Origin of the sequence: Aquirufa sp., assembly GCF_044342065.1 — a bacterium.
GTDB lineage: Bacteria > Bacteroidota > Bacteroidia > Cytophagales > Spirosomataceae > Aquirufa.
On sequence record NZ_JBIIQN010000019.1, the window covers coordinates 1 to 46,397 of the forward strand.

The following is a 46,397-nucleotide window of genomic DNA, read 5'->3' on the forward strand; positions in this document are numbered from 1 at the left end:
ACCTTCTAATAATTGCCTACCTAAAGTCCCCTCAGCTGAATAACCAATCAAAAGAATTGTTGCATAACTGTTGGATATGTTGTCGGCAATGTGTTGCTCCACTCGACCGCCAGAAATCATGCCTGATGAAGAAATAATTATACATGGTTCATGATAATTACGAATTGCTCGAGATTCCTTTTCGGTTTGAAGGAAAAATAAATTTTCCACATCGAACAAATCATCGTTTTCTTTTTGAAACGCTCTGGCCTCTGGATTAAGATATGCCAAATTTTTTTCGTAGATGCGTGTTGAACTTTTACCCATAGGACTATCGGTAAATACACGAATGGCTGGAAATCCGCGTTCCTCGATTAATCGATTAAGCGTGTATAAAACTGCTTGGGTCCGACCTACAGAAAAAGCTGGAATAATTAATCTCCCAGGTTTATCGATACAAGTTTCTTTGATTACTGAAGCTAAAGCATCAATAGGTTCAACTTTATCTTCGTGAATTCGATTACCATAAGTGCTCTCACATACCAAGTAATCACATGCAGGCATGGGAAACGGGTCAATATGTAAAGGATAATTAAATCGACCTATATCACCACTAAATCCTAAGGTTTTCGTTTGGTCTCCTTCAGTTACCGAAAAATACAAATGTGCTGCCCCTAATAAGTGACCCGCTGGAATAAACGTTAATTCTAAGCCCGGTTTGATTACAAACTTTTTATTGAATTGTAATGTGACAAAATTATCTAAGGAATCCTCAACATCTTTTTGAAGGTACAAATCCCCACGCCGCAACAAGCGATCCATTTGCTTATGCTTTTTACGACTCTCCCCTTGAGCAGCACGCAATTTACGTAAGTGTAAACTTGCGGAATCCATCAACAATAAAGCGGCTAATTCAGCTGTTGGCGGCGTGCACAATACTTGTCCCTCATATCCTTCACGATAAAGCATTGGAATATTACCTGAATGGTCTATGTGGGCATGTGTTAAAACAACTAAATTGATTAAAGTAGGATCAAAAGGGAAAAAAGGTCCAGGTTCAAAGGGTACTTCGAAATCAATAGATCGCTCCATGTCCGTCCCACAATCAATTAAAATCTTATATCCATCTTCAAGCTCCAACAAATACATTGAACCCGTAACTTGTTTGGCTGCTCCTAGAAACTGTAACTTCATAAAGTAGAAAGAAAATAGGGCCACAAATGGCCCCAATACTCTACAAAAATACAAGTATTTTCTTGAAATACTATTTAACCTCTCGCGCAAATTTTGCTTGCGCCTTATCAAGTTCTTCTTTTGTCATATCTCGATCAGAAATTATCGTACGATATCTGAAAGTAATCGTTTCTCCTTTCATTAGCGTATAATTTAATGACGTTTTACCATTACTAAATACGGATAAACCTAAAGGATTAACAGCAAAAAGGCCATATCCACGGGCATGCCAATAACTTGGATACGTAACATTAGCTGGATGATCTAAAATGGCCACATTTATAGGATGATTATCCATTTTTCCCGTCAAATTCATCCATTTAGCACGCGTACTCCAAACAGCTTCACCTTGTACCCCCTCACTGCTGATGTAATTCCCACTAACACCTGTATTATCCATTACCGGAACCTTGGTTTCAACGCCATGTGCGTCAGTAAATACATCCGGTTTGTTGGAAGGGATTTCCAGTTGGCGGGCTACTCGAATCGCAAACATACCATCTTTAACATCCCTAAAGGTAACCACATCACTAACCGCTTTCAATGTAGTAATTCGGTCAATGATACGAATATCGTTAGAACCCGAAAATACATAAGTAGTTGATTCATCTAAAACACGCTTACCCTTGCCATCTTCGTCAATCCAAGCAGCAGTAACCACTAAAGAACCTTGAGCTCCCTCTGAAATCTTAGTAATACTTTCATGGCGAATTGTTCCCATTTTATGAGCTTTCAACGATTCTAAAATGCTATTTGAATTATTCCAATAATCATAGCCGTTAACATCCTCATAATTTAGCCACATACCTACATGATGTGGATGATCTACACGTTCACCAGCACGAGGGCTCATAGGAAATCCACGTGTAATGGTAGTGCCCTGAGCAGATAAAATTGGAAACAAAACGGCTTTTTTTAATTGACTTTCACCCGGAAAAAAATACGAGGTAAAATATTTCCCACCCACCATCACATCAACCTTATCCGACTTCTTTAAAAAGGTAACACGATCCTGAGCCTTAGAAAAAAAAGAAAATACCAAACAAAAAACAATGATAAGATGCTTCATACAAATAAGTTTAAAGTAAAATTCCGGAGAAAAATTCTCCGGAATTATTACAAGATAAGAAATTCAAATTGAAACTAGTATCCTGGATTTTGAGGAAAACCAGAAGCTGTACCTTCAGCTCTATCAATTTGTAATTGAGGAATAGGCCTTAGGACATGGTGTGCCTTGATAAATGGTGCGGCCTGTGGATTATGAAGCTTTACGCGTTCAACTAAATTACCCCAACGCGCTAAATCAAACCAACGAGACTGCTCACCTAACAATTCACGCTCGCGTTCATCCATAACGAAGTTTACATCTAGCTGACTGGCTGTAACTAACATAGCAGATTCTTTACCAGGCCATGCCGCACGACGACGAATTACGTTGTATGTAGCCGCCGCATCAGCAGTTGCTCCCGAGAAGAATTGCGCTTCAGCCAACATCAAATACGTATCAGCTAAGCGAAAAGCGATAAAATCGCGACCTCCTTCGAATTGTGTACGATCTACACGACCACCATCAAAGTGCTTATTGATAGCCAAGAAAATACGTTCATCGTAACGAGATGGAACTAGAACTTGGTATTTCTTTTTTGCTCGCTCCTCAATAGGCATCTCATATCCTGGCAAGAAAATAGCCGTATCACCTAAAGCAAAAGTTACCGTACGCTTAGTTAAATCAAAACTAGTGTTATAAGTTCCTGGTCTATTAGATAAATAAGTATCCTTAAATGTCTTCTTATACCGACTATCATTCTCTCTGTCTTTAAACAATACATCTAACGTATACTTCGTAGGCATGTAACGCTTAAATGGACGGCCATTTTCTGTGTCACGCTGCATACCAGGTAAAACATCATACTCCATTCCAAAGAAAACGTGTGCGTTATTACCGCCGGCATTCGTTAATGGGTCACGCGTGTATTGAATAGACCAAATAACTTCACTATTCATTTCATTACCTTGTCTATGCACATTAGCAAAATCAGGTAATAAAGTAATTCCATAATTAGAAATAACGTTCTTGAGGCTACCAATTGCTTTGGCATAATCATCTCCAGCCTTGGCTGTAGATGTAGCTTTTGTTAAATATACCCGCCCTAATAAATGCTCCGCACCTGCGCGTGAAATACGACCATAATCAGCTGAACGAGCTTTATTTTCCAAATCAGGAATAGCCTCGGTTAAATCCTTAATGATCTGAGCATACTGAGCTGCCACCGTGCTGCGCTTAACAATTTTAGTAGGGGCAAGTGTTTCCGTTAAACGCAAATCCACACCTCCAAACAATTGCGTTAAGATAAAGTAGTGGTGGGCACGAATAAACTTGGCTTCAGCTATCCGTTGCTTCTTTACGGTCTCGGCCATACCAGAAACTTTAGAAGCACGTTCGATAATTGCGTTGCAAGTATTTATTCCTTGATAAAAATCATTCCAAACTTCAGCTATCTGACCATTACGTGTATCAAACTCCGTAGTATACGTATTCATCATCTTCCAACTACCATCCGCACCATTCTGATATGAATCCGTACCAAAAATAGTAAGGTTCATACCGCGTTCCGTTCCATACCAAGAACGCATAGTTGAATACGCTGCACTGGTAGCATCATTTAAACCTTTCGCTGTATTAATATAATCATTACCAATACGTGAAACAACATTCTCTGTTAACAAATCATTGCAAGATTGAGTACTCAAAGCAACTGCTCCAATCAAACCAATATTTGCTAAAAAACTTAATTTTCTAAAAACTTTAAAGCTTTTCATATGTATTCAATTTAATTAATTTGATTAAAATTTAAGGTTTAAACCAAACGTGGTTACACTAGTAGCAGGAGATACGTTGGTGTTAACCTCGCCACCACCAACACCTTGCTCACCATCAACAAACGTTTCTGGATCGATACCTTTGTATTTTTGACGATATTCTGCCAAAATTAATGGCTGTTGAATACTTGCAAATACACGTACGCTTTGCATCTTCAACTTCTTAGCCACATTATCAGGAAGATTATAACCAATATTGATGTTCCTAATCTTAAAGAATGAACCCTCAAAATAAGTTAGTGAACTACCATACTTAGGGAACTCCTGTGTTACCACTGGTTGAGGGAACTCATTCGTTGGATTATTTGGCGTCCAATAGTTCAAATTCAAGTTATTGTAACGACCAGCTAACTGATTCACGTTATCATGGAAACGGCTACGAATTAATTGCCCAACACGCGCAAACACAAAGAACGAAAGATCAAACCCTTTGTAAGAGAAACGGTTCGTTAAACCGGCCGTGAATGCTGGTACAGCCGAACCTAAAATCTGACGGTCATCTGCATTAATTTTACCATCGCCATTAAAATCTTCTACTTTAATTTGACCTACACGCTCACCCATAGCTCTAGCTGCATCAGCCTCATTCGCTTGCCAAATACCCACTTTCTTTAAATCAAAGAAAACACTTAATGGCTGACCAATGAAACGACCTGCACCAATATCATCTACCTTTCCATTAGCTAAAGAAACAATCTGCTCTCTATTACGGTTGAAAATAAAATCAGAAGTCCACTGGAAACCACCACGATCGATATTAACGGTATTTAATGTTAATTCAATACCTGTATTTTGTGTCTCACCCACGTTCGTTGTAAATCCACCAAAACCAATTGAGGTAGGTAAAGGTTGAGGAGCTAACAAGTCTGTCGTATTTGTTTGATAGTATTCAGCAGAACCAGATAGACGTCCACGGAAGAAACTAAAGTCTAAACCAGCGTTTGTCGTTGTAGAAGTTTCCCAACGTAAATCTGGATTACCGATGGAATTTGGACGGTAACCAAAAGCAGCTGTATTATCCCAAGCATATGCAGTACGTCCTAAAAGGGCTTGTGTCTGATATGGTGTAATCGCTTGGTTACCAATGGCTCCCCAAGAAGCACGCAACTTCAACTGATCAATAGCAGAAATATTCTTGATAAATGGTTCCTCAGAAATATTCCAACCCAAAGCGAACGATGGGAAAAGACCAAACTTCGTATTTGCACCAAAACGAGATGAACCATCCATACGAACCGTAGCCGTAAATAAATACTTCTCCTTATAATCGTAGTTCACACGACCCATGTATGAAAGCAAGGTCCACTCAATTAAATCAGTATTAGCCCCTGTAATTTGATTTGCATCTCCCAAACGATGATAAGCAGCAGATTCAGCTGGAATACCATTTACTGAAATTGTAGTACGCTCATCGCGGTCACGCTGAATAGATTGTAAACCTGTTAAATTAAGATTGTGAACATCTTTGAATTTCTTATTGTAAGTAACAATATTTTCTAAAGTCCAGTTAAATAAGAATTGTTCATTAATACTACCTGTAGCATTACCACCACGGTTATTATTCGTAAATGCACCAATAAATCGACCCGCTCTACCTACTGTTAAGTCAGGACCAAAGTTGACACGGTATTTTAAACCTTTCGCAATATCCCACTCACCGAATAAACTATTAAACGTTCTATAACGCTTATTTTCATCCACATTCACTCCTGTAACCAACTCAGAGAAAGGATTAGTACGTAAACCATCGTTGGTCGGCAAGAATACTAAGTTACCTTGCGCATCATATGGCTCTCCTAAAGGATTCTCCTGCATCGCACCAGCTAGGAGGTTTAGATTTTCTCCATTACGAACTGAATTTACAATTAACGTAGATAAACCAATTTTGATTTTATCATTAATCTTATGATCTAAATTCACACGGAATGTAGTACGAGAGAAATCTTGTGACTTAACTACACCAATATCTTGAAAGAAGTTAGCCGAAATGTTAAATGTCGTTTTCTCACTGCCTCCAGATACTGCAACTTGATGACTTTGAATCGCACCAGCACGTAACATTCCTGCTACGTAATCCGTAGAACGACCATTTTGAATACTCGTTAATTCACGTGGCTCAAATATCTTAGCATCATCTGCAGCAGTAGCAGCACCCAAAGGATATTGTCCAACCGCACGACGAGACTCACGCTTATATTCAGCAAACTGAGCTCCATTCATTACACCGATAGTTCCCAACTCTTGGTTTAATCCATAATACGAGTCAACTGAAACGACGGTTGCACCAGCTTTTCCACGCTTCGTAGTAATGATAACAACACCATTCGCACCACGAGCACCATAAATAGCTGTAGCAGAGGCATCTTTCAATACTTCCATCGAAACAATGTCATTCGGGTTTATATCATCGATACCACTAGATAATGGAATACCATCAACTACGTACAAAGGATCATTCGACGCATTAAATGAACGACGACCACGAATACGAATCTGAGGACCAGCACCTGGTTTAGAACCTGGCTGAACTACGTCCACACCCGCAGCTCTACCTTGTAAAGCCTGACGTGCGTTGGTAATAGGTAGTTCTTGAATCTCTTTTGAACCAACAGATGAAATGGCACCAGTCATCTGACTTTTCTTTTGTGTACCATAACCTACAACAACAACCTCTTGTAAAGACTTAGTATCTGCTACCAAGACTACATTAATTTGTGTTCTGTTTCCTACTGTGATATCCTGAGAGATAAAACCAACGGAAGAAACAGTTATAACTGCAGAACCTGAAACCGTAATTTTATAGTTTCCATCTGCATCAGAGGTGGCACCTTTTGAGGTACCCTTAACTGAAACGCTTGCCCCTGGAATTCCCGATCCATCATCAGAGGCAGTTACTCGACCCGAGACCGTCCGGTCTTGAGCAAGTACTTGAATTCCAATTAGCACGAAAAACATGCTAAACAGAACCTTAGAAAGTAATTGTTTTTTCATAGGTAAGAAAAATTTTTTAGTTTAAGGTTTGCAAAGTAAGGTTAATCTTATTCCACAATGCTTCGCATTCATCGTGATTAAGCTGGTTTTCAAAATTTAATCGCCCTCTTCGAAGTAACCAGTTCTTCTTCGAGAATTTCGTTAAAAACAGTTTAAATAAACGTTTACGGTACTTATTCGGATAAATTATACTGCTTTTAACTGATTTTGGCATGGCCATTATTATTCATATAACCCTATAAAGCAGTACACAACAATGATTTACTCAAATAAATATCATTATTGTGCTAATTTATTTATGCCGTCATACGCTCATTAACTAGTTTTTCTTTCATAATCCGTAAAGCTCCAAATATCAAATTATATACCGATTGAGGATTAATTTTCATCGAATCGGAAATTTGATCTGTATCCATATTTTCAAAAAAACGCAACGAAATAGCTTCTCGTTGTCTCTTACTCAACAAATTCAAACATGCTGCTAGTTTTTTATTTAACCGAATTTCTTCTTCATATTGAATCAAAAGAGATTCTTGAGAATAAGCTGGCTCCATATAATCCATCATATAATTGGTATGATGCGCATGATTTTTTAATTGGGCCTCTAAATGACGAATCAATTTTCTTTTAATTGACGCCATCAAATAGTACTTAACACTCGTCGTAGGTCCAATAGTGGCATGATTACGCCATAGTTCAACAAATAAATCATGTAAACAATCTTTAATCAGTTCCTTATCATTGGTTACTCCCATCGAATATGAATACAATGGTTGTACAAAATGCTGATACAATTCAGTAAATGCTTTTTGATCTCCTGAACGAAATCTGTCCCAAACACGCACTTCGTCAATTATCACTTTTTTACTCATCATCATGGTTTTGTACTTTTCAATTAAATAAAAGAATTGACTAATAAACCTTTACTATCACTCGCTCTAATATATATAACGCGAGTATTAAAATTCAATGATTTTATTTAATTTTTTTCCGTAAACGATTACGGAAACGATTACATTTTTTTTTATTTTCAAATGAGCCTCAAAAAGTGAAAAAATTATGTGCAACTTTAAAAAATTTAAACAAATCCAGTAATTGTATTATTAGCACAAATATCAGCATGCAGAAAAAATTAAATACAACCGATGCTACTTTGTTGGTCATGGGTTCTATGATAGGTTCGGGAATATTTTTAGTTAGCTCTGAAGTCGGCAGATCATTAACATCGCCTATTTGGTGGATTGCTACCTGGATATTAACCAGTTTTTTGACCGTTACCGGTGCTTATGCATATGGAAAACTATCGAGTAAATTTCCCGCAACAGGTGGGCAATACATTTATTTAAAAGAAAGCTATAATCCTTTAATCGGATTTCTATTCGGTTGGACAACTTTCTTAGTAATTCAAACGGGAACTATTGCGGCAGTAGCGGTCGCATTTGCAAAATATACGGGATTCATCTGGCCCAATATCATTAATGATATTCCATTCATTGGAAATTACATCACTAGCCAACAAATTTTAGCTGCTCTATTAATAATTGTATTGACTGGGGCTAATTTAAAAGGCATTTCATTTGCCGCTATTATTCAGAATATATTTACAATTACCAAAATTGGAGCGATTCTATTGATTGTAATTATCGGTATGTATGTAGGATTTGCGAATGATTGGATACATTTTCAAGGATTCTTTGCCGAAGGAAATACGCTAAATCCGAATACCAATAAATTAGAAATGGTATCAACTCCCACCCTACTCAGTATTTTTGGTGCCGCGATGATTGGCCCCTTATTTTCATCATCCGCTTGGAATAATGTAACCTTTGCGAGTCAAGATTTTGAACACCCTCAAAAAACAATTGCCAAAGGTTTAGTTTATGGTTCAGCTTTGGTATGTGCTTTATACCTATTAACCAATTTTGCTTATTTAGCTATACTTCCGCTACAGGGTGATCCAAATGGTACCACTAGTTATTTGCGTGGCATCATGTTTGCTAGTCAAGATCGTTTGGGATCTGCTGCACTTCAAACGGTATTAGGCAACATGGGAGCTTTAGTGATGGCTATCCTAATTATGATATCCACCTTTGGATGCAATAATGGAATTATACTGGCAGGAGGACGTTTGTTTGAAGCTATGGCACACGATAAATTATTCTTTAAAAAGGCCGCTCAGGTAAATAAAAACAACGCACCCGCATATTCGTTAATCATTCAAGGAGTTTGGGCTATCTTGTTATGCTTTTCAGGTTCCTATAACAGCCTATTAGATTTTACCGTGTTCGCTATTCTATTATTTTATTTTCTAACTGTATTGGCGGTTTTCAATCAAAAAATAATGAAAGAAAAATTACCAATAAAGGATCAGGTACTTTTTGTCACTTACTTACTCATCTTATTGGTTATTTCGATAAACCTTTTGTATACCAAAACAGAAACGTCTTCTTACGGATTAGGCATCGTATTGTCAGGAATACCTATTTATTACATCATGCGGAAGAAAGAAACGATCTAAAAAGTTTTAAACCAAGTAGCTAGTCTATCAAACCAATATTCTTGAGTCGTTTTATTTTTCAAGCCAAAACCGTGCCCGCCTTTTGCCATTATATGTAGGTCTACAGGGACATTTTTATTCGATAGTGCAGCAGCATAATTCAAAGAATTGGATACCGGAACGGCTTTATCATCAGCGGCATGAACTAAAAATGCCATGGGCGTATTCGTATCAACTTGCTCTTCGTTAGAAAATAAATGGAGTAATTCATCTGTTTTATTGCTTCCCAATAAGCTATTCACTGACCCTTGATGACTGTTACCACGAAAAGTAATTACGGGGTAAATTAAAATTTGAAAATCAGGACGCAAATTCATACCATCATTTACTTTGGTATAGTCAACCTTATAATGTGTTGCTGCAGACGCCGCTAAATGACCTCCGGCTGAAAAACCCATCACGCCAATTTTTGTTAACTCAACTTTCCAAGCGCTAGCATTTTGCCTAGCTACTCTAATTGCTTGTTGGGCATCTTGAAGTGGAGCAAACTGCTTTTCCACTTGCCTAGTGCTATCGGGTAATCGATAATGTACAACCATGGCATGCACACCTATCTCATTTAATTTAAGAGCAATGTCACTTCCTTCATGAGACGCTGCTAAAATACGGTAACCTCCACCAGGAAAAATAACCACCAGCGGTTTACTTAACGAAGGCTCAACGGAAGATAGATACAGCGTATATGTTGGTTCCGTAACATTGGCAATCCGTAAAATACCATCTGTAGTTGCTTGATTCTGTAAATTTTTCCCTGCTATAAAATTAGGAATCTCTTTCGGATACAAAGATTTAGCAGATTGACCATTACTTGCGATTGAGGCTAATGTCATGGAGAATAAAATAAGGTATTTCATAGGTTTAGATTTTTTGCCTGTCGGTCGTAATTAAGACCACAGCAAATAAAATTAAAAAACTGGCAATTAATAACATGGGTTGCAAGGACTCATTTAAAATTAAATTGCCTAAAAATAAAGCAATAACCGGATTTACATAGGTGTAAGTCGCAACCAATGTTGCATCACAGGCTTTAGAAAGATAGCCAAATAGTGAAAAACCAAACATTGAGCCAATCAAAGCCAAATACCCAAAAACCCCATAAGCTTTTAAGGGTAAATTGGAAACTTCAAAAAGTTCATAGTCGCCACGTAGACTACTGATAACCAAAATAACTAATGCACCAAATAGCATTTGAATAGCACAAACTTGCGTAAAATGATACGTATTAGCCTCTGTAATTTGAGTTCGAAAAACACCCACATTCCAAGCAATGACCGCGACTGAAAGATACAAAATGCCTTGAGTAAAATCAGATTCTTTCCCTTCTATGGCTAAGGATTTCTGAGACATTAATAAAAGAATACCAATCAAACCTAAAAGGGTACCCACCAACTTGCGAACAGAGGGCTTTCGACCATGAAGCCAGAAAAATAAAACCAGCAAACTGGGCCCTAAGGCCATAAAAACGGAGGAAAATCCGGATGGTACAATGGATCCAGCTAATGACATAAAGCCATTACCTAGCGAAATTAAAAGAACGCCAGCTTGTAAATGAATACGCCAATGCTTGGTAGACATTTTCTTCCAATGCCCTCCCAGTATTGACCATACTAAAAGTAAAAATCCCGCAGTAAAATTACGTGAATACGTGATGACCAAAGGAGGTAAATAATCAAGCAGTATACGAACACTTAAAAAAGTTGAACCCCAAATTAGATACAACAATCCTAAGGATACAATTTCTCGGGGACCGATGGCTTTGGGCTTATTCATCCAATAAATCTGGTCTACGCTCCATGGTGCGCTTTACCGCTTGCTCATGTCGCCAAGCATCAATCAATTTATCATTACCCGATCTAAGAATTTCTGGAACCTCCATACCTTCAAAGGAAGCAGGTCTCGTATATACTGGAGGTGCCAATAAGCCATCTTGAAACGAATCAGTTAATGCTGACATTTCATCGCCAATGGCACCTGGAATTAATCGAATAATTGCATCTGCTGTAACAGCAGCAGCTAACTCCCCACCGGATAAAACATAATCACCGATGGAAATTTCTTTGGTAACATACTTTTCCCTGATTCGCTCGTCTATACCCTTATAATGTCCGCAAATAAAAATCATATTTTGACATAAACTTAACTGATTAGCTACCGTTTGTTTAAGAACAACGCCGTCGGGTGAAAAGAAAATAACCTCATCATATACGCGCTCAGCTTGAAGACTTTCCAGACAACGGGCTAATGGTTCAATAGCAATAACCATGCCCGCTCCTCCACCAAAGGGATAATCATCTATTTGCTTATGTTTCTTGCTAGAATAATCATGCAAATCGTGCAATACAATCTCAACCAAACCCGCATTGGCTGCTCGCTTGCATATTGAATGTTCAAAAAAACTGGACATCAAATGAGGTACTACTGAAATTATATCAATCCGCATCATAGGATTCATTCAAATAAACATCCAATAAACCATCAGGCAACTGGGTGGTGATTACTTTATTGTTCTTATCGACCTGTGGAACAATTTCGTCAGTCAGTGGAATCAAAACTTCTACACCTTGATAAATCATAATAATGACATCTTGTGCTCCAGTTGAGTAAACCTCCTTTACACTACCTAGAGGACCAAGAATCAAGTCAACAACTTGGTAATCGACAATTTCATGGTAATAATATTGATTATCATTCAATTTGGGGAGCATGGCAACCGGGAGGAATAATTTAGATCCAACTAATTCCTTGGCGGAATCCACAGAATCAATACCTTCTAAAACAATTAAATTCATATTATCCCGAATTTGTAATTCAGCTATAAAATATGGGACCATCTCATTGCCTTGTTGGACAAATACTGCATCCAATGATTCGTACGCATAGGGGTCATCGACATCCATAAAAACATGAAATGCGCCCTTTAAACCATGTGGTTTCGTAAGGTAACCAAATTCAAAATATTCCGTCTTTGCCATAAGTACAAAAAAAAATCATACAAACTTGAAAAACAAATCTGTATGATTTTTAAAAATATCAAAAAAATTATTCAGCGGCCGCTTCTTCACCCGCTTCTTCAGCTGGTGCTTCCTCTACTGCTGGAGCTTCTTCAACTGCAGTAACCTCTGCAACTGGAGCTTCTTCAACTGCAGGAACTTCTGCTACTGGCGCTTCTTCAACTACCGTCTCTTCTGCTACTGGAGCCTCTTCAACAGCAGCAACTTCTGCTACTACATCTTCAACTTCAACACCTGTAGCTTCTTCATCTGCCTCGTTGATTGCTTCTACAACACTTGCAACAATAGCCTCGTCTGCTACTTTGTTTTTCGCTGCAATAACTTCTGCACGAGCAGATGATACCTTCGCTTCAGCCTCTAAACGAGAAGCCTTCGATTTTGCTTTTGATTGAGCTAATTTCGCATTGCTTGCCTCTACTTGCTTCGCTTTTTCTACTTTCCAAGCTTCAAATTTCGCATCAGCTTGCTCTTGTGTCAACGCACCTTTCAATACACCCACTTGTAAGTGTTTTGCATACAAAATACCTTTTGAAGAAAGTACCGCACGCGCAGTATCAGTTGGTTGAGCACCATTTAATACCCATTGAATCGCTTGTTTTTCATTCAATACGATTGTTGCTGGATTGGTGTTAGGATTGTATGTTCCGATTTTCTCTACGAATTTACCGTCACGAGGTGCACGAGCATCTGCAACAACAACATCGAACATTGCTAACTTCTTGCGTCCACGACGCGCTAATCTAATTTTAACAGCCATTATATATGGGTTTGTGAAGGATCTCGTCCCTCGGTTAATAAAAATGTCTGCAAAAATAGGAATTTTACTCCGAAAAACAAAAAAGAAAAATGAGAAAATAAACCGATAAGCCGAATTCTGTAAGCATTTGTATGCCCTCTTATCATTTATCTTGACGAATACTCACGCATTCGTTCGAGCAATCTACCCACTGACATCGGACGAGCAACCCTTTTGTCTTGCGACAGTCAGCCTATTTGATCTTGCAACCCGTGAGGTTTACCTATGCCCCATTTGTTACCAAATGAGCGGTGGGCTCTTACCCCACCTTTTCACCCTTACCTCGAAAGGCGGTTATTTTCTGTGGCACTAGCTGTAGAACAATTAAATTCCCCTTCCTGTTAAGAAGCACGGCGCTCTGTGTTGTTCGGACTTTCCTCTTTTAAAAAGCGATAAGATGGTTTATTTTCTCTCCGCAAAAGTACGACTATTTTCTTAGCTCCCAATTCCCTTTAATTTCTCCTAAAATTCCTATTCCCGAATCAGTGAAAAATAACCTTTGAAAAGAAACATGACCATCGGCTAATTTTAATCCTATAACATTTTGATTAAGGGCTAGCAATGACTCGCTTCCAGAAAAACGAAATTGACTTATAGATTGATTGATTTTACGCTTTAAATGTCCTCGTACAAAAAAGGGAACGCCTTCCAGGTCAATCGACTTAACCTGCATACCAATAATAGCTGAATCAATTAACATAGGGTTTAAACGGATGCTAGCTTTCGCTTTTTTGCCATCAATCGCGTTAAGTTTCACAAAAATAGATGAAGTATCAGCCGATAATTTAAATTGGTAATTCTTAAACTGGGGGTACTTTTTTATCAGGTCTTCCAATCGCCTGTAGGATAATTCTAACCGAAAAGGCAATAGGTTAGATGAAGTACGCAATTCCATTAACTTACTTGATGAAGCCATTGAAACAGAATCTGTCAGCGCCAATGCGGTTCGTATCAGTAATTTGCCCCGCAAACCATGGGTTTGAAAAATCAAATCCTTCATATCAATATCGGCACCTTGAAAACGAATTTTACCGAAAGGGGTTTCAAACGACATGGGAAGCTTATTAACTAGACGTGTTAATGATCCCATGCTCGTTATTTGACTTAACTGTTGGGTAAATTTTGACTGAATTTCAGGTATTTGTCGATCAATCAAAGGTTCTACTATGCCTTTAACTTGCACAGGGAATCCAAGTACGCGCATCTCTGGTTGCGTTATCCAAGAATAACTAAAGATTACATCACGAATATCACGGTGATTAATATCTTTCCAATTCCACGTAAGGTCCAACAATAAATTGCTCTTAGCCTGAATTAAACCTGTATTTATTCCAGCAATTGAAGGTCTAGCGTCCACTTGAACCGGGAGTTTAATTCCCACCACCCCATTTGAACGTATTTGTACTTGAGGCCTCTGAATAGCACGTAATGTTAATGGGAAATCTACTCCTGGTTGATTTTTGGAATCAAAAAAAACCTTTCCTTCTTGTAAGCTTACATAGGAAAAAAGGCTATCATAAGATAAATTAAAATCAATTGAAACGGTTTTGTTTACCACCTGGGGAACAAGCTTTTGGTAGGAAGCAATAACACCGACTGTTGGCACTGCCCGTTGACAACCAATCAAAAACAACCCCAAAAAACTTAAAATTACGTACCGCATACATAATAAAAGCCCCAATCCTGCCAAGCGCAAAATTGAGGCCTCTAATTGGTTAAAAAATCTTTAGGTTAGCAAACCACCATCTACTTGTATCGTTTGACCTGTCACATAAGAAGACATATCTGATCCAAGAAATAAGCAAACATTAGCTACTTCAGCTGCATCACCGCCACGCTTTAATGGAATGGATTTTTTCCATTCTTCTACAGTAGCTTCATTCAACTCACCGGTCATCTCTGTTTCAATAAATCCAGGTGCAATCGCATTACAACGAATGTTACGAGAACCCAACTCTAAGGCAACTGATTTTGTAAAACCAATTATACCGGCCTTTGAAGCTGCATAATTTGCTTGACCTGCATTACCTTTTACGCCCACAATAGACGTCATATTAACAATAGAACCAGATTTAGCTTTCATCATCGGCTTAATTACCGCTTTGGTTAAGTTAAAAACAGACTTTAAATTAACACGGATAACCTCATCCCATTGCTCTTCTGTCATACGCATTAACAAACCATCGCGGGTAATGCCTGCATTATTTATCAACACATCAATTTGACCAAAATCCGCTACCACCGAATTGACTAATTCCTCTGCCGAATCAAACAAAGAGGCATCAGAACGATATCCTTTTGCTTTAATTCCATAAGCCTCCAACTCTTTTACCAATGCCTCGCCCTTTTCAACTGATGATAAATAAGTGAAAGCAACATGAGCCCCAGCCTGCGCAAATGAGTTAGCAATTGAACGACCAATCCCACGGGATGCTCCAGTAACTAACACTACTTTTCCTTGTACTAATTGCATGTAATAAATGGTTATTAATGTATTATTTCTTCTTCTTTCTTGTCAAAGTTAAGGTTTCTGTTTCTACTAAATAATCTGCTTCAATCACCTCACCTTTAGCCAACTCGCCCTTTAAAATTTCTTCAGCTAATGGATCTTCTAAATACTTCTGGATAGCCCGATTAAGCGGTCTAGCTCCATACTGAGGATCATATCCTTTGTCGGCAATGAAATCCTTCGCTTTATCAGTCAATTCAACGGCAAAACCTAAATTACTCAGGCGGGTCATCAACTTAACCAATAACAAATCAATAATTTGATGTAAATCGGCACGCTCCAATGAATTAAAGACAATAATATCATCCAAACGATTGATAAACTCGGGTGCAAAGGCTTTCTTCAATGCATTTTGAATCGTTGCCTTAGCCTGTTCTTCCAAATTGTCAATGCGTGACTTCGTTGAAAATCCAATACCAGCACCAAAATCTTTTAAATCGCGAGCACCAATATTTGAAGTCATGATGATAATTGTATTTCGGAAATCAACGCGACGACCTAAGCCATCCGTAAGAATACCATCATCAAGAACTTGTAATAATAAGTTAAACACATCAGGATGTGCTTTTTCTATCTCGTCTAACAAAACAACTGAATAAGGTTTCCGACGAACTTTTTCAGTAAGTTGACCCCCTTCTTCATAACCCACATATCCTGGAGGCGCTCCTACTAAACGCGAAACACTGAATTTCTCCATGTATTCACTCATATCTATTCGCACTAAGGAATCCTCCTTATCAAATAGATACGTGGCCAAAACTTTTGCCATTTCGGTTTTACCAACACCCGTAGGTCCTAAGAATATAAATGAACCGATGGGCTTATTCGGATCTTTTAAGCCTACACGCGTACGTTGTATGGCTTTAACTAATTTCTTTACAGCATCTGATTGACCAATCACATGTTTAGTTAATTCCTGCTCCATCTGCAGCAATTTTTCACCTTCTTTAGCCGCAACACGATTGACTGGAATACCTGTCATCTGGGCAATTACTTCTGCAACATGCTCTTCAGTAACGGTGAATTTCTGTTTTTTAGATTCTTCTTCCCAGTTGGTCTTAGCCAAATCCAATTGATCGATTAATTTCTTTTCACGATCACGCAATTGGGCAGCCTCTTCATACTTCTGAGACTTAACTACTTGATTCTTTTCTTTTTTTACTATTTCAATTTGATTTTCCAATGCCACGATATCGGCAGGAACTTGAATGTTAGAAATGTGCACTCGAGCGCCAACTTCATCCATTACATCGATGGCCTTGTCAGGTAAGAACCTATCCGATATATACCGATCAGATAATCTGACAGCCGATTCAATTGAATCATCCGTATAAATAACATGGTGATGTTCCTCGTATTTATCTTTTATATTATTCAATATCTCAATGGTTTCATCTACCGTTGTAGCATCCACCATAACCGTTTGAAAACGTCGAGCTAGAGCGCCATCTTTTTCAATATACTGACGGTACTCGTCTAAGGTCGTCGCTCCAATAACCTGAATATCGCCACGAGCTAAGGCTGGCTTAAACATGTTGGAGGCATCCAAAGAACCTGAAGCTCCTCCAGCGCCAACAATGGTATGTAATTCATCAATGAATAAGATTACATCAACAGATTTCTCTAATTCATTCATGACCGCTTTCATGCGCTCTTCAAACTGACCGCGGTATTTCGTACCAGCAACCAACGAAGCAATGTCCAACGTTACAACACGCTTACCAAAAAGTACGCGCGAAACCTTTTTCTGGATAATTCGTAAAGCCAAACCTTCAGCAATGGCTGTTTTTCCTACACCTGGCTCTCCAATTAAAATAGGGTTGTTCTTTTTACGACGGGATAGAATTTGTGCAACACGCTCAATTTCTTTCTCACGTCCCACAATAGGATCTAATTTACCTTGTTCTGCAATTTTGGTTAAATCACGACCAAAGTTGTCCAAGACTGGCGTCTTGCTCTTCTCCCCTGCTTTGGCAGTTGAGGATCCACTTGAACTTCCTGAAGAACCCGAATTTGAGCCACCGAATAGCCGATTATCATCATCCGAATCATCAGTATCCGAGGAAGCCTTGGGAGAATTATCTTGTGAATTACTGGATTGGAATTCAACCATTTCTTTAATTAAATCATAATGAACTTGGTATTTTTCCAAAATCTGTGTCGCCACATTATCCTCATCACGCAAAATTGCCATGAGTAAATGCTCCGTACCAACGATATTCGTTTTGAAATATTTAGCTTCCAAGTAAGTCAAACGAAGCACTTTTTCCGCTTGTTTGGTTAATGGAATATTCAACATGCTTTGTTTATCAAAACTAGAACGACTTGTTGAAGCAGTTGAATGCTCTATACTTTGGCGCAATTGATCCATGGATACGCCTGATTTATGTAACAAATCAACACCTGGACCCTCTCCATCACGAATGATACCTAACATTAAATGCTCTGTACCAATGTAATCATGCCCTAATCGCAAAGCTTCTTCACGAGCTAATGCAATAACTTCTTTAACCTTATTTGAAAACTTAGCCTCCATATTTCCCTAATTAATATTAATCAAAACGCACCTAAGCTATTATTTGTTCAAACTCTTTTGTAAAATTTCACGCGACTCAATTCCGTAATTCATAACTAAATCTAAAACAGACAAATTTGGAACAAAGGTAGTTCCAAAACATTGCCTGTAGGCAACCGGATTATAAATTCCCCTAGCGTTATAATTAACTTTTGGGCTAATAACATTCCAATACGATTTACTTGGCATCTCTTGAAATGAATCAGTAAAAATAAACTGCGGCTTCTTTTGTAAAAAACGCGCAATTGTATTTAAAAAATGAATATTTAAATCTACTAAAAATTTACTTTTTTTCGCAAATATCTGGTCGATAAATGGTTCAACATGTTCAAAAAAAGGAGCCTTGCCATAGGCAGATTGAATAGCGCCACGATGTCTTCGCATCCAATCTTGCGAATAATCAATTTGAACATCTTTAGTTAACTGCTTGCCTATATCTCCTTGAATAATCGGAATTGATAACAATTCCACTCCGTTTGCACCCAAAATATAACTTCTGTTTCGGTAAGTCTGCTTCGGGAAATTTTCATAAACTTCAAATTCTATCGAAGGCTCATCAAAAATCAAAGCGCAATATTCGACAGAAGGTAAATAATGAATATCAATGTGCATTCAAAAAATAAGTGGATATTTGCAAAAATAGCAGATAAAAGCGACTAACTCGACAAACAAACCATGATGTTTTTTTACAGACTTCTAGGAAGACTACCCTTACGTATATTATATGCCTTATCGACAAGCTTAAAATGGGTATTTTATTACCTAATTTCTTATCGAAAAAAAGTCATTGAGAAAAATATAAAAAACGCTTTTCCTGCCCTCAATGCAAAACAAATCAAACAGTTAACGTTTCAGTTTTATGCTTATTTGACAGACCAACTCGTCGAATTTTTTTATGGAGTTTCCGTAAGCAAGGAGGAGATGTTAGATCGAATACAATTAGTTAATGAGCATTACATATCGGATTATTTAAAAGCCGGCACTCCAGTAGTGTTAGTAGCTGGGCACCAAGGAAACTGGGAATGGGCGATTCACCGACTAGCCCTTTCCAACAATCTTTATGATGTTGTTTATCAAAAGTTGAATAATCCTGCTTTTAATGATTTCACGATGGAGGTAAGAAGTAGATTTCCCGGTGTAACCCTACTTGAAAAACGTGAATCTATACTAGCAACTCGCGAAAGAAAAGATATTTCGCGTGGAATATGTTTAGCTGCTGACCAAGCACCTCAAAAACCTGAATCAGCTTATTGGACAAATTTTCTAAACCAAGACACCGCATTTTTTACAGGAATGGAACGTTTTGCCAGAGAATATAATTACCCCGTTGTATTTCTTGAATTAATTAGAAAAGAACGAGGAAAATACATCATGAGTTTTGAGCCTATTGCGAGCCCAGATTATACAGTTCTGCCGAAAGGTGAGATCATTGAACGCTTCGTCCGCCGACTGGAAAAATCAATCATTCAATACCCTGAACAATACCTATGGTCACACCGCAGGTGGAAACACAATAAACCCAATGAGGTAACTTTAAAGTGGTAATTATTCAAAATCAGACACATCACCCGCACCGACACGGATAATCTCAACGACATCCTCAGATAAGTCCAATACAGAAGAAGGATCGTACCCTCCATATCCACCATCCAAAACCAAATCAATTAGCTTTTCATAGCGATCAAAAATTAAACTGGGATCCGTAAACTCCTCTACTGGTAACCCATCTTGGGGCAAAGTAGTCGTCAATAAGGGATGTCCCAATTGCCGAACAATTTCTAAAATGGGTTGATACTCAGGAATTCGAATGCCCACCGTTTTCTTACCTTGAATCAAAATAGAAGGAACCTTTGAGCTAGCGGGTAAAACAAAAGTATAAGGTCCTGGTAAATAGCGTTTCAAAATCTTAAACGCAAAATCGCTTACTTTTGCGAAGTTTGCAATTGAACTTAAATCCGCGCAAATAAAACTAAATCGATTTTTTGTGGGTTTAATCTGTTTAATCTCGCAAATTCGATTAACCGCTTGTTGGCTCTGAATAGAACAACCCATTGCATACATCGTATCTGTCGGATAAATAATTACTCCACCCTTCTGCAGCACTTTTACTATGGATTCGATTAACTCCGTAGAATTATTTCGATCATATATGGTACGAAGTTCAGCTGCCATGCTAAAAATTTAAAAAGAAATCCGATTCAGCTTTTTCTTCTTCCTTTTCCTCAATTTTAACCTGATCTATACTGGCATTGATTTCAAAGCCTACAATCAATATTAAACCGACAAAATACAACCAAACCATTAAGGCAATTAATGAACCTATGGAGCCATAAATCTTATGATAACTTGCAAAATTGACTAAATAAAAAGAGAATATATTAGAAATTGCAATCATTAATATAGACGCTGTAATACAACCTGCATTAAAAAATTTCCAACGCTTATGGATAGCAGGAGCATAAAAATAAATTAATGAAATGGTAAAAAAGAAAACAGAGAAAATAACGAGGTAGGTCAAAACTTTTGTCAGGTAAAAAGTGAAATTATATTCAAGAATCCCCTCTTTGGCTAAGTACTTAACCACAATATTGCCCAAAATAAAGACCATAAATGAGGTAATCAGAACAAAAGTCAACAGGAAATTTAAACCTAACGCAACCAATCTTTCCTTCAAAAAACCTCGATTTTCACTCGTCTTGTATGTTAAATTAAACGAGCGCATCAAAGCTAAAATACCACTTGTACTCGCGTACAACGCAAAAAGAAAACCAAATGACAACACTCCTCCTCGCTTCTTATTTACTATCTCGGTAATCAGTTCGGTAAGATCACTTTGAAAATTTTTAGGAACAGTGGCCTTAATAAAACTGATGATTTTAAAATCGAGATGTTCAACAGGCAAATAAGGTAATAAAGAAAATAAAAAAATGATGGTTGGGAATACGGCTAAAGTAAAATTATACGCTACTGCTGCAGCACGAACATCAATATCAAATTGAAAGATTTTTTGATATAAAATAGAAATGACACGAACGAACAAATAATGCTCTTCGTACTCTCGCCAAATCTGTTTTATTTCCTCAAATAAATTTTTTCTCATGTTGGGTAATAAGGCTGTAAAGCACTCAAAACAAATTCAGGTGCTTTAATGACTTTTTTAGACTTTAAATCCATGAAAACGAGTGTCGTTTTTCCTTCATTGATCAGTTCACCGGCTTCATTCTTGATTCGATAAGAAAATTCAATCTTTGCTGTAGGTAAGCGATCAACTTGGCATTCAACCGACAACTCATCATCATAAAGACCTGGCGCAATAAACTTGGTATAATGTTCTGCCACCGGCAAGCCTATGCCGTTATCTTCCAATGCCTTATAGCTTACGCCCAAACTTCGCAATGTTTCAACGCGCGCTATCTCATATAGACGCGCATAATTTCCATAGTATACATATCCCATTTGATCTGTATCCGCATAACAAACACGGTATTTTACGGAATGTGTATACATTTTAATATATTTTTCTCGCGTTCAAAGCGGCCTGAAACTTAGCGGCATTTGCCATATGTTCCGGATAAGTAGCTGCAAAATTATGGGTGCCTGAAAAATCTTCTTTGGCACAAAAATACAGGTAGTCGTGCTTTTCTAAATGTAAAACCTTGTCAATTACATCTTTGGGAGGAATGGAAATAGGTCCTGGAGGTAATCCTTTATTTCGATACGTATTATAGGGTGAATCAATTGCCATAAGCTTTCCTGTAACGCGCCTAATCGAAAAATCCTTCCATGCGAAAACGATTGTTGGGTCCGCTTGTAATGGCATTCCTATCCGAAAACGATTCCAATAAACTCCCGCTATACGGGATTGCTCAATAGTCGCTTTACTTTCCCCATAAACGATTGAAGCTAAAATACCTACTTGAATAGGCGTTAAACCCAGTGCATTCGCTTCCTTAATTCGTTTATCTGTCCAAAAGCCCTGGTTGGCCTTTAGCATCTTTATCATAAAATCATCAAATGTTGATGTCCAAAAAACATCATAAGTATCGGGTATAAACAAACAGGCAATCGTTTCTGGCGAATATCCATACTTGGATGTAATCGCATTGGAATCCAACATCTTCATGAGGTAGGTTGAATCATAAGGCAATTGCTTAGCTAATTTAGCTGCGATATCTTCCTTTAGCCGAAAATTATTTATCGTAATACGCAATGCATCTTGCTTGCCATTGCGCATTTTCCGTAACAATTCCCAATTACCAGATTCTGGCCCAATAACATAACGTCCGGGTTTTACCTTTTCCGCCACGCCCATAACTTTAGCTAAAAAACGAAAACTCAGTTTATCTCGAACGACATCGTGTTTATCAAGGCTGTCTAAAAGCTGTTTAAAATCGGAACCTTTGGGGATTAAAATTGCATATGACGCCCCTTTGACATTAAAATTGGGCGTTTTAAATATCTGCCAAACATAATAGGAGAACATGGCCGCAACCAAAGAAAACAACAAAATAAAAATCTTTATTTTTTTATTTGAAACCATCTTAATCTAATTTAAAATTTACTGAAAAACGCGTTGCTAAAGCTTGCAAATCGGCAATAACCGGATCCAATAAAGGTATACCATCCAACCTTCTAATTTGTTCTAATTCCCTTTCAGGATCACCAGGAATAATTACTGACTTTCCCTCTACTGCATCTGCTGATCGAAAACGCCTAATCCATTTATCCATATCCGATTTAAATGCATCCGCGGGACGAAAAGCATCAACCCGCATCGCACCTAAAAAATGACCTGTACCCTTCCCAACCGTTTCACCTGCCTGCATAAATCCAGCCGTAGCAAAGGGGGGAACCCATGGGCCGAAATTGGCTCCTGAAAGAACACCGGAGAGTATATCAACAATCGCTCCCAAGCCATAGCCTTTGTGAGATCCATGCTCTCGATCACCACCTAAGGGCAAAAGTGCCCCACCATTTTTAATGGCAAATGCATCTTGACAAGGCCTCCCCTCTTTATCTTGAACCCAGCCTTGTGGTGTATCTAATCCTTTTCGTTGTAAAATTTCTAATTTCCCATAAGCCACCGCAGTTGAGGCAAAATCAGCTAAAAAAGCAGGTTCTTCATTGGCAGGAATACCCACAGCAATGGGATTTGTTCCTAATAACTTCTCTCTTGAAAATGTGGGGGTGACCAAAGGCGCTGCGTGCGTCATAGCCCAACCAATCATACCTTTCTCAACAGCCATCAAAGCATGGTAACCTGCAATTCCAAAATGATTTGAATTTTGAACCGCTACCCAACCTGTTCCAGCCATCGTTGCTTTTTGAGTAGCTATTTCCATAGCTTTGGGAGCCACCACTAAACCTAGTCCGCGATCACCATCGACTAATGCCGTAGAAGGCGTCTCATGTAAAATTTTTACTTCTGGTTTCGTATTCAAACGTCCATTATCATACAAACGAACATAACCAGCTAAACGAGCTACACCATGAGAATCAATTCCCCGAGCATCTGCAGAAACCAAAACATGAGCTGCTAATGCAGCATCCTCTTGCGGACAACCAATTGATTCAAATATCGAACGAACAAAATTCAGAAGTTGTTGGTAGTCTGCTTTCATAACATAATTTAACAACAAAGATAAAAATAAGTATTGGGAAAAATTTATCAAATTTGTTCTAAAATAATCAACAAATGCAAATAGCGAACATTCTACAAAGTATCTGGTTCTGGATTTTACTTATTATCATAGGTGTCCTCATTCGAGACATTTTCATACAAAAGAGCCATACGATAACGCACAACTTTCCACTTGTAGGGCATTTTCGTTATTGGTTAGAACAAATAGGACCCGAACTTAGGCAATACATTGTAGCAAATAACCGCGAAGAATTACCATTTAACAGGCAAGAGCGATCTTGGATTTATGCTTCCTCAAAAAACGAAAATAACCTACAAGGTTTTGGAACTGACCAAGATTTCAATACGCCTGGATATATTTTCATTAAAAATGCCATGATGGGATATAACCCACCTGCAAATCATAGCAGCAAAAAGAATCCAGGGATCATTCCAGCAAACAAGGTGATTGGACTTTATCACAAGAGAAAAAGACCTTACCGTCCATATTCAGTCGTAAATATTTCTGGAATGAGTTATGGCTCCCTTTCAGCCAAAGCAATAGAAGCACTAAACAAAGGTGCCAAAATAGCTGGTTGTTTCCACAATACAGGAGAAGGCTCATTATCGCCGTATCATCAATTTGGTGCGGATGTGGTTTTGAATATAGGAACCGCATATTTTGGGGTAAGAGAACTGGATGGAACTTTTTCAATGAAAAAACTTATACAAAAAGTTGAAGAAAATCCACAACTACGTGCTATAGAGCTTAAATTATCACAAGGCGCCAAACCAGGTAAAGGCGGAATGTTACCAGCCTCCAAAATCAACCAAGAAATTGCTGCTATACGAAATATACCCATGGGTAAGGACGCTATGTCACCAGCATTTCATGCTCAATTTACCAATGTAAGCGAAATGGTTGATTTTATAGAAGCTATGGCCAATGAAACAGGTATACCTGTTGGCATAAAATCTGCCATCGGTAAACTAGAACAATGGGAAGAATTAGCTGCGCACATGGCTAAAACAGGAAAAGGACCTGATTTTATTACAATCGATGGTGGTGAAGGTGGAACGGGAGCCGCTCCACATGCCTTCGCTGATCATGTATCGATGCCATTTACCTTTGCTTTTGCTAAAATTTATCAAATCTTTCAGCGGCATGATTTAACTGATAAAATCTATTTCATTGCATCCGGAAAATTAGGCTTTCCAGAAAAGGCTCTTTTAGCATTTGCCATGGGAGCTGATTCTGTTAATATTGCCCGAGAATCTATGATGTCGATTGGTTGTATCCAAGCACAAAAGTGTCATACAAATCACTGCCCAACTGGAATAGCTACATCAAATAAATGGCTACAATCTGGAATAGATGTGACCTTAAAAAGTGAACGATTTTACCGGTATCACCATACCTTAGTTAAAGAAATAGGGGAAATTACGCATGCCTGTGGCTATGAGCATCCAAGTCAAATGAACATGGATGACATTGAATTATCTATGGGTGATAATAACCGAACCATGACATTGGCTAAGGCATACGGATATCACAAAACAACGATACCCTATGAAAATTTCAATACATTAATCGCTTGTCCCTATTTAGGAGGGCAAGATGCTAGAAATCGTTTAGAAATTATGGCTGATTGATTGGAGATAAACGATTATCTTTGCACCCATGTTATCAATATCCAATCTTAATTTCTATTTCGGTAGTCGGGCACTCTATGAAGGTGCCAATCTTCATATCAAACCTAAAGCTAAAATTGGCCTCATTGGGGCGAATGGAACAGGAAAATCAACACTTCTTCGATTAATTTCAGGTGAGTATACACCAGATGGTGGCAATATTTCTAAATCGGGTGATTGTACCATTGGATTTTTAAATCAAGATTTATTATCCTACCAAACAGATGATAGTATTCTAGAGGTTGCTATGCAAGCCTTTGACCGACAACTGGAACTGCAGAAGGAAATTGATCAGGTCTTGCATAAAATGGAGACCAATTACGAAGACAAGGATGTCGATTTATTAGCCAAATTGCAAGAGGAATTTGAGCGTTTAGATGGTTATACCATCCAATCAAAAACCGAGGAGATTTTAGAAGGATTAGGATTTAGCACGGATGACCTAACAAGACCTTTACGCTTATTTTCTGGAGGGTGGCGCATGCGGGTTATGTTGGCCAAATTACTGTTACAAAAGCCTTCGCTATTACTTTTAGATGAACCTACTAACCACTTGGACCTACCTTCCATCGAATGGGTAGAAAATTACATACATGATTATGAAGGAGCTATAGTAGTCGTATCGCACGACCGTTATTTCCTTGATCGTACGATTGATCATATTGCTGAAGTTTCAAGTGCCAAAATCACCCTCTACCCCGGCAACTATTCATATTATACCGAAGAGAAATCCTTGCGAAATGAAATTCAAAAAGGAGCTTTTGAAAACCAACAATCACAAATTAGACAAACAGAGCGATTTATTGAGCGTTTTAAAGCGAAAGCGTCCAAATCGCGTCAAGTGCAATCCCGTGTTAAAGCCTTGGAGAAAATTGACATCATAGATGATGTTATTGATGAAAAAGCAAAAGTTAACTTTAAGTTCAACTTTGGAACAGAGCCTGGTCGATTTATTCTATTCTTAGAAGACATTTCAAAAGCCTATGGTGATAAAGTTATCCTAAAAAAGACGTCGGCTACCATCAACAGAGGGGATAAAATTGCATTGATTGGCGCGAACGGGAAAGGTAAATCAACTTTACTACGCGTTATTTCAGGAACTGAACAAATTGAAGGAGAGCGCAGAACTGGACATAATGTTATTGAATCATTTTTTGCACAACATCAGTTAGAAAGTTTAAATGTAGAAAACACGCTGATTGATGAGTTAAAGGCAACGGGTACAACTAAAACTGAAATGGAATTGCGTAGCGTCCTGGGATGTTTCTTATTTTCAGGCGAAGAAGTATTTAAGAAAATAAAAGTATTATCCGGAGGAGAAAAGTCACGTGTTGCACTGGCAAAAGTATTAATTTCAGAAGCAAATTTCTTGTTGTTGGATGAGCCAACCAACCACTTGGATATGCAATCAGTCAATATTTTGATACAGGCCCTACAACAATATGAAGGAACGTATGTGGTGGTATCCCACGATCGTTATTTTGTGTCAAACATCGCGAATAAAATTTGGTACATAGAAGATCATGAAATAAAAGAATATCCAGGAACGTTTGACGAATACGAAACATGGATGGCCAGCAGACCCGTTATCCAAACTAACGCAAAGTCTTCTAATGTAAAACAAAAACCGGAGTTGGCTCCTATTGAACACAAGCCTACTAACCAAAACAATGAAAAGCTTATCGAAAAACTCGAGAATCAAATCATTGAATTTGAAAAAGAGATTGAGCGAATTGAATTAGTAATGGCAGGGTTAGCTTCAGAATCGAAATTTGAAGAATTGAAAAATTTAGAAACTCAACGCCATGCGGTTCAAGTAAAATTAGAGGAGACTACGGCTGAATGGGAGTTGTTAATCGGCTAAGATATGCACAAAATAGGCCTTGTATTGCTTCTGAGTTTATCGATAAGCGCTTTAGGCCAATTGGGCAATACCGTTTTTTCAACTGATATTCAAAGTGTTTACATTGGTCAGTCCACTCCGCACGAAGTTATACAGGCTCAACCTGCCATAGACCTAGCCAACCAAGCTGCTTATTCAATCATTTTTGATGATTTGTCACTCGTAAATCGGAATGGATTGTACATGCGTATTATTCATTGCCAGGCAGATTGGTCCCCATCCAATCTTTCAGATATCGAATATTTACAAGATTTCAATGATGTTCCAGTTCGGGATTCACAGGCTTCGATGGGTACAAAAATCCCCTATCGACATTATCAGGCGAATTTGCCTCGAGTAAAACTATCTGGAAATTATGTCGTGATGCTTTATAACAGGTCAAAGCGTGACACCTTGTTTACCCAGCGATATTGTGTTTATTCCAATGAAATAACGATTGGATCTCAAGTCAGATTTGGTAAAAGCAACGCTTTGCGTGCCACACATCAAAATCTAGAATTACGTTTAAAATATCCAAGTCAACTGATGTTAAATGCCGCAGAGGATTTAAAAATATATGTGAAACAAAATGAGATTCTACAGAATCAGTTTGCGAAATTACCTTTGGGAATCATCAATCCCATGGACCAAAGCATTACATTTCCGAGTTTTGAAAATGAACAAGCCATTCGCGCTGGTAATGAATATCGGTTTATTGATTTAAGAAGTACGCAGCAAAAACTAAACTTCGTAGATCACTGGGATGTACAAGAGAAAATAACGAGGTTATATACGACGATTGAAAGTCCGCTGGGTAATTACACGTATGTACAAAGAAATGATCTTAATGGAGCTTATGTATTTGAAAATTACGAGAATCCAACCAACGCCCTGTATGCAGATTATGTACAATGTACATTTAGTTTAAAAATGCCGCGGCAAACTGACCCCATTTATGTTTGTGGTGCCTTTAATCAATACAAACACCAGACTGAAAATCAAATGCAATACAATGAGGCTATGGGCGTTTACCAAGCTACACTGCAGCTAAAACAAGGTGTTTACAATTATCGATTTGAAACAAAAAACCCTTCCAATGAATTAGAAGGGAATTATGCTCAAACTGAAAATAGCTATGAAATCATGGTGTATCTCCGCAAACCGGGTAAACGCTATGATGAGTTAATTGGATATCAGAAAATCAATTCAATCAATTAAACATTGAATCTGAAATGCATTACATCGCCATCGTGGACGATATAATCTTTGCCTTCCACACTTAACTTACCCGCTTCCTTACATGCCGACTCGCTTTTATACGTTTGATAATCAGCAAACTTAATTACTTCCGCTCTGATAAATCCACGTTCAAAATCAGTATGAATTACCCCTGCAGCTTGAGGCGCTTTCCAGCCTTTTTGAATTGTCCAGGCACGTACTTCTTGGACACCAGCCGTGAAATAGGTAATTAAATTTAACAGAGCATACGAGCTACGAATTAACTTACTTAAACCAGATTCTGATAAACCATATTCTTCTAAGAACATTTGGCGTTCTGCTAAATCTTCAATTTCTGAAATTTGCGCTTCAAGCGCAGCACAAACTACGATAACCTCAGCTTGTTCAGCAGCGACATTTTCACGAAGCGTATCAACAAAGGAATTTCCACCAGCCGCTAAAGAAGCTTCGTCTACATTGGCTACGTAAATCACAGGCTTATCGGTCAACAAACATAAATCTCCAATGGCCACATCACGTAAATCTGCATCCATAACAACCGTACGTGCAGATTTACCTTCCTCTAAGGTCTTCTTAAATTCCTGCAAAGCAGCAAATTCTTGTTTAGCTTTGGCATCACCATTTTTAGCGGCACGTTCAGTTTTTTGTATTTTTTTATCAATGGATTCCAAATCTTTTAATTGCAATTCCATATCAATGATTTCTTTATCACTTACTGGGTTAACTCGACCTTCAACGTGAATAATATTTTCATCATCGAAGCAACGAACCACATGTATGATCGCATCAACTTCCCGAATATTAGCTAAAAACTTATTCCCTAAACCCGCACCTTGAGATGCTCCCTTAACCAAACCAGCTATATCAGTAAATTCAATAACCGTTGGTAAAATACGATTAGGCTTAACGAATTCGGCAAGCACATTTAATCGCTCATCAGGAACGGTAACAATTCCTACGTTGGGCTCAATCGTACAAAAAGGATAATTGGCCGCTTCAGCCTTATTCGATGATATCGCACTAAACAAAGTTGACTTTCCTACATTCGGCAATCCAACAATTCCACAAGTTAATCCCATATATAAATTTGATAAGCAACAAAAATACGGCTAAAAAAGAAAAAAGCCTCCGATTTCTCAGAGGCTTTTAAAAAAATTCATATTTAGATTATTCCCACTTCAAATCAGTACCACTAAACTCATCCTCATCCCGATTAAACTGATTAAAATCAACATCTGGCATCAATTCCGTTTTAACGTGATTAACGGCCTCATTTAATCCTTCTACAAACTTGTCAAAGTCTTCTTTGTAAAGAAACATTTTATGCTTTTCATAAACAAAACCATCTTCTTTTTGGTGACGACGACTTTCCGTAATCGTAATGTAATAGTCTTGAGAACGGGTCGATTTAACATCAAAAAAATAAGTTCTTTTACCTGCTCTGATTCGTTTTGAAAACAGTTCTTCTCTATCTCTTTCTTCCACTGTTAAAATAAATTAGGTTTGACAATGTGTAAATCTACTATTATTTCTCATTCACTCAAAAATATTCGATTTATTTTCAATCCCCGAATTGACAAAATGTAGGATTATTTTAACAAAATTTTTAATTCCCGCAATAAAAGTCAAACTTTGAAAACCCATTAGTTAACGTAAAATGCGATATTATTTAATCCTTTTCCTCTTAATAAGCGTCCTTTGTTCACATAAAGGGTTTTCACAGGAGTTAGGTGATGAGAGTTATGGCATTGCTTCATTCTACGCGAATTTCTTTTACAATAGACAAACCGCAAATCAGGAAATTCTCCGGAAAACAGAATTAACAGCTGCGCATCGATTATATCCATTTAACACTCTGGTTGAAGTAACTAATTTAAGTAATAAGCGAACGGTTGTAGTTAGAATAAATGACAGAGGTCCCTATAAAAGTGGCCGAATAATCGATTTAACTGAAGCGGCAGCAAGAAAAATAGGGATTCATTTACAAGGATTAGCTAAAGTAAAAATCAAAATAATAGGTTTTGAAAATGAAATAATGCTCATCCCCTATCATAAATTAGAATTAGAAACGCCTCCTAAATTCAGCAATAAGTTTTATCAAAAAACGCGTTTGAAATACAAAAAAAAGTATCGGATTAAGCGTAAAATTAAAAACAAGCGTTACCTCAAGAAAGGTAAAAAGCCCAAAAGTAAAATGCGGATTAAGAAATAACTAGTTACGTTTCGATTCATAAAATGTCAAAAAGTCTTGTATCTTGTCAACTGGAATTCTTTTCCCAATTATCTTTTTTGACTTATCTAATATATACACCACTGGGGTAGCATAAGCATCGAAAGTCTTTTGAAAGTCGGTATAATACGCTTCCTTTCCAGTCTTTGGATCGATGTGAATATCGATGCCATTTTTCCAATGTCCGATTTTAAATTCTGTGATAAAATTCTTCCATTGAATTTTATCTCGAAGAATACATGCGGCTAATACAGTAATATTTTTTGATTTAAAATAGGTATCCAAGGCTAATAACTTAGGCGTTTCCTCTTTGCAGTGACTACAATCTGGATCATAAATAAAAAGGATTGTATAATTAGCTTGAATTGAGGCTGTGGTTAATAACTTACCTGCTGGATCCGTCAAAAACAGCTCCGGAATACGCTTGCCTATTAATAAGGGCTTTATAATGGCTATCCTCTCCTTCATTTTTCGAATGGTCGTGGTATCCCATAATTGAGGTTCTCCGATATAATACTTCTCTGCCAAATGAACAAATGCGCCATCGGTACCAACAATATTATGATTTTCATACGTGCTTGAAATCTTATATACAACATACTTACGAATAGCTTCGTTCTTGATTTTAGCTAAAATTTCATCCGCGTCCTTTGAAATAGAATCGGATTCTTGTACAACCAAATCCTCAAAATATTTATCAATTTTCCTTTGTAAGAATGGCGTACGTATAAATCGCTCATCATTCAAATCGATGTTATCGAAAAAATGCTTTTTATAGAATGTATATTGAAATTTAAACAAATCAGAACTATCCTTAGCATTTCTAATGGGCTTCGGATAGGCAGGAATTTCAGGCTCAATGCTAGCTTGAATTAACTTTGAAACAAATAATTTTGAATGATCCTTTATCCACTTTTGTTGAATTAAGGCCATCTGAGAACGCATTTGCTCTGGTTTTACTTTTGATTGCATGGCCAAATAAGAGGCACTCATGTCACGTTGAAATGAATAAAAAGCCTCATTTTCGGGACTATTTTGAATTTTCATGAGGCCTATAATATCACTTGTATCTGACTCAAAAGAAAATTGAGAATTGCCTATAACTAGATCGAAATATTTATTCGTCATAAATGAGACTAAATACAAACCTTCATCTAAATTTTCAGCGCCTTGGAAAACAAATTCCCCACTTTCATCAACCTTAGCTGTATCCTTAATAACTTGCTGATTTGACCCAAAATAATGCGCGAGATATACCTCCGTATTACTCAAACCTTTGATTTTTCCTTTAATTTGAAAACCTGATTGCTGTGCAACAGTAGAAAAACTTAAGATAAAAAGAAGCGTTAGGCTTGTGAGGACTTTCATAAAAATTAGGCTAATTTTAAATTCATAATTTCAAAAATACAATGTTTTTTACGCTATCTAAAATAATTGATTTTTTACTTCTACCAATTACTTGGATAATTTTCTTGACAATCTTCCTGCTAATTAGCAAAAAAACCATTGTAAGAAAGCGTATTGGAATTACCTTACTCAGCCTACTCATACTCGGTAGTAATACACTCGTGGTTAATACCTTATTTTCTGCCTATGAAATGCCACAAACTGAATTAGATAACACGTATGAAGTGGGAATAATTCTTGGAGGTGGAATCATTCGCGCTAATCAAGAAGATCCGGATCGAATAAATTTAGGCGAAAGTGCAGACCGAGTAATGCAACCTCTTTTCTTGTACCAAAAAGGGTATATTTCAAAAATCCTCATCACCGGTGGTAATACATCAATCGGTAAGCTTAAAGTCGATGAAACCAATGAAACCGAACAAGTAAAACGCTTGCTAATCACGTTGGGGGTACCTTCCAATGACATTATCACAGAAAATAAAGCTAAAAACACACATGAAAATGCGCTTTATTCGAAACAAACATTGGATTCATTAGGTATACCTAAAACAATTCTGCTCGTTACTTCTGCCTACCATATGCGTAGAGCGGTTGCTTGTTTTGAAAAACAAGGCTTTCAAGTAACGCCCTATGTGGTTGACAGCAAAAAAAAGGACACCCATTTAGGTGTCCTGGAATGCCTTATTCCTTCCGAAAGAGAGCTGTTTAAATGCTCATATTTGATTCGGGAGATTATAGGATACGGAATTTACCGAATAATGGGCTACGTTTAAGTTGACAAAATTTCAACCATTCGAATTAAATCTTCCGAAACCGGCTTTTTCTTGGTAATGGTATCATGGAAAGGCGTATAAACCAATTGATTATTAATTACACCAGCCATTACATTTTTCTCACCACGTAATAACCCTTCCAAAGCACCCAAACCTAAACGAGATGCCAAAATACGGTCATATGCCGTAGGTATACCTCCACGCTGAATATGACCTAAAGTAGTCACTCGAATATCAATTTTACTTCCCATCTTTTCGCGAATCTTATTCGCAACAATTTGTGCATTACCCTCTTCATCTCCTTCAGCAACAACCACAATGGATGACGATTTTTGCTTAGCAAAGCCATTATTTAAAATAGCAATGATTTCGTCAACAGGCGTTAAATTTTCCGGGATCATCAAAGCTTCAGCTCCACCAGCGATACCACATTGAACCGCTATATAACCCGAATCACGCCCCATTACTTCAATAAAGAAAACGCGATCATGTGAATCAGCGGTATCACGAATTTTATCAATCGCATCCAAAGCCGTATTTACAGCGGTATCAAAACCAATGGTATAATCAGTTCCGTACAAATCATTGTCTATGGTACCTGGAGCACCTACGGTAGGAATCTTAAACTCATTAAAAAATATTTCGGCACCTGTAAATGTTCCATTTCCACCAATGGCCACCAAACCCTCAATGCCTAACTCTTGTAATTTATCATAAGCCTTTTGACGACCTTCTGAAGTCATAAATTCCTTTGAACGGGCTGACTTTAATATGGTACCACCACGTTGAATGATGTTACTTACGGACTGAGAATTTAAGGGGATTATATCACCTTTTATCATTCCATTATACCCACGGATAATTCCATAAACTTCGACACCGTGATATGCAGCACCACGAACAATCGCACGAATACAAGCATTCATTCCGGGAGCATCTCCACCTGAGGTAAATACAGCTATTTTCTTCATCAATCTAATTTTAAATACATGTTACCATGAAAATCCTTCGAAAATACGATTTTAATCGCTTAAACCATAAAAATAGCTTAGATTTTGAATCGATTTTTTATAAATTTCACGTGTAAAGTTTTGTAATTTGCATGCATTAATCAAATGAAAATATGCCAACAACAGCGAACGAATTCTTATATAGTTATTTAAATAATGCCTCCCCGACGGGCTTTGAGTCGTCGGGCCAACAAATCTGGTTGGAATATTTAAAACCCTTCATTGATGAAAAAATAATTGATACCTACGGAACAGCGGTGGGTGTTATAAATCCAGGGCAGCCCTACAAAGTAGTCATAGAAGCGCATGCAGATGAAATATCTTGGTTTGTTAATTACATTGATGACAATGGATATTTGTTTCTTCGTCGTAATGGAGGTTCGGATGCCTTAATTGCCCCTTCCATGCGCGCGAATATTCATACCAAAGACAAAGTTGTTAAAGGGATATTTGGTTGGCCTGCAATCCATGTACGTGATTTAGCAAAAGATAAAGCACCATCCATTGATGATATCTTCATTGACTGCGGAGCTGCCAATAAAAAGGAAGTGGAAGAAATGGGTATTCACGTGGGAACCGTGGTAACGTTTGAAGATGGTTTAACCGAATTGAATCATAAATATTTAGTTGGCCGAGCCTTAGATAACCGCATTGGAGGTTATATGATTGCAGAAGTGGCACGTAAACTAAAAGAAAATAACATAAAATTACCTTTCACCCTATATATTGTCAATTCTGTTCAAGAAGAAATTGGTCTGCGAGGCGCTGAAATGATCGTCAGAAGATTAAAACCGGATTTGGCATTTATAACGGATGTAACGCATGATACACAGTCACCTATGTACAACAAGAAAACACAGGGTGATATGTCTTGCGGGAAAGGTCCTGTCATCTGTTACGGTCCTGCCGTACAAAATAATGTACGCGATTTTATCATCGATGTGGCTAAAGAAAATGCGATAGATTTTCAACGACAGGCAGTATCACGTTCAACAGGTACAGATACCGACGCATTTGCTTACGCGACTGAAGGCGTGGCATCAGCATTGATTTCTCTTCCATTAAAATACATGCACACAACCGTTGAAACAATCGCCAAGAGTGATATGGAAGCGGTGATTGAATTAATTTACCAATCGTTATTGAAGGTCAAAGGAAATGAAGATTGGAGGTATTTTAATTAGACGTTGGAATTTAGACGTTAGACGATGGACTTTAGACGTTGGACTTTAGACGTTAGACGTTGGACGTTAGACCTTGGACGTTAGACGTTGGACGTTAGACGTTAGACCTTGGACGTTAGACCTTGGACGTTAGACGTTAGACGTTAGACCTTGGACGTTAGACGTTGGACGTTAGACCTTGGACGTTAGACCTTGGACGTTAGACCTTGGACGTTAGACGTTAGACGTTAGACCTTGGACGTTAGACCTTGGACGTTAGACCTTGGACGTTAGACCTTGGACGTTAGACCTTGGACTGGATACAAAAAAAAGACGCGGTACTTCGCGTCTTTTTTTTACAATTTTCAATAAATGAGACACGAAAAGTATAGCGTCTCTACCATTGTCCTTATTCTAGATAACGCGCAAAAAACTCCCAAGTCCTCAACATCTGATCAATTCGTTGGCGATTATTTCCTGCTCGTGTAATTTCATGCGATGCACCAGGATGACGTACATACTCGACCGTACGACCCATTTGCTTCAGACTTTTATACAACATTTCACTTTGAATAACGCCTGTACGTAAATCATTTTCTCCATGGAAAATAATTAAAGGAGTTTTGATATTCGCCACATAAGTCAATGGAGATTCTCTATCTAGAATCGCACGGGTAGCCTTCTCCCAAGGATATCCACCAAAATAATTAGGCACTAAACGCCAAGCATTCCCCTCACCAAAAAAGGTGGATAATTCATAAACCCCACGTTGCGTAGCAGCTACCTTAAATCGATTTGAGTGCCCTACAATCCAGGCAACTAAATATCCCGCATATGATCCACCGGTTACAGCTAATCGCGTAGTGTCCGCCCATCCTTCTTTTATAGCCAAATCAGTCGCCTGCATCACATCGGCCATCGGTCCAGCACCCCAATCTTTCACATTACTCGCCATGAATGGAGTACCATATCCCCCACTGCCTCGTGGATTGCAATAAACTACCCCCCAGCCTTTAGCTGTATAATACTGAAACTCATGCCACATACTGGCCTCCCCAGTTCCCCACATAGCAGTAGGCCCTCCGTGTATTTCAACAACCAAAGGATACTTTTGTCCGGCTACATACCCGACAGGTTTCATTACCCAATAATCAATAGTTTGACCTAACTTATTTATAAAAGTATGCTTCTCAGCCTTTGATAAGGACTTTTGCCGAACCCATGAAGCATTAAAATCAGTGATAGTACGCTCATTTCCCGCTTGAAGCATATATAATTCAGACGGGTTTTCAATGGAAGTTTTCGTGTAAATTAGTTGGTCACCAGCAACATCAAAACCCAAAACACCATCCGCCACCGAAGTAAGCGTTTTAAATTGTTGGCTAGCGATGGTATATTCCAGCAATGGCACACCTCCATGATCTTGAGGCGAGATATATAATTTTTGATCATCGGCCGACCATTTTACCTGGGTAATTACGCGGTCTAAATTTACCACATGAATTTGCCCATTCTTCATATTCAATACCTTTAATACCGCATTGGAAACACCCGTTGATTTGGATTCAAAAAAGGCAACTTGCTCACCATTATTGCTGACTGTCACATTTGAATAACGATGACCAGGCTTGATTAAAAGAGACTTATACGTATTAGTAGTCAAATCAAAACGCACTAGTTGATTTTCTCCTACTTTATCAGGATGGGAAAGACTATCAGCAGGCAAAATAACGACAAACGTATTGGCATTCAATTGCTCCCAATCCGACCAGCGATGCAAAGGATTATTTATCGCAACAGGTTTCGCGCCTGCCTCTAAAGACATGGCAAATAACGTGCTTAACTGAATCTCCCCAGAAGTTGCTGTTTCTTCCTGAAAATTCAAGCGATTAATCACCTTTGCTTTTTTATCTTTTTCATTTTGACTTAGGTAGGCTCTAACCTCCTCAATCATACCATTCGGATTTGCTTTAGCTTTAGAAACAAAAGACTGATTAGCAACATTAGGCTTTTCCAAAGTCCAGGATGGAATAAGGTGTCGCGGGTTAGCCAAAGAATCCGAATAAAAATCCTTTAACGAAATACCCGATTGAAAATATAAACGTCCATCAAATTTCGAAATAGAAGAATTTTGAACAGAAACTTTCGAATTAGTAAGCGCTAATGCTTCTCCTCCTGCTAAGCTTAACTGAAAAACTTGCGCCTTATTTCCCAAATCACGCGTAAAAAGAATTGATTTTCCATCAGGTGCCCAATTGGGAGCACTAATTGAAAATTTACCGGATGTCATGGCGCGTGTGGATTTAGTTGCTACATCACCTACATACAAATGTGTTTGATAAACGAAATCCCCTTTTGTCTCTGGATCATCTTCAACAGATGTTACCGTAAATAAAAACTTTTGACCATCAGGTGAAAAGCTGGGTTTACCCACAGATTTGATTTTTAATAAATCGGTCACCTGAATGTTTTTTTGAGCAAAAGCACCAAATGAAAGCAATAGAATAACGAATAGTTTACGCATCATAAAAAAATAAGGCCTGCGAAATGTCTCGCAAGCCTTAAAATTAGAAAATAAAAACTGATTTGATTAAATCAATTTAAGAATTTCTTCACCGATTGCATCGGTTCCTAAAATCATTGATTTATCGGTGGACGCATTTGCAATATCGCCTGTGCGGAAACCTTTCTTTAATACTTGATCTACCGCATTAATTACAGCTTCAGATTCTGCCTTCATCCCAAAAGAGATGTCTAACAAAAGCGCAACCGATAACACAGAAGCCATGGGATTCGCTAGACCTTTACCCGTAATATCATGCGCAGATCCATGAATAGGCTCATATACACCCGTACCATCTCCGATAGACGCAGAAGCTAGCATTCCCATGGAACCTGCAATTTGTGACGCCTCATCCGTTAGAATATCACCAAACAAATTAGCCGTAACCACTACATCAAAACGTTTTGGGTCTTTAATTAGTAACATCGCTGTGGCATCAACAAATTGATACTCTACCGTGACATCCGGATATTCCAAAGCTAACTTTTGAATAACCTCACGCCATAAACGCGATGATTCCAATACATTCGCTTTATCGACTGATACCAAATGCTTTTTGCGCGTACGAGCCGCCTCAAATGCTTTCCGACCAATACGCTCAACTTCATAACGGCTGTATTCTGCGACATCATAAGCGGTATCACCATTGTTCTTCCGTCCCTTTTCCCCAAAATAAATATCCCCCGTCAACTCACGAAAAAACAAGATATCAGCCCCTTTCAAAATTTCAGGCTTGATACTGGATGCTGATAATAACTCATCAAACAACTTAATCGGACGCAAATTCGCATACAGACCTAACTCCTTGCGCATTTTCAATAAACCCTGCTCAGGACGAACCTTCGCAGAAGGATCATTGTCATATTTGGGGTGACCGACCGCACCGAATAACACCGCATCAGAGGCTTTCATTTTAACCAAAGTCTCCTCAGGAAGTGCATCACCAGTAGCTTCAATAGCAACGTGACCAATCAATGCTTCATCATACGTAAAATCGTGACCAAATTTAGCCGCAATCTTCTCCAATACTTTTTTACCTACTTCAGTTACTTCTTGTCCAATTCCATCACCCGGAACAATCAGGATATGCTTCTTTGCCATTGTATATTTATTAAATCAAATTCAACATTTTTTGCGTCGCCTTAATCGCAGATACGGTTTGGTCACAATCTAAACCACGTGTAATCAACTCTCTTCCTGCATGATTCCATGTGATAATCGTTTCACATAAAGCATCAGACTCTCCTCCGGGTGGAATACGAACCGCATAATCAGTCAACTGAGCTAATTTTTGACCTTTCTTTTCAAAAACCAAAGCTAATGCATGCATAAATGCATCATACTGTCCATCTCCCTGGGCATGCTCTTCAAAAATCTCTCCATCAACCGAAATCTTCAAGGTAACGGATGGACGTAGTTCTTTGGAATGTGTCAATACATAATTTAAAACCTGTACGCGCTCTTCAATAGCGTCCGAATCGAGCACATCCGAAATGATATAGGGTAAATCATTTTGCGTTACTACCTCCTTACGATCACCCAATTCAATAATTCGTTGGGTTACTTTCTTCAAATCTACATCTGACAACTGAATGCCTAAAGCCGCTAAATTATTTTCAATGTTCGCCTTGCCAGATGTTTTACCTAAGGCATATTTACGCTCACGCCCAAAACGCTCCGGCATTAACTCATTGAAATATAAATTATTCTTTTTATCCCCATCGGCATGAATACCGGCCGTTTGGGTAAATACATTTTCTCCTACGACCGGTTTGTTCACCGGAATACGAAATCCAGAAAAGGTTTCTACTAATTTACTCACGGTATACAATGACTTTTCACATACCGACGTCTTCACATCTTTTTGATAATCATTCAATACCGCAATTACTGAAGCTAGAGGCGCATTTCCAGCGCGTTCTCCCATTCCATTAACCGTTAAATGTAAACCATGAATACCATTCCGAACAGCCTCCAAAGCATTTGCTGTACCTAAATCATAATCATTGTGCGCATGGAAATCAAAATGCGTATTCGGATAACGATTCACTAATTCATTGATGTATGCTGCCGTTTCCCAATGCGTCAAAACACCTAGGGTATCTGGCAATAACACGCGCTTAATGGGTAACTGGGTTAAATAGTCAAGATACTGTAACACGTAATCTTTTGAGTTACGCATCCCATTACTCCAATCCTCCAAATAGACATTAACAGACAAACCCTTTGAATTGGCTAATTCAATAGTTTCTCGAATTTCTGCAAAATGCTGTTCAGGTGTTTTTTTTAATTGATGTTGTAAATGATTCAATGAGCCTTTGGTCAATAAATTCATAACCTTTGCTCCTGCGTCCAACATCCATTGAACCGACGTTCCGCCATCAACAAAAGTCAAAACCTCCACACGGTCTAAACAACCGGCCTTTGAAGCCCAATTGGTAATTTTTTTAACCGCTTGGAACTCACCTTCTGACACGCGCGCAGATGCGATCTCAATGCGATCAACCTTTAATTCAGTTAAAAGCAATTGAGCTATGGTTAACTTTTCAGAAGCAGAAAAAGATACACCGCTGGTTTGTTCTCCATCCCGCAAGGTCGTATCCATGATTTCAATATGGCGCATGAATTCTTATCGCTTAGAGGCAAAATCCGCGATTTCAGACTTCATCGCTTGTAAATAATCGATGTCATCAAAACCGTTCAGTAAATTATGTTTTTTGTAACCGTTAATGTCAAAAGATTCTGACGCTGAAGTAGCCGAAATGGTGATTGTTTGCGTATTTAAATCAACAAGCAATTCCGTTTTAGGGTCTTTTTCAATGGCAGTAAAAATTTGATGTAAAAATTCTGGTGAGACTTGAACTGGAAGAATACCTACATTAATGGCATTTCCACGGAAAATATCAGCAAAAAAAGACGATACAACGCAACGAAATCCATAATCATAAATGGCCCATGCCGCGTGCTCTCGTGAGGATCCAGAACCGAAGTTTTTCCCACCTACCAAAATCTTACCCGAATACGTTGGGTTGTTCAAAACAAAATCTTGTTTCGGTTGGTCGTTCTTATCATAACGCCAATCCCTAAATAAATTATCCCCAAAACCCTTGCGTTCCGTCGCTTTCAAGAAACGTGCAGGGATGATTTGGTCAGTATCTACGTTCTCGATTGGCATCGGAACGGCTGAACTTTTCAATACACTAAAACTATCGTAAGCCATCTTGCTCTAATTTAAATCTTATAAAAATTGTCTTGGGTCCGTTACAACTCCCGTAATCGCAGCTGCTGCAGCTACCAGCGGGCTCGCCAATAAGGTACGAGAACCCGGACCTTGACGTCCCTCGAAATTACGATTCGACGTACTCACCGCATATTTACCAGCAGGAATCTTATCATCGTTCATCGCTAAACATGCCGAACAACCCGGTTGGCGCAATACAAAACCCGCCTCCGTCAAAATATCCAAAATTCCTTCTTCCTTAATTTGTGCTTCCACAATATGTGAACCTGGAACCACCCAAGCAGTCACATGATCCGCTTTTTTACGGCCTTTTACAATCGAAGCAAAGGCTCTAAAATCTTCGATACGCCCATTGGTACAAGAACCAATAAACACATAATCTACTGGCTTGCCAATCATGGCATCATCTTCCGAGAAACCCATGTAATCCAATGATTTCTCGTAAGTAGCAACTCCTCCTTCAACATCCACTGCCTTGGGAATATGTCTCGAAATACCCATACCCATACCCGGATTCGTTCCGTAAGTAATCATGGGCTCAATGTCAGCTGCTTTGAAATTGATTTCTTTATCAAAAGAAGCACCTGCATCCGTTTTTAATGTTTTCCAATATGCCAATTGCGTATCCCAATCAGCACCTTTAGGGGCTAAAGGCCGACCCTCGATATAATCAAATGTTGTTTGATCAGGAGCAATCATGCCACCACGCGCACCCATCTCAATACTCAAGTTGCAAACGGTCATACGACCTTCCATCGTCATTTTTTCAAAAACATCCCCTGCGTATTCAACAAAATAACCCGTTGCACCTGAAGTTGATAATTTAGAAATAATATACAAAGCGACGTCTTTTGGCGTAACGCCTTTTCCTAATTCACCAGTCACATTGATACGCATCTTCTTTGGCTTAGGCTGCATAATGCACTGAGATGATAATACCATCTCAACCTCCGAAGTACCGATACCAAATGCAATCGCACCAAATGCACCATGCGTCGAAGTATGTGAATCTCCACAAACAATTGTGAACCCCGGTAATGTAATTCCATTCTCAGGACCGACAACGTGTACGATCCCATTTTTAGGATCTCCTAATCCCCAGTGTGAAATACCGTATTTGGCTGAATTGGTGGCTAATTGCTTTAACTGATTGGCCGACAAAGGGTCTTCGACAGGAAGGTGTTGATTTATTGTAGGCGTATTGTGATCTGCGGTCGCAAAAGTACGTTCTGGATACATCACCCCAATTCCGCGTTGTTCCAAACCCAAAAAAGCTACCGGACTCGTTACTTCATGAATGAAATGCCGATCAATAAAAAACACATCCGGACCATCTTCGATTTTTCGAACCACGTGTGAATCCCATACTTTATCAAACAAGGTTGTTGGAGAATTGCTCATTCTTATAATTTAAATTTTTATGCGCTTTCAATATAATTAAGCTACAAAAATGTTGATTTTTTTGCAAAAATGCAAAGTAATAAGCCTGTCAAATTGGAAATACACCAAATAAAATTTGGTAAATACCATCTTTTACAAAGATGATCGATGTATAAAAGAAAAGGGATTCTCAATCTTTGTGCGATCATTGCTTTTTACCAAATCTGCAGCCATCTCACCCATTTTTACAAAATCAGTCGATATCGTTGAGATACCTTCAAACAACAAGCGCTTGATCGGCGTTTCATTGTAGGAAATCAAACCCACATCCTTGCCTAACTTCAAATCTTTCTGCTTGATTTGATCCAATATAGAAATCAAATCATCTTCCATCACCGTTATGTAAGCTGATCCTGCTTGTGGTTCTGCGTGTTCTACGACGGAAAATTCGAATGCATATTCCCGACAAAAATGCTCGAATCCCCGAACGATACCTTCTGGATAATAACTGGATTGTGGAAATACCAGGTTGATCGTTTGATATTTAGCTAAATCGTCTTTCGCTTGAACCAAAGCATCCAATATATCTAGCTCAAAATTTTCATATACGGCACCGTAGGATCCTTGAATACCGGGTAGCAATTTATCTACCAAAATAAGTTTTTCTTTAGGGAGTGAATTGATGAATTCAACCGCTATTGAATCACCTTCCATGAAATGAGGGATGATAACAATATGGGAATAGTCTAATTCGCGTTTGGTAACAATGCGCTTAAAAAGATTAAAATCGTTGTTGTAAATGTAAAAGTCAATACCCGCAGCATCGCCCATAGAGGCAACAAATGAATCATAAATGATTTTTTTGTGAACCGATAACTTGTTGAATAACAAGAAGATACGAAAATTTACCGGGACGCTGCCGACGCAGATGAAAAATCCCTTCCCGCGGATGGATTCTACTATTCCCAAGGTCTTCAAATAATTATATCCCTTCTCAACGGTAATTCGCGAGATATAATGCGCGAAACTCACCTCATTAATCGAAGGCAGAACATCACCTTCCTTTATGTGCCCCGCTTGAATTCCCTCGATGATTGAATTTGCTAATTGCCTGTATTTGGGCGTAGAAGAAAATTCATCTATTTTAATCAAATCCAGCACTTTATTCTGAAATAGAATTACCCAAACCCACAATTAATACCGAAACCAAAATCACCACAATTCCCGTAATCACGGTACGCATCGTATACTTTGAAACGCCTTTCCACTCTTTGAAATAAATCCCCCAAAAGTTTGAAGTCAAAATAATCGTCGCCATGTGTAAAATCCAAGAACTCGCACCATTGCCTAATTTACTTTCGCCCATGCCATAAAAAAAGAATTGCAGAAACCAGGTTGTTCCCGCTACGGCTGCAAAAGTATAATTCATTCGCAACGGAGCCGCAGCATTTGCATAATCACCAAAGGAATTATTCTTGAAATTTAAATACATACAATACACAAAGTTGGTCAAAAAACCACCCCACAACACCACGATAAAAATCACATTATTTTGAAACAATGGATCACAACCCTTGTCAACTGCAGCGACTGCCATATCTTTCCCCGCTTCAATACCAAAATTAAAACAAGCACTGCATAAGCCAGAAATCGTTGCAACGATTAAACCTTTTGATAAACTAAATTCTTTTATGGTTTCCTGCTTCTGTTCCTGAGATAATTCAATCTCTTTCATCATGCCAGCCTTACCACACAGATAAATACCAAAGACACAAACCAATATTCCCAAGAGAACTACCTGACCACCCGAACTTCCTACAATATGTGAAATAGTATCACCTTTGACTCCAGCAAACTCCCGATAAATAGGCGGTACCAATGCACCAAAAATACTGCACAAGCTCAAGGCGATTGACATCCCTAACGACATACCTAAAAACCGCATGGCTAAACCAAAGGTAAGCCCGCCTATTCCCCACAATACACCAAAAGTAAAAGTCCAGAAAAAGACATCTGAATCTACCGTTTGGATAATATTCATAAAATCAGGAATCGTTAAATAAGCGGCAATGATTGGGACAATTAACCAAGAAAATACCCCGCCAACTAACCAAGCACTCTCCCAAGACCAGACATGAATCTTGCGATAAGGAATGTAAAATGACCCAGACGCAAAACCGCCCAAAGAATGAAAAAATAGACCTAAAAGAGCACCCATATTTTATTTGGTTAACGTAAATACATATTTTCCTGAACCCACACGAACACGATCTCCCGTAATTACCTGCCCGTCTTGTTGAATCTGTTTAAAACCCTGTATGGGCAAAATTACACTTGCGATTGTATTTGCAGGTATATCTATCTGAAGCGTAAATGCATTCGAATCTAATCGCCAATCCGAAGAAATTTTTCCATAAGGCGTATCTAAACTGGTTTTGGCATAGGTTAATCCTCCGCCCAACTCAGGTTTAATTACACTCTCCTTATAGCCTGCCCCATCGAATTCCTCCGTATCAATTCCTCCAATGGTGCGATACATCCAATCTCCCACGGCGCCATAAGCATAGTGATTAAAGGACGTCATACCCGGATCTTGAAAAGTAGAATCAGGCTTCATCGAATCCCAGCGCTCCCAAATCGTAGTAGCACCATGAGCCTTTATCGGATATAACCACGATGGATACGTATCCTGCAACAATAATTTATAGGCTACATCATTCCGACCAAATCGCGTTAAAACCGGATTTAAGAACGGTGTACCCAAAAATCCCGTTGTCAAATGGTATTTATAACTCTCGATATTCGTTACCAAACGCTCTAATGCCGCTTCGCGCAATGAACTTGGAATCATCTCAAATTGCAATGCCAAAATATAGGCCGTCTGGGTTTCAGATATTAATCGACCATTTGCCGTCATGAATTCCTTTTGGAATTGCAGTTTTATACGCTCCAATAAACGTTCATATTCTTTGTATTCGTCAACTTTCCCCAAAATACGCGCTGTTTTAATCATCAACTGCGTGTTGTAAGCAAAGAAACATTGAGCTACCAAATAGTTATCCGTCACAGCCGACTTTTGGCCAATCATTCCTTTGGAATCATCTACACGATAAGAAAGCCAATCGGCAAATTGAAAACCTGTATTCCACAAATCATTTTTTGCTGCGCCTCGTACATAATTCAAATACGCCTTCATACTCGCATATTGATTCTCCAAGACTTGTTTATCCCCATACGTTGTGTAGATATTGTATGGAATGATGATGCTCGCATCAGACCAACCGGCTGCGCCATCTTGCTTAGCCATCTGACCAATATTCGTTTTATTCAAAACATCTGGAATCACGAAAGGAACAGCACCATTGGCATATTGATCCGCTTCCACATCCTTCAGCCATTTTGCAAAGAATTGATTCACATTGAAATTAAACGCAGCTGTACGTGAAAAAACCTCAGCATCACCCGTCCATCCCAAACGCTCATCCCGCTGCGGACAATCCGTAGGAACATCTAAAAAGTTACCCTTTTGTCCCCAACGAATATTCGATTGCAATTGATTTAACAAGGGGTTACTTGTTTCAAAAGTTCCTGTTGATGCCATATCCGAATGCAAGGCGATGGCTTTAAAATCCTCTTTATTTACCTCATAGCCTTCTACTTGCACAT

Annotated in this window: 39 protein-coding genes and 1 other RNA gene; 8 read left to right on the plus strand and 32 right to left on the minus strand. The window is 38.4% G+C overall.

The genetic code is table 11. From position 1 onward, the window contains the following. The 5 genes from ACIQZ2_RS07845 to ACIQZ2_RS07865 all read right to left on the minus strand — a co-directional run. The coding region (locus ACIQZ2_RS07845) for an MBL fold metallo-hydrolase (protein ID WP_395768300.1) at nucleotides 1–1,173 on the minus strand (1,173 nt) is incomplete at its 3' end. Between the two features lie 70 nt (nucleotides 1,174–1,243). Then, nucleotides 1,244–2,281 carry a PmoA family protein gene (locus ACIQZ2_RS07850; RefSeq protein WP_395768301.1) on the minus strand — a complete coding sequence of 346 codons (1,038 nt, stop codon included), beginning with the start codon at nucleotides 2,279–2,281 and terminating at the stop codon, nucleotides 1,244–1,246. Between the two features lie 74 nt (nucleotides 2,282–2,355). After that, nucleotides 2,356–4,032, minus strand: coding sequence for a RagB/SusD family nutrient uptake outer membrane protein (locus ACIQZ2_RS07855; RefSeq protein ID WP_395768302.1), 1,677 nt, complete (start codon nucleotides 4,030–4,032; stop codon nucleotides 2,356–2,358). 24 nt (nucleotides 4,033–4,056) lie between these two features. Further along, nucleotides 4,057–7,083, minus strand: a complete 3,027-nt coding sequence (locus tag ACIQZ2_RS07860) for a SusC/RagA family TonB-linked outer membrane protein (RefSeq protein WP_395768303.1) — start codon at nucleotides 7,081–7,083, stop codon at nucleotides 4,057–4,059. A 296-nt stretch (nucleotides 7,084–7,379) separates the two neighbouring features. After that, entirely contained in the window at nucleotides 7,380–7,961 is a 582-nt protein-coding gene (locus ACIQZ2_RS07865) for an RNA polymerase sigma factor (RefSeq protein WP_395768304.1), read from the minus strand. A 242-nt stretch (nucleotides 7,962–8,203) separates the two neighbouring features. Here ACIQZ2_RS07865 and ACIQZ2_RS07870 point away from each other — a divergent pair, with 242 nt between their 5' ends. After that, nucleotides 8,204–9,601, plus strand: coding sequence for an APC family permease (locus ACIQZ2_RS07870; RefSeq protein WP_395768305.1), 1,398 nt, complete (start codon nucleotides 8,204–8,206; stop codon nucleotides 9,599–9,601). Here ACIQZ2_RS07870 and ACIQZ2_RS07875 read toward each other — a convergent pair. The 10 genes from ACIQZ2_RS07875 to ACIQZ2_RS07920 all read right to left on the minus strand — a co-directional run bounded on the left by ACIQZ2_RS07875 (nucleotide 9,598) and on the right by ACIQZ2_RS07920 (nucleotide 19,143). Beyond that, the gene (locus tag ACIQZ2_RS07875) at nucleotides 9,598–10,494 is read right to left on the minus strand and encodes an alpha/beta hydrolase (RefSeq protein ID WP_395768306.1); all 897 of its coding nucleotides are present in this window, start codon (nucleotides 10,492–10,494) and stop codon (nucleotides 9,598–9,600) included. The two genes, ACIQZ2_RS07870 and ACIQZ2_RS07875, sit on opposite strands and share 4 nt — an antisense overlap. Nucleotides 10,495–10,498: 4 nt before the next feature. Then, nucleotides 10,499–11,410: an EamA family transporter gene (locus tag ACIQZ2_RS07880; protein ID WP_395768307.1), complete on the minus strand. Its 912-nt coding sequence runs from the start codon at nucleotides 11,408–11,410 to the stop codon at nucleotides 10,499–10,501. Beyond that, the gene (gene trmD, locus ACIQZ2_RS07885; protein ID WP_395768338.1) at nucleotides 11,403–12,080 is read right to left on the minus strand and encodes a tRNA (guanosine(37)-N1)-methyltransferase TrmD; all 678 of its coding nucleotides are present in this window, start codon (nucleotides 12,078–12,080) and stop codon (nucleotides 11,403–11,405) included. The genes ACIQZ2_RS07880 and trmD overlap by 8 nt, the downstream gene beginning before the upstream one ends. Then, the gene (gene rimM / locus ACIQZ2_RS07890; RefSeq protein ID WP_395768308.1) at nucleotides 12,070–12,612 is read right to left on the minus strand and encodes a ribosome maturation factor RimM; all 543 of its coding nucleotides are present in this window, start codon (nucleotides 12,610–12,612) and stop codon (nucleotides 12,070–12,072) included. Before rimM ends, trmD begins: the two co-directional genes overlap by 11 nt. A 67-nt stretch (nucleotides 12,613–12,679) precedes the next feature. Further along, nucleotides 12,680–13,408 (minus strand): 30S ribosomal protein S16, encoded by a 729-nt coding sequence (locus ACIQZ2_RS07895; RefSeq protein WP_395768309.1) that lies wholly within the window; start codon nucleotides 13,406–13,408, stop codon nucleotides 12,680–12,682. Between the two features lie 90 nt (nucleotides 13,409–13,498). After that, nucleotides 13,499–13,856, minus strand: an RNA gene (gene rnpB, locus ACIQZ2_RS07900) — RNase P RNA component class A. An 18-nt stretch (nucleotides 13,857–13,874) separates the two neighbouring features. Beyond that, nucleotides 13,875–15,110, minus strand: coding sequence for a hypothetical protein (locus ACIQZ2_RS07905; RefSeq protein ID WP_395768310.1), 1,236 nt, complete (start codon nucleotides 15,108–15,110; stop codon nucleotides 13,875–13,877). 63 nt (nucleotides 15,111–15,173) lie between these two features. Beyond that, on the minus strand, nucleotides 15,174–15,920 hold the full coding sequence (fabG, locus tag ACIQZ2_RS07910; protein WP_395768311.1) for a 3-oxoacyl-[acyl-carrier-protein] reductase: 747 nt from the start codon (nucleotides 15,918–15,920) through the stop codon (nucleotides 15,174–15,176). Nucleotides 15,921–15,942: 22 nt separating this feature from the next. After that, on the minus strand, nucleotides 15,943–18,492 hold the full coding sequence (locus tag ACIQZ2_RS07915; protein WP_395768312.1) for an ATP-dependent Clp protease ATP-binding subunit: 2,550 nt from the start codon (nucleotides 18,490–18,492) through the stop codon (nucleotides 15,943–15,945). A gap of 39 nt (nucleotides 18,493–18,531) precedes the next feature. Then, nucleotides 18,532–19,143, minus strand: a complete 612-nt coding sequence (locus tag ACIQZ2_RS07920; protein WP_395768313.1) for a WbqC family protein — start codon at nucleotides 19,141–19,143, stop codon at nucleotides 18,532–18,534. A gap of 63 nt (nucleotides 19,144–19,206) precedes the next feature. Here ACIQZ2_RS07920 and ACIQZ2_RS07925 point away from each other — a divergent pair, with 63 nt between their 5' ends. Then, a complete protein-coding gene (locus ACIQZ2_RS07925) occupies nucleotides 19,207–20,076 on the plus strand; it encodes a lysophospholipid acyltransferase family protein (protein WP_395768314.1) in 870 nt (289 codons plus the stop codon). Here the strand turns inward: ACIQZ2_RS07925 and ACIQZ2_RS07930 are convergent, their stop codons facing one another. From ACIQZ2_RS07930 to ACIQZ2_RS07950, 5 genes are read right to left on the minus strand one after another with little or no spacing between them, the layout of a single operon-like run. Continuing rightward, nucleotides 20,077–20,703: an L-threonylcarbamoyladenylate synthase gene (locus ACIQZ2_RS07930; RefSeq protein WP_395768315.1), complete on the minus strand. Its 627-nt coding sequence runs from the start codon at nucleotides 20,701–20,703 to the stop codon at nucleotides 20,077–20,079. Between the two features lies 1 nt (nucleotide 20,704). Beyond that, nucleotides 20,705–21,631 (minus strand): YihY/virulence factor BrkB family protein, encoded by a 927-nt coding sequence (locus tag ACIQZ2_RS07935; RefSeq protein ID WP_395768316.1) that lies wholly within the window; start codon nucleotides 21,629–21,631, stop codon nucleotides 20,705–20,707. Further along, a complete protein-coding gene (locus tag ACIQZ2_RS07940; protein ID WP_395768317.1) occupies nucleotides 21,628–22,038 on the minus strand; it encodes an acyl-CoA thioesterase in 411 nt (136 codons plus the stop codon). Before ACIQZ2_RS07940 ends, ACIQZ2_RS07935 begins: the two co-directional genes overlap by 4 nt. 1 nt (nucleotide 22,039) lies before the next feature. Continuing rightward, a complete protein-coding gene (gene mltG / locus ACIQZ2_RS07945; protein WP_395768318.1) occupies nucleotides 22,040–23,071 on the minus strand; it encodes an endolytic transglycosylase MltG in 1,032 nt (343 codons plus the stop codon). Nucleotide 23,072: 1 nt separating this feature from the next. After that, nucleotides 23,073–24,152, minus strand: a complete 1,080-nt coding sequence (locus tag ACIQZ2_RS07950) for an Ldh family oxidoreductase (protein WP_395768319.1) — start codon at nucleotides 24,150–24,152, stop codon at nucleotides 23,073–23,075. 74 nt (nucleotides 24,153–24,226) lie between these two features. Between ACIQZ2_RS07950 and ACIQZ2_RS07955 the strand changes: the two genes are divergently transcribed. The 3 genes from ACIQZ2_RS07955 to ACIQZ2_RS07965 are packed head-to-tail and all read left to right on the plus strand — an operon-like array spanning nucleotide 24,227 to nucleotide 28,943. Continuing rightward, entirely contained in the window at nucleotides 24,227–25,804 is a 1,578-nt protein-coding gene (locus tag ACIQZ2_RS07955; protein WP_395768320.1) for an FMN-binding glutamate synthase family protein, read from the plus strand. A gap of 28 nt (nucleotides 25,805–25,832) precedes the next feature. Further along, complete coding sequence (locus tag ACIQZ2_RS07960; protein ID WP_395768321.1) at nucleotides 25,833–27,707, plus strand: ABC-F family ATP-binding cassette domain-containing protein; 1,875 nt, start codon at nucleotides 25,833–25,835, stop codon at nucleotides 27,705–27,707. Between the two features lie 3 nt (nucleotides 27,708–27,710). Further along, nucleotides 27,711–28,943, plus strand: a complete 1,233-nt coding sequence (locus ACIQZ2_RS07965; RefSeq protein ID WP_395768322.1) for a type IX secretion system plug protein domain-containing protein — start codon at nucleotides 27,711–27,713, stop codon at nucleotides 28,941–28,943. Here the strand turns inward: ACIQZ2_RS07965 and ychF are convergent. Continuing rightward, a complete protein-coding gene (ychF, locus tag ACIQZ2_RS07970; protein WP_395768323.1) occupies nucleotides 28,940–30,043 on the minus strand; it encodes a redox-regulated ATPase YchF in 1,104 nt (367 codons plus the stop codon). The two genes, ACIQZ2_RS07965 and ychF, sit on opposite strands and share 4 nt — an antisense overlap. An 88-nt stretch (nucleotides 30,044–30,131) precedes the next feature. Next, a complete protein-coding gene (locus ACIQZ2_RS07975; protein WP_395768324.1) occupies nucleotides 30,132–30,449 on the minus strand; it encodes a DUF3276 family protein in 318 nt (105 codons plus the stop codon). Nucleotides 30,450–30,621: 172 nt separating this feature from the next. On the opposite strand from ACIQZ2_RS07975, the gene ACIQZ2_RS07980 reads away from it, so the two are divergent. Next, the gene (locus tag ACIQZ2_RS07980) at nucleotides 30,622–31,176 is read left to right on the plus strand and encodes a septal ring lytic transglycosylase RlpA family protein (protein ID WP_395768325.1); all 555 of its coding nucleotides are present in this window, start codon (nucleotides 30,622–30,624) and stop codon (nucleotides 31,174–31,176) included. Here ACIQZ2_RS07980 and ACIQZ2_RS07985 read toward each other — a convergent pair whose 3' ends face one another. Continuing rightward, entirely contained in the window at nucleotides 31,177–32,562 is a 1,386-nt protein-coding gene (locus ACIQZ2_RS07985; RefSeq protein ID WP_395768326.1) for a DUF4369 domain-containing protein, read from the minus strand. A 41-nt stretch (nucleotides 32,563–32,603) separates the two neighbouring features. Between ACIQZ2_RS07985 and ACIQZ2_RS07990 the strand changes: the two genes are divergently transcribed. Next, nucleotides 32,604–33,374, plus strand: coding sequence for a YdcF family protein (locus ACIQZ2_RS07990; protein ID WP_395768327.1), 771 nt, complete (start codon nucleotides 32,604–32,606; stop codon nucleotides 33,372–33,374). Here ACIQZ2_RS07990 and pfkA read toward each other — a convergent pair. Further along, nucleotides 33,371–34,345, minus strand: coding sequence for a 6-phosphofructokinase (gene pfkA, locus ACIQZ2_RS07995; protein ID WP_395768328.1), 975 nt, complete (start codon nucleotides 34,343–34,345; stop codon nucleotides 33,371–33,373). The genes ACIQZ2_RS07990 and pfkA overlap by 4 nt on opposite strands. Nucleotides 34,346–34,497: 152 nt before the next feature. On the opposite strand from pfkA, the gene ACIQZ2_RS08000 reads away from it, so the two are divergent. Next, a complete protein-coding gene (locus tag ACIQZ2_RS08000; RefSeq protein WP_395768329.1) occupies nucleotides 34,498–35,568 on the plus strand; it encodes a M42 family metallopeptidase in 1,071 nt (356 codons plus the stop codon). Nucleotides 35,569–35,956: 388 nt separating this feature from the next. On the opposite strand, the gene ACIQZ2_RS08005 is transcribed toward ACIQZ2_RS08000, so the two are convergent. The 8 genes from ACIQZ2_RS08005 to ACIQZ2_RS08040 form a co-directional block, all read right to left on the minus strand. Then, a complete protein-coding gene (locus ACIQZ2_RS08005; RefSeq protein ID WP_395768330.1) occupies nucleotides 35,957–38,074 on the minus strand; it encodes a prolyl oligopeptidase family serine peptidase in 2,118 nt (705 codons plus the stop codon). A 63-nt stretch (nucleotides 38,075–38,137) separates the two neighbouring features. Continuing rightward, entirely contained in the window at nucleotides 38,138–39,211 is a 1,074-nt protein-coding gene (leuB, locus tag ACIQZ2_RS08010; protein WP_395768331.1) for a 3-isopropylmalate dehydrogenase, read from the minus strand. A gap of 10 nt (nucleotides 39,212–39,221) precedes the next feature. Continuing rightward, the gene (locus ACIQZ2_RS08015; RefSeq protein ID WP_395768332.1) at nucleotides 39,222–40,733 is read right to left on the minus strand and encodes an alpha-isopropylmalate synthase regulatory domain-containing protein; all 1,512 of its coding nucleotides are present in this window, start codon (nucleotides 40,731–40,733) and stop codon (nucleotides 39,222–39,224) included. A gap of 6 nt (nucleotides 40,734–40,739) precedes the next feature. Then, on the minus strand, nucleotides 40,740–41,330 hold the full coding sequence (leuD, locus tag ACIQZ2_RS08020) for a 3-isopropylmalate dehydratase small subunit (RefSeq protein ID WP_395768333.1): 591 nt from the start codon (nucleotides 41,328–41,330) through the stop codon (nucleotides 40,740–40,742). Nucleotides 41,331–41,348: 18 nt separating this feature from the next. After that, entirely contained in the window at nucleotides 41,349–42,752 is a 1,404-nt protein-coding gene (gene leuC / locus ACIQZ2_RS08025; protein ID WP_395768334.1) for a 3-isopropylmalate dehydratase large subunit, read from the minus strand. A gap of 132 nt (nucleotides 42,753–42,884) precedes the next feature. Next, nucleotides 42,885–43,892 carry a GntR family transcriptional regulator gene (locus tag ACIQZ2_RS08030; RefSeq protein ID WP_395768335.1) on the minus strand — a complete coding sequence of 336 codons (1,008 nt, stop codon included), beginning with the start codon at nucleotides 43,890–43,892 and terminating at the stop codon, nucleotides 42,885–42,887. A gap of 1 nt (nucleotide 43,893) precedes the next feature. After that, a complete protein-coding gene (gene rhaT / locus ACIQZ2_RS08035; protein WP_395768336.1) occupies nucleotides 43,894–44,949 on the minus strand; it encodes an L-rhamnose/proton symporter RhaT in 1,056 nt (351 codons plus the stop codon). 3 nt (nucleotides 44,950–44,952) lie between these two features. Continuing rightward, on the minus strand, nucleotides 44,953–46,397 hold a 1,445-nt coding region (locus tag ACIQZ2_RS08040), incomplete at its 5' end, for an alpha-L-rhamnosidase C-terminal domain-containing protein (protein ID WP_395768337.1).

What these genes read in the sequence shown, in the direction of transcription:
- ACIQZ2_RS07850 (WP_395768301.1), bottom strand. Translation starts at nt 2,281, where the DNA reads ATGAAGCATCTTATCATTGTTTTTTGTTTGGTATTTTCTTTTTTTTCT.
- ACIQZ2_RS07855 (WP_395768302.1), bottom strand. Translation starts at nt 4,032, where the DNA reads ATGAAAAGCTTTAAAGTTTTTAGAAAATTAAGTTTTTTAGCAAATATT.
- ACIQZ2_RS07860 (WP_395768303.1), bottom strand. Translation starts at nt 7,083, where the DNA reads ATGAAAAAACAATTACTTTCTAAGGTTCTGTTTAGCATGTTTTTCGTG.
- ACIQZ2_RS07865 (WP_395768304.1), bottom strand. Translation starts at nt 7,961, where the DNA reads ATGATGATGAGTAAAAAAGTGATAATTGACGAAGTGCGTGTTTGGGAC.
- ACIQZ2_RS07870 (WP_395768305.1), top strand. Translation starts at nt 8,204, where the DNA reads ATGCAGAAAAAATTAAATACAACCGATGCTACTTTGTTGGTCATGGGT.
- ACIQZ2_RS07875 (WP_395768306.1), bottom strand. Translation starts at nt 10,494, where the DNA reads ATGAAATACCTTATTTTATTCTCCATGACATTAGCCTCAATCGCAAGT.
- ACIQZ2_RS07880 (WP_395768307.1), bottom strand. Translation starts at nt 11,410, where the DNA reads ATGAATAAGCCCAAAGCCATCGGTCCCCGAGAAATTGTATCCTTAGGA.
- trmD (WP_395768338.1), bottom strand. Translation starts at nt 12,080, where the DNA reads ATGCGGATTGATATAATTTCAGTAGTACCTCATTTGATGTCCAGTTTT.
- rimM (WP_395768308.1), bottom strand. Translation starts at nt 12,612, where the DNA reads ATGGCAAAGACGGAATATTTTGAATTTGGTTACCTTACGAAACCACAT.
- ACIQZ2_RS07895 (WP_395768309.1), bottom strand. Translation starts at nt 13,408, where the DNA reads ATGGCTGTTAAAATTAGATTAGCGCGTCGTGGACGCAAGAAGTTAGCA.
- ACIQZ2_RS07905 (WP_395768310.1), bottom strand. Translation starts at nt 15,110, where the DNA reads ATGCGGTACGTAATTTTAAGTTTTTTGGGGTTGTTTTTGATTGGTTGT.
- fabG (WP_395768311.1), bottom strand. Translation starts at nt 15,920, where the DNA reads ATGCAATTAGTACAAGGAAAAGTAGTGTTAGTTACTGGAGCATCCCGT.
- ACIQZ2_RS07915 (WP_395768312.1), bottom strand. Translation starts at nt 18,492, where the DNA reads ATGGAGGCTAAGTTTTCAAATAAGGTTAAAGAAGTTATTGCATTAGCT.
- ACIQZ2_RS07920 (WP_395768313.1), bottom strand. Translation starts at nt 19,143, where the DNA reads ATGCACATTGATATTCATTATTTACCTTCTGTCGAATATTGCGCTTTG.
- ACIQZ2_RS07925 (WP_395768314.1), top strand. Translation starts at nt 19,207, where the DNA reads ATGATGTTTTTTTACAGACTTCTAGGAAGACTACCCTTACGTATATTA.
- ACIQZ2_RS07930 (WP_395768315.1), bottom strand. Translation starts at nt 20,703, where the DNA reads ATGGCAGCTGAACTTCGTACCATATATGATCGAAATAATTCTACGGAG.
- ACIQZ2_RS07935 (WP_395768316.1), bottom strand. Translation starts at nt 21,631, where the DNA reads ATGAGAAAAAATTTATTTGAGGAAATAAAACAGATTTGGCGAGAGTAC.
- ACIQZ2_RS07940 (WP_395768317.1), bottom strand. Translation starts at nt 22,038, where the DNA reads ATGTATACACATTCCGTAAAATACCGTGTTTGTTATGCGGATACAGAT.
- mltG (WP_395768318.1), bottom strand. Translation starts at nt 23,071, where the DNA reads ATGGTTTCAAATAAAAAAATAAAGATTTTTATTTTGTTGTTTTCTTTG.
- ACIQZ2_RS07950 (WP_395768319.1), bottom strand. Translation starts at nt 24,152, where the DNA reads ATGAAAGCAGACTACCAACAACTTCTGAATTTTGTTCGTTCGATATTT.
- ACIQZ2_RS07955 (WP_395768320.1), top strand. Translation starts at nt 24,227, where the DNA reads ATGCAAATAGCGAACATTCTACAAAGTATCTGGTTCTGGATTTTACTT.
- ACIQZ2_RS07960 (WP_395768321.1), top strand. Translation starts at nt 25,833, where the DNA reads ATGTTATCAATATCCAATCTTAATTTCTATTTCGGTAGTCGGGCACTC.
- ACIQZ2_RS07965 (WP_395768322.1), top strand. Translation starts at nt 27,711, where the DNA reads ATGCACAAAATAGGCCTTGTATTGCTTCTGAGTTTATCGATAAGCGCT.
- ychF (WP_395768323.1), bottom strand. Translation starts at nt 30,043, where the DNA reads ATGGGATTAACTTGTGGAATTGTTGGATTGCCGAATGTAGGAAAGTCA.
- ACIQZ2_RS07980 (WP_395768325.1), top strand. Translation starts at nt 30,622, where the DNA reads ATGCGATATTATTTAATCCTTTTCCTCTTAATAAGCGTCCTTTGTTCA.
- ACIQZ2_RS07985 (WP_395768326.1), bottom strand. Translation starts at nt 32,562, where the DNA reads ATGAAAGTCCTCACAAGCCTAACGCTTCTTTTTATCTTAAGTTTTTCT.
- ACIQZ2_RS07990 (WP_395768327.1), top strand. Translation starts at nt 32,604, where the DNA reads ATGTTTTTTACGCTATCTAAAATAATTGATTTTTTACTTCTACCAATT.
- pfkA (WP_395768328.1), bottom strand. Translation starts at nt 34,345, where the DNA reads ATGAAGAAAATAGCTGTATTTACCTCAGGTGGAGATGCTCCCGGAATG.
- ACIQZ2_RS08000 (WP_395768329.1), top strand. Translation starts at nt 34,498, where the DNA reads ATGCCAACAACAGCGAACGAATTCTTATATAGTTATTTAAATAATGCC.
- ACIQZ2_RS08005 (WP_395768330.1), bottom strand. Translation starts at nt 38,074, where the DNA reads ATGATGCGTAAACTATTCGTTATTCTATTGCTTTCATTTGGTGCTTTT.
- leuB (WP_395768331.1), bottom strand. Translation starts at nt 39,211, where the DNA reads ATGGCAAAGAAGCATATCCTGATTGTTCCGGGTGATGGAATTGGACAA.
- ACIQZ2_RS08015 (WP_395768332.1), bottom strand. Translation starts at nt 40,733, where the DNA reads ATGCGCCATATTGAAATCATGGATACGACCTTGCGGGATGGAGAACAA.
- leuD (WP_395768333.1), bottom strand. Translation starts at nt 41,330, where the DNA reads ATGGCTTACGATAGTTTTAGTGTATTGAAAAGTTCAGCCGTTCCGATG.
- leuC (WP_395768334.1), bottom strand. Translation starts at nt 42,752, where the DNA reads ATGAGCAATTCTCCAACAACCTTGTTTGATAAAGTATGGGATTCACAC.
- rhaT (WP_395768336.1), bottom strand. Translation starts at nt 44,949, where the DNA reads ATGGGTGCTCTTTTAGGTCTATTTTTTCATTCTTTGGGCGGTTTTGCG.